Source organism: Enterococcus sp. BSD2780061688st2 D3, from assembly GCF_005844145.1.
GTDB lineage: Bacteria > Bacillota > Bacilli > Lactobacillales > Enterococcaceae > Enterococcus_B > Enterococcus_B durans.
The window spans coordinates 1-43,904 of sequence record NZ_SPHN01000020.1; the positions used below are offsets into that span (position 1 = coordinate 1).

The 43,904-nt window shown below is 35.7% G+C and carries 46 protein-coding genes and 5 pseudogenes; 5 read left to right on the top strand and 46 right to left on the bottom strand.

What is annotated here, in order from left to right; translation table 11 throughout:
* Nucleotides 1–399: 399 nt before the first annotated feature.
* The 4 genes and pseudogenes from FGQ66_RS12875 to FGQ66_RS15255 all read right to left on the bottom strand — a co-directional run.
* Nucleotides 400–621 (bottom strand): annotated as a pseudogene (locus FGQ66_RS12875) (DUF2786 domain-containing protein); the annotation flags it as partial.
* Between the two features lie 9 nt (nucleotides 622–630).
* Nucleotides 631–837, bottom strand: coding sequence for a hypothetical protein (locus tag FGQ66_RS12880; protein WP_002293548.1), 207 nt, complete (start codon nucleotides 835–837; stop codon nucleotides 631–633).
* Between the two features lie 41 nt (nucleotides 838–878).
* Nucleotides 879–1,274, bottom strand: a complete 396-nt coding sequence (locus FGQ66_RS12885; RefSeq protein ID WP_002293546.1) for a hypothetical protein — start codon at nucleotides 1,272–1,274, stop codon at nucleotides 879–881.
* 74 nt (nucleotides 1,275–1,348) lie between these two features.
* Entirely contained in the window at nucleotides 1,349–1,519 is a 171-nt protein-coding gene (locus FGQ66_RS15255; protein ID WP_002293544.1) for a hypothetical protein, read from the bottom strand.
* Between the two features lie 97 nt (nucleotides 1,520–1,616).
* Between FGQ66_RS15255 and FGQ66_RS15735 the strand changes: the two genes are divergently transcribed.
* The gene (locus FGQ66_RS15735) at nucleotides 1,617–1,844 is read left to right on the top strand and encodes a hypothetical protein (protein ID WP_306173746.1); all 228 of its coding nucleotides are present in this window, start codon (nucleotides 1,617–1,619) and stop codon (nucleotides 1,842–1,844) included.
* 110 nt (nucleotides 1,845–1,954) lie between these two features.
* Here FGQ66_RS15735 and FGQ66_RS12895 read toward each other — a convergent pair whose 3' ends face one another.
* The 42 genes and pseudogenes from FGQ66_RS12895 to FGQ66_RS13085 form a co-directional block, all read right to left on the bottom strand.
* The gene (locus tag FGQ66_RS12895; RefSeq protein ID WP_002287515.1) at nucleotides 1,955–2,392 is read right to left on the bottom strand and encodes a hypothetical protein; all 438 of its coding nucleotides are present in this window, start codon (nucleotides 2,390–2,392) and stop codon (nucleotides 1,955–1,957) included.
* A gap of 15 nt (nucleotides 2,393–2,407) precedes the next feature.
* Nucleotides 2,408–2,659 (bottom strand): hypothetical protein, encoded by a 252-nt coding sequence (locus FGQ66_RS12900; RefSeq protein ID WP_104870120.1) that lies wholly within the window; start codon nucleotides 2,657–2,659, stop codon nucleotides 2,408–2,410.
* Nucleotides 2,659–2,865, bottom strand: coding sequence for a hypothetical protein (locus tag FGQ66_RS12905; RefSeq protein WP_002325537.1), 207 nt, complete (start codon nucleotides 2,863–2,865; stop codon nucleotides 2,659–2,661). Before FGQ66_RS12905 ends, FGQ66_RS12900 begins: the two co-directional genes overlap by 1 nt.
* Nucleotides 2,866–3,309: 444 nt before the next feature.
* Nucleotides 3,310–3,570 carry a hypothetical protein gene (locus tag FGQ66_RS12910; RefSeq protein WP_002339774.1) on the bottom strand — a complete coding sequence of 87 codons (261 nt, stop codon included), beginning with the start codon at nucleotides 3,568–3,570 and terminating at the stop codon, nucleotides 3,310–3,312.
* Between the two features lie 365 nt (nucleotides 3,571–3,935).
* Entirely contained in the window at nucleotides 3,936–4,421 is a 486-nt protein-coding gene (gene ssb, locus FGQ66_RS12915) for a single-stranded DNA-binding protein (protein ID WP_002318321.1), read from the bottom strand.
* A 2-nt stretch (nucleotides 4,422–4,423) separates the two neighbouring features.
* Nucleotides 4,424–5,323: a nucleotidyl transferase AbiEii/AbiGii toxin family protein gene (locus FGQ66_RS12920; RefSeq protein WP_002318320.1), complete on the bottom strand. Its 900-nt coding sequence runs from the start codon at nucleotides 5,321–5,323 to the stop codon at nucleotides 4,424–4,426.
* 12 nt (nucleotides 5,324–5,335) lie between these two features.
* Nucleotides 5,336–5,932, bottom strand: a complete 597-nt coding sequence (locus FGQ66_RS12925; protein ID WP_002293530.1) for a type IV toxin-antitoxin system AbiEi family antitoxin domain-containing protein — start codon at nucleotides 5,930–5,932, stop codon at nucleotides 5,336–5,338.
* 80 nt (nucleotides 5,933–6,012) lie between these two features.
* On the bottom strand, nucleotides 6,013–6,162 hold the full coding sequence (locus FGQ66_RS15260) for a hypothetical protein (RefSeq protein ID WP_002293529.1): 150 nt from the start codon (nucleotides 6,160–6,162) through the stop codon (nucleotides 6,013–6,015).
* Nucleotides 6,163–6,177: 15 nt separating this feature from the next.
* Nucleotides 6,178–8,382 (bottom strand): annotated as a pseudogene (locus FGQ66_RS12930) (type IA DNA topoisomerase).
* A gap of 10 nt (nucleotides 8,383–8,392) precedes the next feature.
* A complete protein-coding gene (locus FGQ66_RS12935; protein WP_138302561.1) occupies nucleotides 8,393–9,862 on the bottom strand; it encodes a toprim domain-containing protein in 1,470 nt (489 codons plus the stop codon).
* Between the two features lie 60 nt (nucleotides 9,863–9,922).
* Nucleotides 9,923–12,295, bottom strand: coding sequence for an ArdC-like ssDNA-binding domain-containing protein (locus FGQ66_RS12940; protein WP_002295638.1), 2,373 nt, complete (start codon nucleotides 12,293–12,295; stop codon nucleotides 9,923–9,925).
* A gap of 12 nt (nucleotides 12,296–12,307) precedes the next feature.
* A complete protein-coding gene (locus tag FGQ66_RS12945) occupies nucleotides 12,308–12,502 on the bottom strand; it encodes a hypothetical protein (protein ID WP_002295639.1) in 195 nt (64 codons plus the stop codon).
* Between the two features lie 139 nt (nucleotides 12,503–12,641).
* Nucleotides 12,642–12,977: a hypothetical protein gene (locus FGQ66_RS12950; protein WP_002295640.1), complete on the bottom strand. Its 336-nt coding sequence runs from the start codon at nucleotides 12,975–12,977 to the stop codon at nucleotides 12,642–12,644.
* Between the two features lie 11 nt (nucleotides 12,978–12,988).
* Nucleotides 12,989–14,581: a MobP2 family relaxase gene (gene mobP2 / locus FGQ66_RS12955; RefSeq protein ID WP_002295641.1), complete on the bottom strand. Its 1,593-nt coding sequence runs from the start codon at nucleotides 14,579–14,581 to the stop codon at nucleotides 12,989–12,991.
* Nucleotides 14,582–14,599: 18 nt separating this feature from the next.
* Nucleotides 14,600–15,022 carry a hypothetical protein gene (locus FGQ66_RS12960; RefSeq protein ID WP_002295642.1) on the bottom strand — a complete coding sequence of 141 codons (423 nt, stop codon included), beginning with the start codon at nucleotides 15,020–15,022 and terminating at the stop codon, nucleotides 14,600–14,602.
* A 1-nt stretch (nucleotide 15,023) separates the two neighbouring features.
* Nucleotides 15,024–15,320, bottom strand: coding sequence for a hypothetical protein (locus FGQ66_RS12965; RefSeq protein WP_002293513.1), 297 nt, complete (start codon nucleotides 15,318–15,320; stop codon nucleotides 15,024–15,026).
* A 353-nt stretch (nucleotides 15,321–15,673) separates the two neighbouring features.
* On the bottom strand, nucleotides 15,674–15,817 hold the full coding sequence (locus FGQ66_RS15265) for a hypothetical protein (protein WP_002293512.1): 144 nt from the start codon (nucleotides 15,815–15,817) through the stop codon (nucleotides 15,674–15,676).
* A gap of 17 nt (nucleotides 15,818–15,834) precedes the next feature.
* A complete protein-coding gene (locus FGQ66_RS12970) occupies nucleotides 15,835–16,065 on the bottom strand; it encodes a hypothetical protein (protein WP_002295643.1) in 231 nt (76 codons plus the stop codon).
* Nucleotides 16,066–16,087: 22 nt separating this feature from the next.
* Nucleotides 16,088–16,894, bottom strand: a complete 807-nt coding sequence (locus tag FGQ66_RS12975; RefSeq protein ID WP_002295645.1) for a hypothetical protein — start codon at nucleotides 16,892–16,894, stop codon at nucleotides 16,088–16,090.
* Between the two features lie 10 nt (nucleotides 16,895–16,904).
* A complete protein-coding gene (locus FGQ66_RS12980; protein WP_002325549.1) occupies nucleotides 16,905–17,549 on the bottom strand; it encodes a hypothetical protein in 645 nt (214 codons plus the stop codon).
* Nucleotides 17,550–17,564: 15 nt separating this feature from the next.
* Nucleotides 17,565–18,770: a glucosaminidase domain-containing protein gene (locus FGQ66_RS12985; RefSeq protein WP_104885546.1), complete on the bottom strand. Its 1,206-nt coding sequence runs from the start codon at nucleotides 18,768–18,770 to the stop codon at nucleotides 17,565–17,567.
* Nucleotides 18,770–20,794, bottom strand: a complete 2,025-nt coding sequence (locus tag FGQ66_RS12990) for a VirB4 family type IV secretion system protein (protein WP_138302562.1) — start codon at nucleotides 20,792–20,794, stop codon at nucleotides 18,770–18,772. The genes FGQ66_RS12985 and FGQ66_RS12990 overlap by 1 nt, the downstream gene beginning before the upstream one ends.
* A gap of 162 nt (nucleotides 20,795–20,956) precedes the next feature.
* Nucleotides 20,957–21,550, bottom strand: a complete 594-nt coding sequence (locus tag FGQ66_RS12995; protein WP_002319881.1) for a TraC-like domain-containing protein — start codon at nucleotides 21,548–21,550, stop codon at nucleotides 20,957–20,959.
* Entirely contained in the window at nucleotides 21,551–21,883 is a 333-nt protein-coding gene (locus FGQ66_RS13000) for a DUF5592 family protein (protein WP_002295656.1), read from the bottom strand.
* Nucleotides 21,884–21,934: 51 nt separating this feature from the next.
* Entirely contained in the window at nucleotides 21,935–24,307 is a 2,373-nt protein-coding gene (locus FGQ66_RS13005) for a pLS20_p028 family conjugation system transmembrane protein (RefSeq protein ID WP_138302563.1), read from the bottom strand.
* Nucleotides 24,304–26,913 carry a VirD4-like conjugal transfer protein, CD1115 family gene (locus FGQ66_RS13010; protein WP_138302564.1) on the bottom strand — a complete coding sequence of 870 codons (2,610 nt, stop codon included), beginning with the start codon at nucleotides 26,911–26,913 and terminating at the stop codon, nucleotides 24,304–24,306. Before FGQ66_RS13010 ends, FGQ66_RS13005 begins: the two co-directional genes overlap by 4 nt.
* Entirely contained in the window at nucleotides 26,913–28,976 is a 2,064-nt protein-coding gene (locus FGQ66_RS13015; protein ID WP_138302565.1) for a coiled-coil domain-containing protein, read from the bottom strand. Before FGQ66_RS13015 ends, FGQ66_RS13010 begins: the two co-directional genes overlap by 1 nt.
* Before the next feature lie 69 nt (nucleotides 28,977–29,045).
* The gene (locus FGQ66_RS13020) at nucleotides 29,046–29,348 is read right to left on the bottom strand and encodes a hypothetical protein (protein ID WP_002295662.1); all 303 of its coding nucleotides are present in this window, start codon (nucleotides 29,346–29,348) and stop codon (nucleotides 29,046–29,048) included.
* A 17-nt stretch (nucleotides 29,349–29,365) separates the two neighbouring features.
* Entirely contained in the window at nucleotides 29,366–29,608 is a 243-nt protein-coding gene (locus FGQ66_RS13025) for a DUF5415 family protein (protein ID WP_002305229.1), read from the bottom strand.
* Nucleotides 29,605–30,069, bottom strand: a complete 465-nt coding sequence (locus FGQ66_RS13030; protein ID WP_002310966.1) for a hypothetical protein — start codon at nucleotides 30,067–30,069, stop codon at nucleotides 29,605–29,607. The genes FGQ66_RS13025 and FGQ66_RS13030 overlap by 4 nt, the downstream gene beginning before the upstream one ends.
* Before the next feature lie 26 nt (nucleotides 30,070–30,095).
* Nucleotides 30,096–32,186 (bottom strand): isopeptide-forming domain-containing fimbrial protein, encoded by a 2,091-nt coding sequence (locus FGQ66_RS13035; protein ID WP_138302566.1) that lies wholly within the window; start codon nucleotides 32,184–32,186, stop codon nucleotides 30,096–30,098.
* On the bottom strand, nucleotides 32,183–32,443 hold the full coding sequence (locus tag FGQ66_RS13040) for a hypothetical protein (protein ID WP_002314405.1): 261 nt from the start codon (nucleotides 32,441–32,443) through the stop codon (nucleotides 32,183–32,185). Before FGQ66_RS13040 ends, FGQ66_RS13035 begins: the two co-directional genes overlap by 4 nt.
* 12 nt (nucleotides 32,444–32,455) lie before the next feature.
* Nucleotides 32,456–33,211 carry a pilin N-terminal domain-containing protein gene (locus FGQ66_RS13045; protein ID WP_002320589.1) on the bottom strand — a complete coding sequence of 252 codons (756 nt, stop codon included), beginning with the start codon at nucleotides 33,209–33,211 and terminating at the stop codon, nucleotides 32,456–32,458.
* Between the two features lie 15 nt (nucleotides 33,212–33,226).
* Nucleotides 33,227–33,979, bottom strand: a complete 753-nt coding sequence (locus FGQ66_RS13050; protein WP_002293487.1) for a class C sortase — start codon at nucleotides 33,977–33,979, stop codon at nucleotides 33,227–33,229.
* A 14-nt stretch (nucleotides 33,980–33,993) separates the two neighbouring features.
* Entirely contained in the window at nucleotides 33,994–35,970 is a 1,977-nt protein-coding gene (locus FGQ66_RS13055; protein ID WP_138302567.1) for a pilin N-terminal domain-containing protein, read from the bottom strand.
* Between the two features lie 52 nt (nucleotides 35,971–36,022).
* Nucleotides 36,023–36,694 (bottom strand): class A sortase, encoded by a 672-nt coding sequence (locus FGQ66_RS13060; RefSeq protein WP_002311526.1) that lies wholly within the window; start codon nucleotides 36,692–36,694, stop codon nucleotides 36,023–36,025.
* Nucleotides 36,695–36,779: 85 nt separating this feature from the next.
* Nucleotides 36,780–37,047, bottom strand: a pseudogene (locus FGQ66_RS15465) (hypothetical protein).
* 66 nt (nucleotides 37,048–37,113) lie between these two features.
* Nucleotides 37,114–37,347 carry a hypothetical protein gene (locus FGQ66_RS13065; protein ID WP_002311524.1) on the bottom strand — a complete coding sequence of 78 codons (234 nt, stop codon included), beginning with the start codon at nucleotides 37,345–37,347 and terminating at the stop codon, nucleotides 37,114–37,116.
* Between the two features lie 191 nt (nucleotides 37,348–37,538).
* Entirely contained in the window at nucleotides 37,539–37,829 is a 291-nt protein-coding gene (locus FGQ66_RS13070) for a YosH family protein (RefSeq protein WP_138302568.1), read from the bottom strand.
* Nucleotides 37,830–37,847: 18 nt separating this feature from the next.
* Complete coding sequence (locus FGQ66_RS13075) at nucleotides 37,848–38,189, bottom strand: DUF5406 family protein (RefSeq protein ID WP_002311521.1); 342 nt, start codon at nucleotides 38,187–38,189, stop codon at nucleotides 37,848–37,850.
* 618 nt (nucleotides 38,190–38,807) lie between these two features.
* Complete coding sequence (traE, locus tag FGQ66_RS13080) at nucleotides 38,808–39,140, bottom strand: type IV conjugative transfer system protein TraE (RefSeq protein WP_002322486.1); 333 nt, start codon at nucleotides 39,138–39,140, stop codon at nucleotides 38,808–38,810.
* An 823-nt stretch (nucleotides 39,141–39,963) separates the two neighbouring features.
* Complete coding sequence (locus FGQ66_RS13085; RefSeq protein ID WP_002303636.1) at nucleotides 39,964–41,004, bottom strand: replication initiator protein A; 1,041 nt, start codon at nucleotides 41,002–41,004, stop codon at nucleotides 39,964–39,966.
* A gap of 1,165 nt (nucleotides 41,005–42,169) precedes the next feature.
* Here FGQ66_RS13085 and FGQ66_RS13090 point away from each other — a divergent pair.
* From FGQ66_RS13090 to FGQ66_RS13110, 4 genes and pseudogenes are all read left to right on the top strand, one after another.
* A pseudogene (locus FGQ66_RS13090) lies at nucleotides 42,170–42,256 on the top strand (single-stranded DNA-binding protein); the annotation flags it as partial.
* 553 nt (nucleotides 42,257–42,809) lie between these two features.
* Nucleotides 42,810–43,034, top strand: a pseudogene (locus FGQ66_RS15860) (type II toxin-antitoxin system RelE/ParE family toxin).
* 259 nt (nucleotides 43,035–43,293) lie between these two features.
* Nucleotides 43,294–43,548 (top strand): AbrB/MazE/SpoVT family DNA-binding domain-containing protein, encoded by a 255-nt coding sequence (locus FGQ66_RS13105; protein ID WP_002318299.1) that lies wholly within the window; start codon nucleotides 43,294–43,296, stop codon nucleotides 43,546–43,548.
* Nucleotides 43,549–43,866 carry a type II toxin-antitoxin system RelE/ParE family toxin gene (locus FGQ66_RS13110; protein ID WP_002318298.1) on the top strand — a complete coding sequence of 106 codons (318 nt, stop codon included), beginning with the start codon at nucleotides 43,549–43,551 and terminating at the stop codon, nucleotides 43,864–43,866.
* Nucleotides 43,867–43,904: the final 38 nt, after the last annotated feature.

A 43,904-nucleotide genomic window follows, 5' to 3' on the forward strand; every position in this document is an offset into this window, starting at 1 on the left:
GAAAATATATTAAGTTTGATCAATGAGAGACCGGTAAAACATTGTATAGTATTTTACACAGGATTATGGACTTGACTAAATTTTTTCTTCATATAATTGCCTCCCTTTTTTATAAAACAATTATATGTAATTTTCAGAACATTTTTGCAAAATTTTCATAAATAGTATCTTTAGTGTCATAATCGTCACCAATATTCTGTAAGATCAATCAAATTTTATCTCACTAATAATAATAGTCTTAATAAATAAAAAATGGTCTTCACTTTTCGGAATATTTATTATAAAAGGAGCTTGTTATAAAAAAGAGAAAAATTAAAACACAATAAAACATGTACAAACATATCAAAAAAGGCCAGTCAACAAACCTGTTAACTAGCCTTTTTTATCTTAATTTCTAAATAAACGATACAGCCATTTTTGCGGACGTCCACGATAGATCACGTGCGTTTCTACTGCTTCTATCCGTTGCTGCTCATGATAATTGAAAATCTCATCTTCAGTAAGATCATAGTCCATCATCAATTGCTGGGCTTTGGCTAATGCGCTCATTGATTCCTCATCATTTACATCCGCCGCAAGCGCCAGTAATTTTTGAATCTTTTCTTTTCTCTTGTCTGCCATTTTCTACTCCTAAAGGTAAGTGTGTGTTAAGTCTACTTCTTTTTTCTGAACGCTACTTTCCAGTGTTGCTAGTTCTTTTTGTGCTTTTTTCGTTCGTTTTAGTCCTTCTTTATACACCGTTGAAGTCTTATTATGACCTAACAATTCCAACTGTTCTAAGTCTTCCTCTAATTTCTCTACCCACATTCGCTTATGGTCTAATAAATTGTATTTCATGGTGATCTTCCTTTCTTCCTTTACTTGCACTAGCACTCTGTCTATAAAGCCAGTTCCCATGCCAGGTTTTTATCCTCATAGAATTTTGGATCGATATATCGGGTTAACTTATCGCATTCAAGCGTAAAGCTTTCTTCCTCGAATACAATAGAGATATTGTCCAATACAGTTCCTTCAAAGGCTAGCGCACCTAATTCTGTATGATTGTTTACCCAAACGACTTTTTCTTCAGTAATTCTAATTCCAAAGTAATCACGTACCCCATCGTAGCCACAAAGGCAAATGACCTTTGCTTGGTCAAAAAAGTAAGGCATTTTAAAGTAACGATCATCTACTACCGAAATTTCAGATCGTTCAAATTCTACAACACCATCTTCAGTTGCGGTTAACTGTGTTAAAATATCTGCTAACGATAGTTTAGTTTGTTTTTTCTTCATCTTATTTCCACCTTTTCCATTGTCTAAAAGTGATATCACTTTTAGGTTTTAGTATAAAAAGTGACGTCACTTTCTTAGTGCTGGTACCTCAAATCCTGCTTTTTCTTGGCAATCAATAAATCTAACGCAATACACATAATCCTGGATTCACTTTTGCCGTACTTCTGCTTTAGTTGCTGCAATTCTTTTTGTCTCTTTTCATCTAATGTCACGGGTAACCGTTTATTTCCTATTGCAATTGGCATTGGTACTCTCTCCTTTCATCGAAATAACCCCATGAAAAATATGGCTGCAATCATCTTGAATAGTAGACTCACGAGGACTAATACAAACCGCCAAAAGATCAAACAAAACACCAGTATTACCAAAAATACAGCGAGGTTTAACTGTACAGCTGCACTATCTCGCATAAGTATTTCGCCAACAAACAGTACTAACAATAAGGGAATAATCTTGTTCAAATGGATCACCTTCTTTCTCTTAAGTTATCGGGCTTTGCCCGTTTATTTCGCACCACCTAAGCGGCGGGGGCGGTTGGTGCGAAATAAGAACCATTCCCTTAGTTACTAGGCTTTTTTTGTCCTTATTTCACACATTCTCACTTTTCGGTATAAATGATTATTGACCTTTTTTTCTTTCAAATCGTTGATATGGAATCCGTTGTTAGTTGATAAATCACCTTATTCATTTTCGTTGTCTTCCTTTTTCATGGTGTAATATGCGCCATACTTATTGATATTTTCAAAATAATCTAACCATTCACTTGAAACAGTCTTGGCTTTTTTCGTTTCGATAAATTTCGCATACGTTAGTTCTAAAGCTTGGTATTCAGAAGGTTTAATAGTGCTTGGTTTGACACCTACTTCCAAGCATAGTAAGGCTTGGAAAAACCATTTTGCATTTTGCTTTTTCAGTTCTTCCAGTGTTCGATAGTACGTCGCAATAAGATTCATTTCGACACCTGATTCAATCATTTCTTCCACAGCTACCGACAATTTTTCTTTATAATGTTTTTTTGGAACACGTGTTTCGTTGTATAGGAACGTCATATCCTCCATTTTTTGTGCCATTTTATCTAAAGGTAATTTGACAAATTCGTCATAGTAATTTTGAGCCATATTTTTTTCTCCTTTTTAGTTCTCTAATTTGGTTAACCAATATTCGTTTTCATAAGTTTCCAAGTTTTCTTGATAATGCAGTTCACATCCTGCAATCTTCACTAGGTCTTCAAATAGCATAGTCGGTGCATCCTCTACTAAAGGGGTTTCTATCGTCCAGTACCGCGGAATAAGTAAAGCTTCTGCTACTTTTTCAGAAATGACTTCTTTGTCCACCAAAATTTGAACGACTTCTTTTACAGTCAATAATTTATGTTGTGCTTTCATCAGCGTTTCTTTCCTTTCTCATCAATCAAAATATAATCGCCATAAGACAAGGTGTATTTTTTTCCGCATGTTGGACATTGATACAAACGATAGCTTTTGATACATTTCGCTCTTTGTCCACAATCGCATTCGACAGTATGTGGTGCATGATAGTTTGGGAATAATTCGCTGAAGGGAACACCCCAATAATCAAATTTCTTTCGCATGATTGATTCTGCCTCCTCTTAGGAAAGGTTTTACTTCCTTTCGTTAGTTCTTTCTTTATTGATTTGTTGGCCAGAATGAATCAACGAAAAGCGACAAGGACAAGGGCGCGCAGCGTGCCATTTACCCTTGTCCTTGTCGCTTTTTGGTGATAAAAGGCAACTTGTTGCCGGTCTGGCAAATCAATAAAGAGATAACGAACAGGAACGAACCTTTTGGTGAGAGGAAGTTTTTTCTATTTTGTCTTGCTTTGCAAGACCCTTTATCTTAGTGAACGTGCAACGTTCACTTCCTTTCTTCTCGAACGGCGGTGGCGGTTGGAGTGAGAGAGGTTTTTCAATTGAGAAGGCGCTCGCGCCTTCCTAAAAAGGCCTTTTCATTTTTCTTGTTTCTATGTAAAACAAAAAGAGCTGCAGTCCTACATTAGGATTGCAACTCTTCTTTTTTTATATGCCCATCGATCGCGTAAAATGATCGGGATTTCTAATATACATGCTAGCAATAACTAGCTGATTTCGTTTATTGAAGTGACCTGTGACGACAATATTGTATTTTCCATCATCCATAATTAGCAATTTATCGATAATTTCAATATCTGCAACTACACAATTAATCGATTCATGAATTGTTTGTAAAGTAAAGCGAACCAATAATGGTTGTGTTTTTATTACTCGGATTTTATCAAGCAAACCAACATATTTGTTCATCACGATCACCTCGCTAAAATTATAGCAAAAATCCAATCATTTGGATATTTCAATTATGCTATAATAGTCTTGCTGTCTGCTACCCCGGCCTAATCTGGCAAGGGGAGGAGGTTATAGGTTTGAAAATTCTTTTTGATTTTGTTTTTGCAATCATGGCAGAAGTAGCCGCGCACTATATCTGCAAATGGCTTGATTGTAAATTTGCCAAGAAAGACAGTAAGCCTACCCGTTAATTCTTATAATAGAAACGTAAAAGAAAACCACTAGCCCGCCAGCTAGTGGTTTTTGGTTATAGATTGAAAATTCTTTTTGTTGACTAAATTATAACATAAACCGTAGCAAATGCAACCAATAGAAAATGCTACTTAAAACGGTAGATCATCATCGCTAATATCGATTGATTGTCCACCAAATGGATTCTGTGAAGCGTTCAATCCATTGTTGTTAGGCGTCGCTGTATCCCGTTGTTCAAAAGTGGTGGTGCTTGGACTCGTGGACGATTGATCAGCGTGCGCACGGCTCTCTGTCGCTGCTTTGCTTTCTAATAGTTGGAAGTTATCAGCTACAACTTCTGTCACATACACACTTTGTCCTTGCTGGTTGTCATAAGTCCGTGTTTGAATCCGTCCGACAACGCCGATCAAGCTGCCTTTTTTAGCTAATGTCGCCATCGTTTCTGCTGGTTTGCGCCAAATCACGCAATTGATAAAATCAGCTTCTCGATTGCCGTTTTGATTCGTGAAATTACGATTAACGGCTAAGGTAAAAGTAGCCACTGCTGTGCCACTTGCGGTATAACGTAAATCTGGATCTTTGGTTAACCGTCCTACTAAAGTTACATTATTGATCATTTTTATCTCTCCATTTCTCTGTTCATCTGTTGGTGTCTTTGATAAGCTATTTTTCGCTCTTTTTCTTCGACGTGAATCACTTTTTCCATCAAATTACTAATCGAATCCATTGTCTCTTCGTACGTGATCGACGCAGCATAAGGATTGCTTTTTTGATATTTCTTCCAGGTATTTTTTAGCTCATGACTATTTTTCAGTACATCCATATCCTTTTCGTAATAAATCTTTAACGGATCAGTTTTTCCTCGACGTGTAAATGTATTTCTCACACTATCTTTCAAGGTCTTCTCATCGATCTTTTCCATTTTAGGAATAGTATAGAGATCATAAAAATCTTTTCCTCTCGAATTATCTGTTAAAAAATCAAAGGTTGCACTTAATTTTTCGGCAATAATTTGTTCTGTAGGATAAGATTCCAAAGGAATCGTTCGATCTTCAAACATCAATTTATGACTGTGAGTGATCGTTGCAGGATAGATCGAGTCACCTGTAGTCACATCTACCTTAAAATCTGGCCGCATATTTTCCAAATGTGCCAGCACACGTAAGCTAAATCCTGGATAGTAATCGGCTTCTCTCGTTTCTTTCATTCCTTGAATCTCAAATTGAATGCCTTCTTTCGTCGGCGTTGAAAAAATATCGTTTAGAACCGTTGTTAATGTTTCTTTGGTTACTTTCATTTCCCGTAAAGTCGTATCAATGTCTTTGGTTGTACGATTTTCAATGCCATACTTTGAGCCAATTAAGAAGCCGCCTTTTAACACAAAATTTTCACGATAAGGAGACTCTGAGATTTTTTCCAAGAATTTTTCCATCATAAAATGTCTTAAAACAAGCTGCGGATCAACTTCTTTTTCTCTAGAAATATTCTTCACTTTTGCTTTTAATTGCGTAGGTGTCATGTGTCTTCTCCTTTAATTTAAAGCCATAATATAAGAGCGCATCGTTTTATCTGTAGGCAAAATTCGTCGATACTCATTCAATTTTCTAAGATTTTTTCTGTCCGACTCCATGTAGTTTTTGATTGCTTTTACTTTGATTTCATCCTCAACGTTATACCAGGGATTCCAAATGTCACACAAGGTTCTTTCTGGATCATAAGCTATAACAGGATTCCCATAGCGACTCTTTATTTCGATCTTGCCTAATTCATACCATTCCGCTTTTGAATAGTGTAACTCAACCGCGAATTCCTTCAACCCCTTTTCAGAAACGTGATAACCGTAAGGTACGGTTAGATCGATCTGTCTAGGGATCATATCCGTTAAATCATATAAATCCAACGCGGTGATATGCGAAATAATGCCGCGTTCATATTTTTTTTGCGCCATAAACAATTCATCAGGAAATTGACCAGGTAAGGTGAAAAAGCCTGGATACTCTCGATCCAGCTCCCCTCGATCTACCATACGTTTGATCGTAACAGGAGAAATGCCCGCTTTTTTAGCATCCTTCAAAGCCAAAGTTCCATTAAATTCTTCTAGTAGCTTATATACCATTGCTTTTGTCATTTTCTCCCTCCTTTGTATACGTATAAACTTATAAATATAGTATAACATAAGTTTATACGTATACAACAATCAGGAAGATTTTATCGATCTAATTCGATTTCTTTTTGAATCCGTTGCTGGTTCTTTAATTGCTGCAGTCTTCGTTTGCTGGCACGCATTTTTTCCTGTTCTGAACGAATTTTGGTTTTTTGATTTTCGATTTCTTGTTGTTTGTGTGTGGTATTACGCATAAGATTAACCCTCCATTATTTTGCAGTGCGGCGTGTTCTTTTCTTGAAGTTCGTTTTTTTCTTTTCAGAAAATTCAAAGTCTGTAGTGAAGTCTTCTTTTAAAACAATCGTTGCTTCAAATGAACCCTTCTGACCTTTTAACCCTTTCACTGGTTGGCTTGTTCGGCTATTTTGAATGATCTCCTTCAGCTGTGTCGCTGTGAGTTTCTTTTTGGCAATCGTTGTCCATAATTTAAAATCACAGACTTCAGACGTACATGCTGCCACCTTTTGATAAAGTATGACTTCTTGTTCCTGGCATTTTGGACAAATTCCTAAATGACGCGCGGCTTCTTGCTTTTCACTGGCTGCTTTCACTTCTTGTAACGTCGATCCAAAATCAGTGGATTGGATTTACCCTGGTACGACTTCCAATAAGTGAGAGACAAATTTTTGGATATTAGCTAGAAAAGTGGTTTGTGTTCCTTTTCGTTCTCCAATCTTTAATAAGTAGCTTTCCCATTTGGCGGTCATTTCGGCGCTCGTAAGCAGCGGCTCTTTTTCCACGGCTTGGCAAAGCAAAATCCCTTTATTCGTCACCACGAGCTTATTTTTCTCTACCTTGATATATTCCTTTTGTTTCAAGATTTCAATAATATTTGCCCGTGTCGCTTCTGTACCGATTCCTTCTACTTCTTTCAATATGGATTGCGCTTCTTCACTATCCACGGTTTTCCCAGCTGTTTTCATCGCAGTGATCAACGTACCTTCGGTATAAGGTTGTGGTGGCTTGGTTTCTTTTTCAAGGACTTGTAGATCTACCGTCACCATTTCTCCTTTTGTCACTTTAGGAAGTAGTGGCTCTTCTTCCTTCTCTTTTCCGTCGCTCTCTTTTCCAAATAACTTCTTCCAACCAAGATCTACCGGCACTTTTCCGATTGCTTTTAACTGAAGCTGCTGAACTTGCGTCAAGATCGTTGTTTCTTCATAGGTATATTTTTCCGCAAACATGGCCACCGTTGTTTTTAACACTTGTTCATAAATGGCCTGCTGCAGTGGACTTAATTGTTCAAAAGCCGCTGCCGTCATGACCGTTTTTGTAGGAATGATCGCGTAATGTTCCTGGACTTTCTTATTATTCACATATCGACTATTCGGTGTATGAATAGGAGTAGGAATGGCTTCGGCCTTTAAAAAGTGTTTGTATTCGTCTAAGTGATCCAACAGATACGCATACTCCCCTTCTGTAATATAAGGGGTATCTGTTCGTGGGTAGCTTAGATATTTCCCTTCATACAACCCTTGCATGGATTCCAAAGTATCTTTGGCACTAGCTTTCATGAGCTGATTCATTTTAGACTGAAGGCTGGATAGAGAAAAAAGACGTGGACTTGCCGCACTTTTTTTCTCGGTTTCAACTTGGTGGATCGTACCTGGCTGTTTTCCCAATTGAACCCCCTTTTCTTTTAAATAATCTTCAAATGCTTCTTGCGTCGCTTGGGTTTCATTCGGATCAAGCTTCGCATCAAATGCGCCATTTTGAGCGATTACTTGGGCTTTTCCTTCAAAATAAGGCTCTTTTTGGAAGTTTCTAATCTTTTCCTGCAGCTGATAAATCATGTAAAGCGTTGGGGTTTGGACTCTGCCTAAGGAAAAACTTCCTGGTATGCCTTTTTGCTGCAAGAGTAAACTATACAGTGGGCTGCCGTTCATGCCGATCAACCAATCAGCGATCTGGCGTGCTTGTGCTTCTTCAAATTTGGGATAGGTCTCTTCTGCGTCTCGTAATTGCTGGAATCCCTGATAAATGGCTTCTTTTTCTAAGGAGTTGATCCAAAGTCTTTTAAATATCTTTCCATGATCGGCGCCTGCTTGTTGAATGATCGTCCAAGCTATCAGTTCCCCTTCACGATCGCTATCTGTCGCAATAATAATGGTGTCGGCCGATTGAAGTTGCTGTTTCACCACCTTGAATTGCTTTTTCTTATCTTTAGGAACATGATAGTGATAATGTGTAGGGAAAATAGGCAAATGCTCTAATGACCATTGTTTCCAATTTTCATCGTACATATCGGGCGAATCTAACTCGACTAAATGACCAAAACCATACGTGATCACAGTTTCACCAGGAAACAATCTATCTTGGATTTCAAAATACCCGTCTTTTCGGGTGGCTTTAGAGAAGCTATCGGCATAAGCCTTCGCTTGTGACGGTTTTTCTGCTAAAATGACGGTTTTCATAGTGACGACTTCACTCCCTTTCTTGTTGTCTGCCTTGTTGAAACAACATCGCACGTTTTTGCTTTCTGATTTCTTGTTGCTGGATCTCATGCTTCAATTGATCATTCCAATCCTTTTTCACTTCAGGTACAAATTCATGTTCATGCTTTTTATAGCCTTTGTAGTATTGTTCTGCTTTATAGGAAAGAAGGATTCCTGCATTAACGTCTTTTATGTTGGCTTTTCTACTATAAAAACGATCAAAGTTGTATGTTCCATCTGCGCGTTCACATACTTTCAGTTCCTTCGCGACCGTGGTACATGCTTCTTTCAAATCAATTGTTTCTACTGGTTCGCCCTTCGCCAACATCTTTCCAAACGTAGATTGAACATCATGAGCAGACACCAATTGATTTGTCAGCTGTAAATTAGTTTCAGTTTTGTGTATGGCCATAATTGCTTCAGGTTCAACACTCATTTCTTTTGCGACTGCTTCATAAGTAGCTTTGTATTCTTTAGGTACTTGCCAATCATTTGGAATTCCTCGCTCACAACGGATTTTCTTATTGGTAAAAGGATCAACGATTCCCTTCATCTGTTCTTTTTCATAAAAAATATGTCCTGCACGATCATTGTCCACACATACTTCAATCGATTGAGGAAATGTTTGTTTTCGACTTAATTCAGAAATCGACTCTTCAACGTAATGACTGATTACATGATGTTTTAACCCGTCCATCGAAACTAACCAGGCATCTTGTAGTTTCTCCCGATTCAATGCAGCGTAACTTAACAGATCAATACTACTTTCAAAGAATTTTAAATGCTTCGGATCGCCTATTTTTAAATTAAATCCGCGATTTGGCGTAGGATTCTTGTCAATGTGTTTATACGTTCCCCGTTTACCGAAACGATTAAAATCGACGATCGTTCCTTGATAACTTGCCCCTACTGTCTCTCCTGTCAGTGGATCTTTCCATAAAAAAGCAACTGCATGATCTAAACGGTCGTCTCCAACTAAAAAATTTTGCCGTTCATGTTTCGGCTTTAGTTCAGCAATTAACCCTTCTTTTTCTGCATAATCAATCAGCCACTCTGGTAGTTTTCGTTCTTCCTTCAGATAATTCCTTCCTTTTTCTGTGAGTGGTTGATAATCAACGGGGTGATCTTTGTACTTTTCTGTCTCAAAATGAAGATTTTCCACTCGTTCTGTTTTGTCTTCATTCTTTAGAATAAAATCAGTGGCTGCTTTAAATTGTTGCTTAGGGTCTTGGATCTCTTTGTCTATGAAAAAAAGTTTAGCTAATTCAATAATGTCGCCACTAATATTTTGACTGTTCCAATAAAAACGTTGTTTTCTTCGATCAAAAACAAATGAATCATGGTCTTCTAAGCGATAGTCTCGTCCTTTATTGACTACAGCCATTCCATTGTTTCGAGCAAAATCCACTATATCGATCTGTTTACATCGATCAATAAGACTCATTTTTTTCTCGGTCATTTTAAAACCTCCCAAAAGAAAAAAGACTATCCGTTTTTCAGATAGTCTTTTTTACTTGTTTTATACACGTTCTTTTTGTGACAATTGTTGTTCATAATAGATTTCATTTTTTCGTTTTGCCACTTCTGACACTGTCTCAAGTGAAAATCGGAATGGATTTCCTAGCGCAAATTCTTCTGAAGGTAACGCCGTTTGGATCTCTTTTCCATAACTTTTTCCTTTTAAAATTACTTGATTATGCTGCGGATCTTCAATAAACGCCGCATCCTTCAAATGTAACGTTCGACCCGTATCTTCTTCCATTACTTTCCCGTCTTTCTTGTCGATCCAAAGTGAACCAACAGGAACAATATTCTTTTGTTCTGCCGTTTCTACAGTATTTTTATGCTCCTGCTTCACTTCTGCTGGTTGGATCTCTGGTTCTCTTTCTCTGTATTGATTGATTTCATTAGAAATGGTTTGAATGAATTCATTTGCGACACGGCTGACATCATTCATGATTTTCCCACGTTCCGCAGCTTCCTTATTATCCAACGTCTGACCATTCTTCGTCCATGCTGCAATATAAGGAATAGCTTTCTCCGACGTGTCCATTCCAAAATGTTTGCACACAATATAAGAAGTCATTTCTGCCTGCAATTCTTTAGTTGCGGTATCTAATTCTGAAAATTTGTGCATTCTTGCATGGGCTAATTCATGAATACTTGTAGCTAAATGCTGCGTAGGAGTATTTCGAGTATTCATGACGATTTCTTCTTCGCCAGTAAATTCGTTACGAACATACGCCCCACGTGCTTGTCCTAATTCTCTTTGATAGACTTCACTTTCTGTCATATCTCGAATTTGTATTCCAATATTGTTGGCTACCGCTTGAATCCCAGCTTGAAGTTCTGACTGTCCTTTTTTATCCAATTGAAAATCAAAGACACGGTTCGGAAAGATTTTCGGATAGTCTTCAGGTTTTAACTGTGTTTGTGTGATATCAAACACTTTTTCAATCGTGTAGTAAGTTTTTTTGATCACTTCGATTTGACCACTTTCGATTCGTTTTTTATCTTCTGGTGTAGCTTCTATTTCTCGAACAAAGCCACGTCCTTTCTCATAAAATCCTTTGACCGTTTTTCTGACAAAGATCTTGTTCCCTTGTTCCCCTTTTTTGATATAGATTCCTTCTTTTTTCAACGCGGCACGACCTAAACAAGCCGTTGCACCTGGAAATTGTTCCTCAATCAATAATTGATTTCTAAAGGATCGTTCTGGAAAACGAGACATAAAGTTCAAAAGTTCTTTGACGTCTTCAGGAGAATGAGTATGCTTTTTCACCGCATCCAGTGCCTGTTGCGAAAGGGATTTAACTTCTTGTTTAATCTCTTCTGCCGTTCGTTTTTGATAGCCCTTTTGTTTTGTTTTTGTTTCTTTCGACTGCATTTGTTCTTTCGAGACAGGTTCATTTTTGACCGATTGTTTTTGTTCCTTCTCAGGTACTTGTTCGCACAATTTTGCTAACTCTAAATAGATGGGTTGATTACTGTTGACGCCATCCCCTAGATCCATTCGGATCTGATCGACTACTTCTCCGTTCTTCACTTCTTCAAAATAGAATTTATAATAACCTGCTTCTGCGGCGTATTGGTTATCCAACGTTTTGAGTTGATCGATCAATTCGAATGTTACGATCTCCCCACCATAACTTTTCAATCCTTTTTCTGGATCATTTTCGTTGAATTCTACTCGATAAAAATGATCGTTTTCTTTCTCCTTCAAAGAATCAGTTGGTACAGCCTCTTCAAGTAATTCACGAACAGCTGCTTTTTCCTCTTCCGACGTGGCTTGGTATTTTTTAGATTCCTCAAATTCCCCGTTTTCATTCAGTTCTAAAGCGACTTTTCGATAGCCTTTCAGAAAATAAATGGTCGGATTTTTTTTCCATTGCGTCACTCGTCCGCTGTCAATGATTGCTTGTACTTCAGGAAGAAGGTTTTCTTTTCCTTTTTCCGATCTTTCTTTCAGCTGTTCTAATGTTTCCAATTTCCGTTGGTATTTTCGGATCGTAGCGGCTGAAAAAGTCGATTCACCTTTTTCAAAGCGTTCGATTTCTTCTTTGATTCTTGGAATATTCTCGATCGTCATATCCAGTCCGCCGTACTTGTTATAGCCCATTTCCTTTATCTCTTCTTGTCTTTCAAGTTTTTCTACTTGTTTTTCTTGTTGCTTGATCTCTTCTCTCAGACTATGCACTTTATTTTCGATTCGCTCTTGTTGCCTAAACCAAGAATGCCCATTTCTCTTATCGTTCATTGGTTGACCGTTGGTCTTTCTCTGGTGTTCAAACATCTTTTCAATTTGTTCGTTTAATTCATTTTGCAATCGTACTAATTTTCTTTTGGATTTTCCCAAACGACTATTGTCTAGTGGTTCTTTTTCTTCTGCCATGTCCGTTTCCTCCTAAACAAATGGATAATCTTCTGTCGCATCGACGAACGTCTTCGTAGTCAGATTTAACGTTAAAATATCGCCACTTTGATAAGCTTTTGCCGCTTTGTCTGTGACGACAAAAGATCTGCCTGTTTGAATTTCTGTCACAAAAACGAGATTGTCTCTGCTTTTTTCAACAACAACTCCAATAGTTGAATAAGCCATTTCTTCTTCCTCCTTTCTTTTGATATAATGTAGTCGGAAATCGCACCACTCAATAAATTGGCGGAAAACAATTCATTGAAAAAAAGAGTCCTGGACAATCACGTTCAGGACTCTTTTACTTCTTTTATTCACTTAACAACTAACACTCTGTGAGTGAAATGGACTCTTCAATGCTTTTACATGGAAAGTTATTGATTCCCTCTTCATTCATTTCCCAAGTAGTATAATAAGGTGCTAACTTGCCCTCATATTCTTGAATGATAAAATATTTTTCACCATTCACATGATTACAACAATACACACCAGTAGCTGGGTACTCAACGACTAAAAATTGATTTGGATCAAACTGTTCGTTTCTCAACATTTCTCTTATCTGGAACAAATGCTCTTTTTCCAAACAATCGGGAAGTTGTTCGATTCGTTCTTTTTTTAGTGATCCTTCTATGACTTTCCATTGATTCAAATATCGTTTCATTTCTCTTCCTCCTACTGTCTTTCTTGTTCCATTTGAATTCTTCGTTGTTGCTCTTCGTATGCTTTACTTGCGTGGTATTTTTCTTCATGGGCATTAATCGTTCGATTTAATTGACGTAAACTCCGCTGTGTGACAACTCTTTGTTGGAATTGTTTCCTGCGCTTCATGAATTCTTCGTAACTATATTTGTATTCATTCGTTGGCAATTGTTTAAGCGTTCGAAAGGATCGTTCATTGTAAATAGATTGCATCTGATCAACACTTTCTATTAATGGTTTTATTTGACTATCCTGTCTCTTCAGCTCTGTTAGGATGGCATTTCCTGTGCGCTTTTTTAAATCAAAGAGAGCATTTTTCTCTGCATCCTTTGATTCTCTCTTGCTTTCCCCATAAAGACTTTCTGCTTCTTCTTTCAATGCTTTTGAAATCTGTATATATTCTTGATATTCAGGTTCTTTTGTTAACACATATTGGGTTAACTCGTCGAGTTTCTCTCTTGTGTATGGTGAAAGTTTAGTTCGATTTTCATCCCCATAATTCCATTCCGAACGTTTTTCAGGTAAGGTTCTATATACTTCATTTAATAAGTTCATTGCGTGTCGATCATAACGTACTGGCTCTTTTACCACTTTTGTTAAGCTGTTACGCAAATCACTTTTTCGTGTCAATAAATTTCGTTTCTCCATACCAATCATTCGATCCTTTTCATAAGAAAAACGTTCTAACTCATGTACATAATTGGTCTTCATTGCGTCTAATGTTGCTTGTCTTCTCTTACCTTTCGGTACGATATAACTCACACCATTTTCAACCTCAGTGTAAGGTTTACGCGTATTTTCTTTTTCAACAACTGCAAAATGAATATGGATATGTTTAGTATTGCGGTGAATCGTTGCCATCCAGTAGCCTGTTTCATTCAGTTGCTCTTTCTCGAATAATGTCTCCATCATTTTTCTTCCAGCTGCTTTTAATCCTTCTTCATCTAAAGTATCTGTTTTGGGATCGTACAATCCTATTTTTTCAAGATACGAATTATCATGAGAGACAACATCTTGATAAATGATTGAGCCTTTTTGTTGTCCTCTTTGGAAGATTTGCTTAATCTCCTTCAGATCACTTCCTTTCACTTCGTCTGAAGCCATAGAAAAAACTCCAGGAAGGTTTCCTGAAGCTTTTTTGTGTGGCTCTGTTTGATATTTTTTTATTGCTTGGTTCAAGCGTTGGTATTCTTTTTGTTCACTTTGCGTCAGTTCTTTCTTTTGTTCTAACGCATAGTGACGGGTCATATAAGAAAGATATTTGGTAAAATCTTGTTCCTCTAACTTGTCAAAGTTGATTCCATTTCCCATCAAAGATTGAGCTTCATTCGACGTTTCGCTGAATTCTTTATCCGTCTTACTCTCCGAAAAAGTTTCTCCTTCAGGAATATAAAAATCCTCTAAAGCATTCTTGATTCGTTGCAGTTCCTGTTCTTCTTCAGGCGTACGTCGTTCCATTTCTTCCAGCGCTTTTTCTCTTGTCATATAATCAATGTATGTTGAAAAAGATTTTTTATTGGGCAAGGTAAATTGACAAGTGAGAATGACTGCAGGCGATTTATTCATCATGTTCCCCTTCTACTTTTATCTTTTTAGAATCTTCGTTGGATCAAATGGATCTACTCTGGCATAAACAGATTCATTCACAGGCTTCTTCAACTGAGGGGAATATTTTTTGGTTTGATTAGATTTAATTTTTCCTTCCACACGTTCTTTTGCTTCTTGGTAAACCGTTGAATTTGTACCAATTAGTATTCCTGTATCTTTCAAATGAAGATCTGCAAACTCTGAAACCATTTCGGTTAAAATAGAAATTTCTTTACTCATTCCATTCAACTTTGCTTGATTGGAATTTACTTTTTTCTCCATTTCTGGATCATAATTCATACATAGAAACCGAACGGCTTCACTATAGTTTTTAACTTCTGCATGAGTAGAAATAATCTCATCCAACACATCGATATGTGTTTGGTGAAAGTAAATGTGTTTGTCTATAACCTTTGCCATATCAAAGTTCACTTCCTCTATTTTGCTCGATCAAGATTTCTAAAATACGATTGTTTTGGCTAACATATTCTTCTAATATCTTTGTGTTATAGCTTTGAATTTCTGAAAACTTTTCTAATAACTGATCAAACTTTTCTTTTTTATATTCCATCAAAGGACGATCAAAATCATTTTCTATTAGTAATTTTAAATAATCGTTACGACTCCATTTATTACCCGTACGGTTACTTAGTTCGTCACATCTTCGATCAATTTCTCTTACGATTTTCTCATCCACATTTCTTATTCTTACTTCCATATTAATTCCTCCAATTTAAAAAGGATAGCGAAAAGGAGCCTATCCTTTTTGCTATCCTACTACCCTCCTTTTACTATCCTTCACTATCCTTTCACTATCCTATTTTTAAATATTTTGTTCCCACATTTATTTTTGAGAAACGTAATAGGCACAGCCTATTGGAACACTTTTTTTAAAAAGTGTTCCCACGTTTCCTTATGCTCTTTAAAAATTAAGGTTATTTGTGTATTTAGACAATAAAAAATCCTTCTAACTTTGTCGATTAGAAGGAAATATTTTGTCATATGAAAAATGAATTTAAGAAAAAGTGTATGCTATAATTGATACGCTGTCTTCCTGTTTGGTTGAAATCTTCAGCCAGAAAGGAGGAGTGTTAAATGTTTTATGTGCTTGATGTTTGTGTTAGAATCGTGGTTAATGTTTTCTCCCATCTCTTTAACAGCTATACCTAAGGTGATATAGCTGATCCATAAACATTTTTGATATACTTTTTTCACATAAAATCCTCCTGTTTTTATTTTCTTTCAGCCGTAAAATATTTTTTAGCAGCTAAATACAAAGCTTCAAATGATCTGAATTTTAAGGTATCTAAACTCTTTCTACCATTCTTCAACTCAGATATTGTTGTGTTAGATAAATGCACTTCTTGACATATTTCTTTAGCTTTTACAACTTTGAGATAGGCTTTAATCAATACTTTCTGCTCAGCGAAAGTATCTTTGCCGACCAAGTTCGCTCGCTTCATTTCTTTTACTCCACCTATTCTTCTAAATATTTTCTTTTGTCATACGATCAATTTTTTCTTGAAGTTTTTGAATGATCTCTTCTTGATCTTTCATTTGCGTTTTCGATGTTTCAATTTCTTGCTGGTAACTATTAATCTTATTTTCAGTATTTTCCTGATCGTCTGCAACTTGATAAGGCAATTGATCTTTTAGTTTCTTCACTAATTCTTCATTCAAATCAATGGTTGCTTGGAAGGATTCAATTTGTTTTTGTGCTGCTTTTTGTTCTTTCTTGTATCCTTTCACTTTGTAATTGATCGCATGTTGTTCATAATCTTCATCTTTCACTTGATCTTTAACCTTATCTTCGTGAACGTAATAAATCAGATCTTGTGGTTCTTGCATATCCACTTTAGGATCAATTTTTTCAGGAATAATGGTTAAACGCATGGCGATATATTCTTCTGGTACATGTGCTAACTTCACTACAAAATAATCATCAGACACCTTGATCACTTTGGCTTTTATTGCTTGATAATCCCCTTTAGCTGTCTTTACTTCTACGCGATAATTAAGATTAGCCAGTTCTTTTAATGAGCTTTGATCTTCATCGTCGATCGCAAATTCAAAAACTAATTGCTGGTTCGCTCCTTTTTCTTTTGAAACCATCGTCAGTTCCTTCGTGTTTAAAAATGCGTTCGTGCTTACTTCATCTGGTATGTCTACCTTTTTATGTGTGTAAATCGGACTAGCAAGAATCAAAAAGCCGAGAATCATAAAGATTCCCAGCCATCTAAGATAACTTTTTCGTTTTTTGAAACGTTGTCTTGCTCCTTTTTTCTTACTCATTTTCTTCCTCCTAACGAGTGAAATAACTAAAGTCTGTGACTTTCCATTGACCATCTACTTGTTTTTCAGTGACAGTTAATCCACCTTTTATTTTTTGCGGTTTGACATCTTTAAATTGAGGATTGCCGATTGTATAATCAACAAATACCACAAAATTTTGTTCCTCTTTTACACTGCTTGTTTGAGCGTAAGTTTGCACGTCACCTAATGTAAAAGAGTAACTTCCGTAATCATCATGTTGGTGATCATCGTCTGCAGGACTTAATTTGTCGATCACTTCTTGGGTTGCGACATCTTTTAGTTTTTCCGTTAATTCATTTCTGCTTAATGATTTATCAATGGCCAATTGACCGAACTCTTCTGCCGTCTTTCTTTGTGCTTCAGTGACTTCCTCTTTTGCTTTTGTGCCATCTTGTTGCTTCAGCTGATCGATTTCTTGGTTTTTCTCATTGATGGTTTGATTTAACTTGTCGATCTTCACCTGTGCCTCAGAGGAATTTTTTTTGAGCTTCTCAGACGCGTTTTTAGCCACTTCTTCAATTTTAAAGGTATTTGTCTCTTGTTCTTCTTTCAGCTGCCAAAACAATGCGATATTGCCGATTAAACTAACGCTAATTGCAGCTGTTAAGACGATTTTTAAAGTTTTATTTTCCATATTTTTTCTCCTGATCTATTTTTTGCTGCTATTCAAAAATGGTAATGGATCAATCCATGTACCATCATCTGTGAATGCGTGTCCTTGTGCTTGACGCCAATCCATGCGAGTGAACCCTAAATGCAAGTGTGCTGTATCTCGTATCCCGATTACTTGACCAACTTTTACTTGATCGCCTACCTTCACACGAGAATTTCCTGTACTATTCGCAAATTCTTGATACACCATATTCAAACCGTCGTAATTAATCACGATCACACATGCACCTAAACCTGAAATACCAGGATTACCAACGTACACGACTTTTCCTCCATGCACCGCGTGAATTTCACTTCCTGGATGATCGACTGAACCAAAATCTAATCCGTCATGGAAACCATTTGGTCGGAACTCTCCCCCTGGATTCGTTCCAAATAATTGCCCACCGCTAAAGGAACTTTTATCTAAACTGCTGCCAGGGAATGGATTCGTCCATTCACCAGTAATCGTGCCGTTGTTATTGCCACCTTCACCCCAATGTTTGATGGCGAATTCATCATATTCGGTTAATTTATTAGAAGTGATAATTGACATACAACCTGTATAATACGGACTATCTTCAGTAATTCCTGCAGCTGCATAACCACCTCGTCCTAAAATCAATAAGCTTGCGCCAGGGCTTTTATTTCCTACGCTTGCATTAAAGTTTGACTGCGTAGCTACCATAAATCCGTAATAAGAGAATGCGGCTTTTGAGTTGGGAAACTTCATGTACCAGCCACCTTCAATACCACCAATTCCTCGTGCAGTACCCTTTGGAAACAAGCAACCATCAAACCAGGTAATTCCGAAAAAATTCAAGTCGTTTTTAGCAGATAGAGACGTTCCAAATGCCGATTCATACCCGTATTGCGATAGGATCACACTTGGCAATAATTTGTATTTTACGGCTGCTCCTACCGCATATTGCGCAATTTCATCTGAAAATGGGCCTCTCCCTTTGATTTCTTTATAAATCGGTAATCCTTCCGAATATTCTCCTGTAAAAGCTTCGCCACCACTGCTTGAATCTGAATCCGAATTATCAATCGAACCCGCCGCAAGTATTAGAAAAAGGGTCACGAACACAGTGATCAAAATAGTCATCAAACCTGCAGAAGTACCAAACAACCACAAAAATAAGCGTCGCTTTGCACGACGCTTAACATACTGCTTGATTAAACTTTCATTTTGGTTTTCCATTATTTTCCTCCATCAAACAATTTTAATTGACGTTTGTTCGGACTAAAATGAACACGAATGGTTTCTTTTGAGCCAAAATTGATCACAGCGTCTCCTTGATTTTGTTGAGGAATGGATTCTAATTCTGAGTTCGTCATTGATTTACCAACTAATCCTTCTATATGACGTAAAATAGATTCATCCATACGCATAAAGATCTTCGTAGAAGAAAATTCAAAGACTTTCTTCAGTTTCGAGAAGTTCTCAGAAGACATATTTTCTGGCACCATTTCTTGTGGGGATTGTGTAGCTAAAACAGTCATTGCTTCTACTTTACGCATTTCTCGTTGAAAGTTTGTGACATAATTTACCGTTTCAATAAAATCTGGATTAATCGCATTATGGCACTCATCAATCATCGCCAAGAAGCGTTTGAAGTCTTGTTCTTCCATTTGTTTTTCTTTAATTAAACGTCGTTGTCTTCTTCCTTGAATCAATGCCTGATTCCAAATCAACGTCATAGCCATGTACATCTGACATTGTTGTACCCCACGATCTAAACCTGTAATAGAGTCAATGTCAAAAAAGACCAACTGTTGTTGGTCAAGGTGTCGAATCGTACTGTGACCATCAAAAATCATGCCATACGTCTCACATAAGGATTCTACGATGGATTCCATTTCTTCTTTTCGATTCTTTTTCTCTTGGGAAGCACCTGGTAATTCCAGTTGTCCTAAAAAGTCTAAAAATTCTTTGAACGTCGGATAAGCTTCTGGATCTTTCCCTGTGACTTGCGTCTCCGTATTTGAACGCGAATTTGAGGAAGTAAAGCCGCGTGGTACTGTTCCATACTCTTCATAAAAACGATTTAAGTAGGTCTTAAATTCTGCTTTCATCGTTCCTTTTAGCTGAGGACTCACTAACTGTACCTGATAGACCACTTTGTCTAAGTGTGTTTGATAGGACGCTGCTTCATTGATCTTCAAATCTTTGACTGATCCATCGTCATATAAACTGGATGCTTCATCATACGTCCGTGTGGCAAATATTTCTAAAGGATTGATCATCCCGTCAGATCCGTCTAAGCGCACCATAATACCGTTATATTCCTTTAAGAAAGGAATAAAGTCTTTTCCCTTTTCAAAGCCCCAAATAAAGTCTCCTGCAGCTAAATGGGCTTCCGCGATCATTTTAAGAACGGTCGATTTACCAGCTCCCATCATTCCTAGAAGCAAGGTATTAGTAGACAACCGTACACTATTTTTATACGTCGCATTCCAGACAAATGGGCCGCCTGTCATGGTTTCCCCATATTGTGTACCTCCTGGATCTTTTAGCGTTTGGTGGTGGAACGGGAAACCTCCGCCAATGTTTAACGATGGTAGTGATTGCCCTTTGATATTTCCGAACCATTCAGCTTGTTCATCGAACATGGTAAACATCGATTGCCAATCTCGTTTGGTTTTATGCAGATAAGTCACCGCACGATAATCCATCCCTTTGAGATTTTCGATCAGTTCCTGCGCCCGTTCATCTACTTCTTGAATCGTGTTTCCGTAAACATGTACTCTCACTTTGACTTGTTTAGAAATTTCCCCATTAGAAGTCAATTTTCGGGCATATTCCGCTAGTTCCAGGTATTCTTCTGCGCTTTTATTTCGGTCAGTCGCTTTTCGTTCGTTATCTGATCGATCATTTAATTCATCTAAGGCACGATTGATTTGATCAATCACTTTTTGCTTTTCATCTGTGCTAACATCGAGTGTGGCCACTGTATGAGGATTGTTCATGAGATTGGCCAACCAAAAAAGCGTTGGATTTTTTGTGTAGTGATAAACTGTCACACACCGTGAATAACCATTTCCATAGGTCACATACTCTTCATCGAAATTTAATCCACCTTGTGGCATCACTTGTTTTAAAAAATCTAAATCATACCCTTTGGATTTTAAAATTTCTATTTCCCGATTTCCTAATTGCTTTAATGGATCAAGTACTTTTTGATCATTTTGTGGTGAAAAAGCTATTTTAATCGCTTCTAACATGTACAATCACCTCTTCTTGTTTGATTCTTTACTTGGTGAAAAGATTGCCCTTTTCCCAACTTACTCAGGCTTAAAGTGTGAGGAAATTTTCTAGTGGTCTCTTCCTTCGGAACATCTTTTTCTAACCATATCAACGGATATTTCATTCTCTCTTCTCCATTCCTACTCATCATTCATATTGTTCATTCGATAAAGAATCTTGATCAATTCTTTTTTGTAGAGTGGTTTTAACCCTAAAATGCCACTAGATCGCATTAACTGACGATTTCTGGTTTGTAAATCCTTGATTGTCTTTCCTTCAATGACGAAAAAGAAGCTTAAGTCAGGACGTTCTTGTTCTGCTCGTTTCAATTCCTGGATTTCCTCTACTAATTTCTTTTCATATTTTCTTAATCGCTGTAGATTTCTTCCTAAGGATTGTTCCATACGATTCTTATCTAATAATTGCCGCTTTTGTACGATTTGTTCCGTTAGATCCGTCTCTGTGGTCAAACTAACTAACTTAATTGTTGGCACATACGTACGCATGACGGTGGTCAACTGATTCATTCGTTCTAGTTTCTCTTGTTCGTTTAATCCTTCCACGTCTGTAGAAACTACACGATAATAACGTTGAAAATGATCTTCTTTAGTAACTAAGACTCCCTCTTCTGTACAGGATTTATAAGGAAATAAATCCAAGATCGATCGTTCTTCTGGTTTTCCAAACTGCAAAATGGATTTCTTATCAACAGAGTTTTGTCCTTTGACTCGCATTTATTCATCCTCCTTATACGTACCATGATAATTTCGGTTAGGATCTAGGGCATGGTAATGGTTCTTGTCCGTAAAAAAAATAGATTCGATAATCGCAAAAATCTGGCGTTGACCTGGGTTATTATAGGGTCGCCAAACAATCACTAGAGCTATCGCAATCCATAAGCCATAATTCAAGAGTGCAAAAAAGAGTGGTAAGTGGACAAGATTATTGACTATTTTCGCCCAAAAAAAGCAACCACCAAGCGTTAATAGATCTAAAAAGAAAAAGGCGAAAAACTTCCATTCCCCACTAAATCTTGGAGGATTTTTCATGTTAATATATTTATCCATAAATGATTTCTCCTTTTCATACATAGAAAAAAGGCCTAACTTGTAGGCCTTTTATGGTTTGATATCCTGTTTGATATCCCGCAATAGTTGTTCTTTCAATTCATTGTTCCTGTTTTTAGTTTCTCTTGTTACATTTATTTTTGTTGGTGCAGTAAATGCCACATTTGCTGGCTTGTAACCTGTATGAACGTTTTGAATAGGTTTTGGTGCAGCTTCTCTTGTCACAATATTTTGAACGGACGCATTCTCTGTCTCACCACTTTCAGATAAATTGTAAGAAATAGTTGTCAAATTCCCATTTTCAGGCAAACGACTTGATTTCATTTGAACAGTACCTGCAGTTGATTGGTGAACAAAGCTTTGATCATTCTCCTTGAATTGATTCAAACGACTATCTTTCATTGGTAAATTTTGTGCCTTAGGTAAACCAATTTTCGTTGATTTTTCAGTTCCAACTTCGACTCCATTATCATTTGGCAGATCGATGGAATCCTCATCCGTTTGTACTTCTTGATTTCGTTTTGGTAAATCTGAAATGTGCTTTTCATTTTCAGAATTAATGTTAGATTTATAACGATATTGTTCTGGATCTGTTTTTGGTAATTGACCATTTTGTCCTTCTTCTGAATTTTCGTTAGAATGCAACTCATCTTGGTGATCTTTGGCTGAAGGAATCGCTGCACCTTCTTGATTTTCTTTTTCGGTTGTTGTATTAGCTTTTACTGCTGCATTGACTTGTCCTTCACCATACGCATCTTTTAGTCCTTCTTTGACTTCTGAAGCTTTTTCTTTTTGTTTTTCTAGTGCTTCGGATGGATTCTTCACAGCTTCAGCCAATTCTTTGGCTCTCGTGCCGTCTAATTTCTCTTCTAAGGTGTCTTTGGCTTTTTCTGTAAGATCTTCAGCTGTTCCTTTTAACCCACGTTCATTGACGTAACCAAGACCTTCTGCGGCTTTAGAAACACCATTTTTCGCTTTCCCGAACATTTCGGAAACTGTTTTCTTACTATTAGGTACAGTTGTAGCTTTATCGTCTGATTGTTCTTCCCCGTTATCAGGGGTAACATCTTTTCGATTGCCAAATCCATTTTTACGAATATCATTTAAATTGCTTAAACCACTCTTACCAGCACTTGCAAGGTTTTTAGCTCCACTACCCACATTTTTCGCAATATTTCCTAAGGCAAACATGCTAAGAAGAGAATTGCTGCCGTTTTTCAGACTCGTATCAACGCCGAAAATTTTCGTAACTGATTGAGAGCCTTTGAATAGCGCAATGGTTAGTACAATTAAAGCGACAACATACAAGAATCCATTGATCTTTCCTGCCGCATGCAAATCACCGATACCTGAAAGCATTAATGTATAGATTCGTAATTCTAAAATCGTAAATGCCAATAACAAGAAGGATTGAGAAATATCTTCTATAGCACTTTTCATCCGTTGTCCTGTCTCAAAGTCCGTTGACGCGGCAATCACTAAATAGAATTTTTTAAATACCAGCTCAATAATGCAAGTAACAATCGTAAACAAGATAAATAAATAGGCTACCGACAAAGAAGATTCACCAGCTAAAATAATACCTGGACTACTAATGTATCGGCGATAGCCTGAAGTATACACATATTTTGCTAAACCTTCATCACTAATTTGAACAGGGATTTCTTTCCCATTATCGTCTAACTCTAGTCGATACTGTAATGCCTTTAACCGATCTTTTTGTACTGTACTAATATCACTTGATTCAGACATTTTCTTAGCTTGATCAGGTGTAATAATCCCATTGATATTCGCTGTTTTAAAATTTTTCGCCGTGAGAGCATTTCTTTTGTCTGTTGGTATGTGTTCTACTTTGTTCGGATCATTTTCTAGTAACGTACTCACATCAATCACATTATTTTGAATAATTTGAAAAGCAGGTGAACCAGTTTTATCTGCTTTATTTGCTGCAGTCACGTCTCCGTAAAAGTTTTTACTAATATTTAGCCCTTCATCGATTAAAGAACTACCACCAAAAATCAAAATCATGGCCATAAATAGATTAACCAAGATATTTTTGATTTTTGGTGGATGTTTACTCATAAAAAATTTTAAGCCTAAATAAATTAATGTGACGACACAAAAAAGAGCCAATACCTTACTAATCAAACTTTGAAACAGTTCATTAACACCAGCGGCGTTCAATAAGTCTTTTAAATCAAAGCTTTGATAAATTGTTTTTTCTAGTAAAGTATTGAGATTATATAACCCTTTAATCAAACCCCATAAAAAAGTATTACAAATCCAACTGAATACATCTTGATACTGCAGATAATTACCATAATCTTGTAAGACTTTCGTTACGGTTTTGGGATCTGCATCCCCATCCCCAAATAAGCCTGACCACCAGTCGGCAATGCCGGAAAATATTCCTCCAATGATCATTCTTTCACCGCCTTTTCAGCTTCTAGCAAAAGTCGTTTCCTTATAACCTCTGTAATTTCTTCATTTTGATGCAATTTTTCAAGGTATTCTTGCAAACGATCTATTTGCTTCTCTTCATAAAATTGAATAAGTAACTTTTGTGCCGTTGAGTTGTCTAAAGATTGAACGATTTTAATAAAAATGTTTTCTTTAGCTTCCTCTTCTATTTGATCGTGCATATTGTGATAAAGTCGACGTGCATAGATATCAGGTAGAAAATAATCGTAATCAATTTGTAAAGCCTTAAGATCCAAGTCCGCATGTGTACAATGTATGTCTATATCATTGATATCCCACGATGGATTGAAATCTTCAATATATTGATAAGCATAAGGAAGATTCGTTTCCCCATGATTAAAAATAGGATACGGCCGTATTTTATGACCTTTCAAATCTTGTCGTTTTAAAGGAGCGAGTACAATCGTTTCACCTTCTAAAAAAGTAGAAATTCTTTCAGGAGTTAAGATACGATCTGAATCAACATTGCGATTGATATGAGTATTCATACCTAATGAATTGATGGTACTGTTCTCTTGTTCAACCGTCTTATTCCCCACTTTTTTGGAAAACTCTTCGATGGTATTATCGTCTGTCGACATAATATAAATATGTGTCTGACAATTTTCTTTGATAATCGCTGCGTTTTGTTCCCCATACTTCGCATAAAGTTGCTGATAGGATTGAATAAACAGATCCCACAACATGTTTCTACCAGCTGTGACTGTCATGATTCCTTCCATATTATCCATTGGTGGCATATTCCCAAATTCATCTAAAATAAAATGAATCCTACGGTGACATTTATCTCCTTTAGTCTTAACACATTGCGTAGATAATTCTTTATACAACTGACTAAGAAAAATACTAACAATGATATGGTTAGATGGATCATAATCAGGTGTGAGCATAAAAATAGCCATTGGTTTATCGGTATAGTGCATCCGAATAGACTCTACTAATAAGTTACTTTTATCCTCATCTAATGTTAGAACAGCTTCTTTTTCTAATTCTGGTAAATGGGTTTCTCCTCGTTTTTTTCGATAAACGATATTTCCCTCTTCGTCTTTCAATACTCTTTGAGAAAACTCATACCAAGCAACATATTCTTTTCCTTGATGATCGTATTTTAAGCAAACATGATCTCCCTGTTCTAAATGACAATCAAAGTTGATTTCACAAAAACCTCTATAACCTACTTTGACACGTTCCTCATGAAATTTTTTCCCTTGATGATAAAACTCTACAACAATTCGCTGATTTAACAGACTCTCGTGTAGTTTGAGATCCAAATACTTCGGAAAACCAATGGACTTATAATCAATGGTTGATTGAGAAGTCATTTTCGCAATTTTCGTTAGGGTAAATGGATTCAATCCTGTGATTGCCGTCGATAAAATATTCCCTTTTGCTTTATCAGAACCAATTTTTGTTGCCCCATATTGTTTTTTTGCTATGTTTCCAGGTGGTAACTGATTCATGAATTCATCTAAGGCATTGAGTTGTTTGTAATCATTCTCAGGATCTTGGTAATTAAAACCACCAATTTCAGAAAGAAGCTCAACAAGATTATTGGGTGTTAATTTGGAGTAATCCCCTGTTTGATCGGCTTGTTCTAACAACGCAAAAATAAGCGCATTTACAGCTTTCTGCGCATTTTCGTTAAAGTATTTGTTGTCTGAAGCATTGGCATCATAATAAATCGTATTCGTAAAAGTATTGGTTAACTGCGTTGCAGTATCTATGTCTCCTCGCTTCCAGTATTTCACGATGAGTGCCAATGGATTATCACTCATTGATTGCAGTGGATCGGTGATATTAAATGCATACACATCATACCCTCTAGCTTCTAGTTCATCTTTACTAGCAACATATAATTCTGTTTTTGGATCATTAACAACCATTGAACTTTGTCTTTCTGCACGAGACAAATTGTCAATGGTTGCTAAAACTTCTATCTGTCCTTTCCCTGAACGGGAAGTACCAACAATACAAGTATTTACTGTATCCGTCTGAATATACCAGTACTTTTTATAATGAGTAATTGGTATTCCGCCATAACCAGGAAAACCTCCCTTTGATTCTGGTATTTGCGGATAAATTTGTTGGATTTCCTTTAACGTTTTTAATCGGTTATCTCCTTTTTGCCCATCTGCTAGAGGACGAAACCACATGTCCATTTTCAATCCCATAAGTATAGCTGGAACAACACAAATCGTAGAAACAACTAAACGTGTGCCTAAACTTGTTGTTGGGGTCAAAGGATTCCAAAAACCAGTTGAATCAAAATGGAATAACTGCGGCATTTCTTGTAACTGAAAAATATTCACTCCTTGTAAACTTCCTGGAATAATCTCAAATCGATGAAATGCTTCTGGTATTCTTGTAACAACATAGTTTAAAGGAAGATAAGCTAATCCACTATAAAAAATCTTTTGAGAAATACGTTTGTCATGTTTTTCTGGTAGCTCTTCTCCTGAAGGAGTATAGCGATAGAAATGAGAAAGATACCTATTCTTTTCTAAATTGAATCGTTTGTCTTTTCGTCTCGTTGTTTCTCTAACACGCATTATTTCACCTCATTTGATTCTGAACTTTCGGAAGTGTTTGATTGTACAGTTGAATCGCTTGATCCTTCTTTAGCCTTACTAGGATCACTCTCTTTGCTATTTTCCATACTTGACTCTGTTGTTGACTGATTGGTACGATTCAATAATTCTTCCAATTGTTGTTCATACTCTTTTCTTGCTTGTTCTTGGGCTTCTTCCTTGATTGACGCCGTTGTGGCTACAGAATCAGCCTGTGAAGATTGATTGATATGATTAAAAGCAAATACTGTCCCTCCACCTAGAAGCAAGCTTAAACTTGCAATACATCCCACCATCCATCCGTTAAAGGAACGCTGTGGTGAAGGAGTTAGATTTGTTTGGTTGTTCATTGGGGTTTGAACAGCAGCTACTGAAGGCGTTGGTTGAGGTTGTGCTAGATAATTTAACTGAGCTTGTCGCAATGTATCCATTTGTTCTTGACGTTCCTTACGAGCAGCTGCTTCTTTTTCCTTTTCTTGGTTTAACCGTTGTTTTTCTATTGCCATTTGTTGTTCCGCAAGATCCTGTTCACGTTTTTTTAGTTCTAATTGTTCGCGCTCTTTTTCTTTTTGCCGTTGTTTTTCTTCTTGTTCTTTCAATTCTTGTTGTTGAATTTCATACTCTTTTTTCCATTTTGGAATTTGTACTTGTAATTCTTGCTGGATCTGTTCGTGTTTTTCCATAAGAACTTCAGTCGTTGTTTGATATAGCTTATTCAGTTGTTCATTTAATTCTTTGCTAATCTTTAGCTTATCTGTACGCAAACCTCGGTAAAATTCTTCTTTTCGTTCTTTAATACGTTCTTTTAACAAGTTTTCTTTTTCTTTCGATAACGCTTCTTGATTCGTCTGAGTAAAATTATTGATCTTTGCTACACACAAGGAATACGCATTGTCGCGTTTCTTTTCGTATCGCTCTTTAATTTTTTGTACTTCTTCTTCAATCACTCGCTGTTCTTCTTTATTTAGTTCCTCTTTTGCTTTCTCCCAATTAGACGACTGTTCCGTCGCATACTCATTAATTTCTTGATCTGTTTCTTGTTGACGTTCTTCAAAGGTGGCTAATAAATCTTCTTGTGCAAGCTCATGCCAATTTGTTGATTGGACAGACTCTAACTGTTCTAAAAGTGTGCCTTTACCCTGTGAGATTAATTCTTCTTTACTCTCTAAAAATGCTTGATAGGTTTGGGGTAATTGATATTTCGAATAAAGCTCATTTAAAAATAATTTGTTTTTTTCTTTCATCCATTCATGCTCTGGCGGATATTGATCCAAAATATAATCAAATACAGTTGCCTTCTGTATCTCTATTTCGTGTTTTTCTACTTCTTCACTGATAAGTGGTTCAATATATTCCTGAGAATCCCCTTCAGTCCATGTTGACTCTTCATTAGCTTCAACTGGATCAACTTCTACTTCGGCCGTCTCTTCATCCTCCATTGTTTCTTCAAAGGGATCTACCTCCAATTGACCCATCACATCGTTCTCTTCCTCAAATATCGATTTCTGAGTCGGAATATCAGCTTGTTCGTCAACATAGACTGTCTCTTTTTCTTTTGACTCCTTCTTTGGAAATATTGGTCGTTCCCATGGTACTTCTTCATTTACTTCGACTTCACTCCCTTGATTCACTTTTCTTTGGTCGCTCTCTAACTCTTCTTCTAAAACTTGTAAAAGTTTTTCGTTTCGATAAGACTCTTCCACACTCATAGTTTCATCCGTTTCTTTAAACACATCAAGGCGGATTAAATCCATCAATGTAGGACAGAAACCTTCTGAAATTTGATAATCCAGTGGGCCAAAAACGTATTCTGTACCAGCTTTCTCTATTTTTCCTTCTGTGTCATGTAACGTGAGAGTCAACTTAACAGAAGATCGACTTTCGTGTTCCAGTACTTTCCCTAACACATGTAGCTGTTCTTCCGTTTCAATGACAGAATATTTAATTGTTTTCGGTAAAAAAGAAGTACGCTTTCCTACTTCCTTCGTTGCTTTTTTTATTAACTCTTTATCTGTTTTGGTATTGCCTGCAATCGTAAAGTACATGAGTATTCTCCTTTCATAAAAAAGGAGTAAAAAGTATCGACTACTTCTTACTCCTACTTTTTTACTTTCTTATAATCCTTGAGGTGTTTGTCCAAACAATCCAAATAACGAAACCACAATAGAAGCTGCTGCTAAAATAACTCCTACCCCCATCAATACATAGCCTACGTGCATCTTCCCATTTTCAGCTCCTCTTCGTCCAAATAGGAAGAAAAGACCTCCAATAACAATGGAAGCAACGGCCGCAGCAGCAGCAAAAATCATCAGATTGTTTTTTAAACTAGTTGCGGCAGTTTGTAATGCTCTAAAAATATCAACCGCAGCTACTACTTTCGGTTGTGTTAAAAAATTCATTGTAATTGATTCAAACATAAAATTGTTCGCTCCTTTTAGTGTTTAATAATTTCATCGAAAACAAGCTTTTCACGTTCACGTTGATAGATATATCCTTCTAAGTCCTTGTCTTTTCCCCGTAATAGGTCAAATTGTGCTTTTTCAAGGACTTCTTGTTTCCACTGTGTTTCAGATACACCGCGGCGTTCTAAGATTTTAGACGCGGCTTTTTCAAATGGCGTTTTAGCTTTTGCCACTGTGATTCCTCCTTCAGGACAAATAAAAAGACTAGCAATCACTCGCTAGTCTTTTGTAACTTATATTTATTGGATTGTGATCCATCGTGAATCAATTTCTCTTTCGTTCGCTTTTCATCCTTGCTAGATCCAAGAAAAATTATTTTTTTTACGCCATTCTTCTCATAGGGAACAACAATAAATAAAGAATCAGATTTGTTTATAAATTCCCTAACACCAGCTGAATCTACTATTTTGTATCTTTCTAAACCTTTATAGTCTTTTTGCCTCTTGACTGTTATTTGTACAGGATCTGGATGCCATACACTCTCAGAGTATTCCCAGGTAGTCTCATCTATAATTTTCAAATTATAAACAAGACCACCTACTTCTTCTTTCCACATAGTTCCTGATTTCAATACGCCATTATCTTGATTAGTTTGTTTATTTTTTTCATTACTACATCCGACTAAAATAACAATCATGGCAATCAAGGAAGTAACTACTATTATTAACTTTTTCATTTTATTCATTCTTTCGTTTTTTTATTTTAAATGTATCTCAGAACCGCATAACTAAAAGTTGCTAACACAAGTAATAGTAAGCTGACCGCTGAAATCGTTACTAAATGTGTAGAACCTGTTTTAGGAACAATGACCTGTGGCAAGTTAGGATCAACCCCAATTGTCACAACATTTGTTTTATTAGAAACATTATCTACTGCTACTACGGCTTGGTTATCAATATTTTTTTCTGATTGTAATGGAGTTTTAGCTGTAAATATCAGCTGAATTTCTCGTCCATCTAAAAGATTGTTACTTAAGAAGTCAGCGGAAGCTTCCCACTTCAGCGTTCTTGAATTGCTATCATAGGTTAGTGTGCCTTCAGAAGTAATATCTTTTCCTTTACTCTTATCTATTACTTGCGCAGAACCTTCTTTATATGTCAAACGAGCTTCAATTGGATCTTGAATACTAAATTGTTTGTAGTGATCTGACGCAGCGTCTACGCCTTTTGTGTGCCATTTTTGTGTGACTAGATATTGTACTTCAGATCCTGCGTTTAAAGAAGCTGTCGGCGTACCCTTCTTACCGTCATTTCGTCCGTTTACATCTTTTCCATTTTGTTGTACTTCTTTCACTGGAATTTTAGGGAAATAAACGGTAATGATATTTGTATCCTTTTCTACTTTATTAATGATCGACGTTCCCTGATTTTTGGCTACACTATTTTGATTGGCCAATTCATTGACTTTTACATTGATCACTAATTCGTAAGTTTCGCCGTTATACTTCATTCGATTTTTTAATGTATCAGCTTTCGCTGCATATTTTACCTGGTGTTTTGTTTTGTCATAGGTCACTTCACCAGATACATCGAATTTTTTATTTGTACCACTTTCAACGTGTGCATCGACGTAATTTACTTCTTTTGGTAAATTATCGATTAACTCAAATCGATCGTAAACCGCTAGTAAATCCACTCCTAATCGATTCACCTTCTGTTTGATTCGATATTGAATCGTGTCTCCTACTTGCAACATTTTATCGTTCACGTTATTTCCATTTTTATCAACCCCTGTTTTTTCAGGTTGATCAGGAACAACACTAAAGATTGTCGCAGAAGATAAAGTAAACCAGGTTTGAACATTAGAAGAACCAATCACAAACGTCGGATTTGCTTCAGATATTTTAAAGGACACAGTACCTTGACCAAACTTCGGATCTCCTAATTTATCATGCAAATTATTGAAATCATTATCCGCTTGTGTCAGCTTAGAGCTTCCTCCTGGGTGGCCACCTACCACGTTCAGATTGTTGTAGAAAGATTTAAATTCTGAAAGAACCGTATCTTTTCTGACATACCAATCTGTCGTATTCATTTTGTCATAGTGGGCATATTCTCCTTTAAGATCCGTGCTTTTTCCTCCTGCAGGGTTCAAAGAGTTAAAACTGATAAATGTATCTCCTGAAAATTGAAAGGGGCTACCGTCCTCATATGTGGCTACTAGCTGCACATTCATTTGTGTTGAATGGTAAACAATTCCTGAGAAAAGATTGTCTGAGATCCAAAGTACTGTTCTTTTTTTAGATTTACTCATTGCACCATTCGTATTTTTATAGCCATCGTCTCGAAAATGAGTTTTTGTATAGTTGTTATCTAGTAGATTCCACGGCAACGTATCCGAGTATAAGTGAATATTAGATAGAACTAGCTTGATATTGACTTTTTTCCCGTTATACGTACCGATTTTTCCATAGTCAATATTGACTTTGGTGTTGGTTGTTACGCCTTCTAAAACAAGGTTTGTTTCACCGTATTCTTTTTGGAAAGAAGGATAGCGTATATTTTTGTTTCCCTCCACTAATCCTACGTAGTCGTCTGTAAAACCACCTTTGTTGGCATCAACATGATATTTGTAAACTTTTGACGCTCCGTTTACAGTAATATTTGTTTTTGCATTAGGAACATCTTTTGGAATAATAAAATTATTCTTTACGTTCTGGATTGGATTTGACGGATCGACAATAACTTTTTCAGCAAAGACATTGGCTGTTTTTAACCCAAACAATGTACCTAACATCATCATTATGGGAAAAACATATTTTAACCGTCTTGTCCACGAGTGTTTAAAATTCATCCCTTCATCCCCTCTTTTTTATAAATGACTAGTGAAATTCCGACAATAACGATCAAATTGATCGTAGTAAATAATGGATTCCTAATGAGCTTTTCCATAATATCTAGCGGCATGGAAGCAGCTGGTATGTTTAAAATCCTCATTAGGTATAGTTGGTAGCTTGGCAAAATAGATAGTTTAGAAAATAATAAACCGCAGTACAAAAAGACTGCGGTTAAACAAGAAAGATTGAATAATAATAATTTGATCAGTTTCATTTTATTTCTTCCTTAATCTCTAGAAAACAAGTGAGTAACAAAATCCCAACAATTCTCAAAGAAGTTTTTCTTTACGCCAGTAGAAACGATTTTTTTTACTTCTTCTTTAGGTTGCGAAGCTTCTGATTTAGGATAGATCCACACATCCTTTAAGAATTCACCGTTTTTATCAGAAACAGGTGTTAATAGCAAAATATCCTCGCTATTAGAAATGTTTTCAGGACTTGATTCATTGACAATATAATAAGCTTGTTTCTGATTTGCCTGCACTTCTACCGAGAATTCAAAGACACCTGTTTGTTGATCAATTGTCTTTGTTTCTCCATTAGAAACTAGCTTCAATTGATCACTGGATAGTTTTTTCACTCGATCTTTTAATTGGGATTCAATTTGGTCAGTAGTGAGATCCTTAACATCCATCTTTTGTAAAATGTCCGATACATCATAAACAGAAAACTTCGCGCCATTTACTCCTTCTTGTTTTTCATGCCCCTGGTTGTCTAATTGTTCTGAAGAAATAATCTTTTGAACGTGAATGGTCTGTTTGACTATTTGATCGTCTTCAGCAATTTTAGGTTCTTCTGAAGAATCAACTGTTGACGAATCGACGGTTTCATCGCTGCTTTGAATCGTGCTGCTATCTGACGTTTGGATTGTTTGTTCTGTGCTATCCGTGCTTTCTTGTCTGTCTGCAAACGTCAACTGTGTGTAGGCAGTGAAAGAAAAAAGAGCGGCTGCACAAACAAATAGCCATTTTCTATTTCTCATGTTGGTTACCCTCCTTTATTTTTTCTTTTTATAAACAAATAGCGAACCAATGATCATGACTGAAAGAAAAACAGTACTTCCTAAAAGCCATTTCCAAGATAATTTTTGTTTCTTATTTTCTTCATCTTTTAATTCTGATTTTGTAAAGGTTACTCGCTTCCCATACACTAGAAAACGGTGTGTGTTGATCCCCTTAGGCGTACATGTCATTAGCGTTACTCGATCTTCATTGGGATTTGGTTCTAAGTAAGTGACAAAGTTTCTTTGTAGTTCGTCTTTTTGCACTTCCTCAATCCGATCGATTTGATAAGCGTGCTGCTCACCATCAACTTTGATATAAAACTTTTCTCCCTTTTTTACTGAAGGTAAATCATCAAAAAGATTATCTTTATAAAGTCCACTATGACCTGCGATTAAAGGATTTTTACCGTTTCCTCCTGTAATATCACCAGTTCCTTCCGTAATACCTACACCATTTTCTAAAATTTTGTCGGACGTTCCGTCATAAATTGGTAGTTTTAAAGAAATACTTGGAATTGTAAGAATACCAACAGGATCGCCTAACTCAATCTTAGCAACATCCAAAGAAGAATCCGTTTCTGCTGCCGTTCCTGTTCGATCGATTGCGGCAATCTGCTGATTTTGTTGGTATTTCGCCACGCTCGCTTCAGCAGGCATCAAAAGTAAGACACCTACAGCTGAAAGTAACCAGAAAGCAATGATCCATTTACCCATGATTCGCTTTTTCTTAGGCTTCCTGATAATCATTGGTTTTGATCCTTCTAGGCTTTCTTCTTAAAGTAAACAACTGCAGAAAGTGCCCCTGCTCCTAGCAACAAGCAAGAGATTAATACATACGTTTGAAAACCATTGCTACCGGTCATTGGTACGGAAGCTTTTTGATTGTTTTTGATCGTGATTCGGTTTTTTTCTTTGTATGAATCTTTGTCTACTTTGAAAGAGATCTCTTTCGTTAATTTTTGATAGTTTTCAGGCGCTTTTGTTTCTTCCAGTGAATATTTACCTTCAGTTAAACCAGTGATTTCAAAGTGACCTTCTTTATCTGATTTTAGGATCGCTGCATTTGCTACATCGTCTACCCATACTGCTTCTTTGACACCGTCTTTATCCGTATCAACTAATCCACCATAATATTTTCCTTCTGCGTTTTTAGCAGCAAATTCTGCGCCTTCAAGCGGTGTTGCTTTGATTCCTGTTCCAAATAGTCCGCTATCGACTTTTAAGAATTTTGCACCATAAGTCACAACGTCAGCTTTCGTTTTTTCGTGGTGTTCTTCCTGATTAAATGGATTGTTGTTATAAACGAAATCCACGCTATTTGTTAATGGATTGGCAACAGCTGCGCTGTCATTTACATACATGTTATAAGTCATTTGAAGATCTTGTCCGTGTAAACTTGCTACAGTATCACTTACTTGGCCATTATTCACGATAAAATCGATCACAAAGCCATTTTCTGAATTTTGGATTTTATAATCTGTATTTTCTTTTAATACCACAGATCCATCTTTATTTGTTACTTTGATATTTGCTTTAGCAGCGACATAAGAAAGTCCTTGTCCTGCTGTATCCCCCCATTTAAATACACTGTAAAGAGAAGTTTCGCTTTTCACTCCGTTTACTGTGATACCGTCTGCTCCGCCTGCAATGTCTGTTGGGATATGAATCGTTCCTTGATAATTTACTGCGTCACCAATTTGGAAAGAATGTTCTTGTCCTGTTCCATTTGTTACTGTTTTATCGATCACTGGTGCTTTATAGTTTACGTATGAAGCTTTTAAGTCACTTGTCACGCCATCATTCGTAATTTCAAAGGTTAATTTATTGTGCGCATCGTTGCGAGCGTCTGCGCCTAATAAATATTGATCTGCTGTTGGTTCTTTATCTGATCCCACTACAACTTCTGAAGGAACTTCCACAAAATAGTATTTTCCTAACGTCAAATCAGTAGCAGTCAGCTTTCCTTGATCATCCGATACAAGATCTCCTAATTTTGTTCCTTTTCCAGGTTCGCCCTTGTATAACTCAAATTTTGCCCCTTTTAAAGGTGTTTGTTTGCTTTGAGCTGTGCCATCGTCACCAAATTTCGTTAATTCAAAACTCAACTTAGAAACAATATTTTTAGGATATAAGTGAATGTCTTTTAAAAAACCTGAACCTGTATTATCAGTCATTGGCGCAATCACAACCATTGGTTTTGCTTTTTGTGTGACTAATCCAGCAGCGGATTTACTTTCATAAACCACATATACATTCCCTTTGGAATTGACATAGGCTGGTTGATCAGCAAAAGTAATCTCACCATTTTCATCTACAGCTGAAGTAATTTTGTTGGTTGCATTCTTGACGTACTCACTGTTAGATCCCTTGTCTTCTACATCTTTCACGATTTCGTCCACTTTCGCGTTGGTTAGATCAGAATCTTCAGTCGGTAATACTTGATCCGTAATATTTCCTAACGTAAACTCAACATCACCATAATCTGCCTTGTTGTATTTCGTTACACCTGTAGGATATTGATCGTGCGTATAACCATCGTTTTTGATCCCGTCAATATCAACATTCAATTGCGTTCCTTGATCGTACATTAATTTATGAACCGTGATATTGACCTTCTCTGGTGGCGTTTTTTGCGTGACATCTTCTGCATATGTTCGATATCCCTGAAAGCAGCCTGCAATGATTCCTAACATTCCAACAAGCATTCCAGCTTTTTTTACATACCGATTTATTGCCATTTTTTACTCTCCTCATTTCATATTTCAACGACTCGCGTTGATTACAACCTTGTTATTGTAGCTCTCCCTGTACCACGTATCTTTCTTTTCCTTGTGACGTATAAACACAAGTAAACAACGTTAATAAGGGTTTCTCTCCTTTCTTTGGTAAAGACAAGAAAGAGTTCTCTTCAGGAACGCCATCAATTAATTTAAAGTACTCAGATACGATAAATTTACACGTTACCTTGTAACGATAGACGCCATCGTTACTAACTAAGTCCATCACCTCCCCTAATGACAACTTTTGAATATCTGAAAATAAAACACCTGGCATTTCCATGTTGTGTCCTGCTAGAACATAGTTTCCTTTGCCCATTTCGGCATCCTCATAAAAATAAGTAGCCGCTCCAAGACTCAAAGTGTATTGATTTGCCCCTTTAAAAATCGGCAATGCTAAACCAAGTGCAGGAATCTGAATTTGTGCAAATACTTGTTTATTGACGCCCATTTCGATTGCTTCTTTTTGTATGGACAACATTTGCCCCAAAGACATATCATTATTGACGTTCGTTGCATCCTCCTTATAACTCTTTGCGTGTGCATTGATTTGATCTACGGGCATCTTTTTTTCTATATTTTGCTTAAACACATCTCCTTCATGTTTTTGGTAGCTAACATAGCCAAACACACTGCAAAAGACGATTAAAGCGACTCCTAAAAAACCAAATAACCATTTTTTCATCCATCTGCCTCCTTTCAGACAAAACAAAAAAACTTTTTCTCATTTCCATAGAAAAAGTTTTAAAAATGAATTCTATTAATGAATGTCATGAGACTTCTAACAATAGTTGACAATTAGAACTTTTTTTCACATAAGTTCGTCTCAACTGTTCAAAGTTTTTCATTGAACCTAACAAACAAGCTTTCTCTTTTCCTGTTAACTGCATATCATTGATATATTGCGCGACAGATAATCTTTTAAGGTGTTTTTGTTTCATTGTTTTTGTTTCATTGTTTTTGTTTCATTGTTTTTAGTAACTTTTCTTCCATTTCTTTCGACACTTTTTTTCTATTTTCGATTTCTTTACAATTCATGAGTTTTCCTTCCTTTCATTATTTTTATCAAAATAAAAAAGCCTATGTACGCCATACGCTTTGGTCTTACTTCTTCAATTTTTTTCGTCTAATAACTGGACGTGCTGGTTTTAAATCTTTTATTCCGTTATGCTCTCTCCAATAGTCGAATTCTTTTCGTAATCTTTCTTTTTCCATATCTGTTCCTTTAGATAGGGCTTTGAATACATCTTTAGGTGAATAACCACGAGCTAACAGCTGTACATACCTTCCTTTTGTCAAAGTATCCATATCCATCGCATCTAAAACTGGTCGCGCCATCTAATTTTCCTCCTAAATAAATTCCTTACTCAATGCCTAAGGTAATACTACCTTTTTATTAATCGCCGTGATTCCTTCTAATCCTTTATCTGTAAAATCTAATTTGTATGGTTATTTTCCTAAGTAATTGGTCTGAGAATCATTACCTAATTTCTTTTTACTTTGAAAAAAATTATAGAATCTTGGATCTATTAAACCAATGTAGAATCAATGCTTAATACACAAGATTTTTGTTCATCAATAATTGTAAAAATGTCTTTTGTAGCTTCCTCCATACCGATTGGTTGTAACGTTTCTTCACTAATTTTTTTCGCATCCTCTTGAATTGCTTCATTTCGATTTAACTCATGCAAACATCGAATAAATTCTTCACGATTTTCGATATTTGTTACTACTTGTTCATACAATTCTGCACATTCTTCTTCATTCTTTGCTGCGATTAACGCATAATAGTATGGTGATTTTACTTCGAAAAATTTCATAATTTATTCCTCCAGTTTTTATTCTTCTTTATCCGCTACAAATTCAATGATTTCAACGCTGACAATATAATCACTCAAATATGACCAAGTATCTTCAACAGATAATTCGTCTCCATTATCATTCATAAGCGTCATTTTAAACCATTCATTACCTTCATCATCTTCAGGTAGCAAGCCGAATCCAATTGGATTATCAGTCAATGTTTGATCGTATAAATCATCCTCGTTTAATGCTAAAACATCTAATCCTTTACAATTTCCGCCTCTTCTAAACGTCACAAAACCTTTGTAATCCCAACGTTGGAAAGAAACCTTAATAGTATGTGTGCCCAATCGTATATTCGGATCATAATTTTTCATTTGTCATTCCTCCATTACGTAAATTTCATTTTCTCTATGTTTTATATCAATTTTTTCACTTTATTCAGGACTCGTTCATATTTTATCGTTTTTCGTTTACTTAAAAATACATAAAAAATATCGACTCGTTTATGGCGTCCGAAACGAGAAACCCTAGTAGACAGCGGTAAATGCTCGATTGATCCAATGACCAACGTCCTCGCAAGTATCTACATGTACTGCAGCACACGACACAATTTCTTGTGCGTCCTCCCCATTACGAGAAGACCTACTCCTTATTCCATGAGTTTGCGTCAAAGCCTAGATCCCTTAGTAGCTGCTCATGATTAATCTAGGCGCTATTCTAACTTGTCTAACCTCTAAATTCCCTCTTGTTTACTCTGTGTATATTATTTACACAAATTCATTTCACCACTATCCAAACAAGCGCATTTACTCGATTGACCAATTTTTTACGTTACCAATCGTAAAAATCTACCCCGTCACTCCCCGAAGGAAATTGTTGATAGATCAAGTCTACTCCTTATTTTTCTAATGATTCTAAGTTCTTTTAGAAGTCTCGACAATATTTTCAAGCAAGCGAAAAACGATAAAATACAAGTTATGAGAATGATCAATTCAGCTGATTAAACGCCCCATCCCTTTTGCGGTACAACGCAAGACTCCATTTTTTCTTCGACCAATCAGTACACCGTTTTGGTCATAAACATGTTTGATTGTTGGATATAGCTCTTTTAAGGGGATAGGATCTTTTAAAATTATTTGCTTTTGTTTCCCAATGTAATAAATCATTTCCTCTGAGACTTTGTCTTTCTGGATTATATATTTCTTACACTGCACAACGGTTTTACTTTGGCCAGTTGATAGTTTCTTCGTGATTTTCTCTGTAGCGGTACACCGTTTACCGTAGTGACAAATATCTTTGAGACTCAAAATTCCTGTATATGACATAAAATAAACCACCCAATTTCTTTAAATATTTTTAACAAGTTTTTCTTGTTATTTTTCAAAAATAGAGAATTGATTTTCGTTCATGACAAACAAAAAAGAGGGAACGCATCCAAACATGCGTTCCCTCTAATTTCAGCGTTCGTCATACGGCAAAGAGCCACACGGACATTTTTATAACATTATGCTTAGGCATAGATTCATCGTAATATCACGTATTTTTAACCTTAACACAGCCAAAAAAAGTGGTATCACTTTTGAATATCTGTTATACTAAATCCATTGCGGGTAATACCGTAACACTGAAAGGTTAACGCATTAAGGGCCAAATCTTAATGCCGTGTATGAACGCTGACGAAGGTTACCAGCCTTCCGAGTTCATACCGCCTTTCTTTTTTTTGTATTTTCAATTGTCCAAATTTATCATCCAAAAGTGCAGAACGAAAATCAATTCATCACAAGCATAGCAGACAATTAAATTTATACAAAAAATGTAAGCGAATAATATTCGTATTGCCTGAAAAGAAGTAATATCAAGATTTTTAGCTTGTTTAAATAATGAAATTATCTCTCTTCGCGTATTATTATAACTCAAAAAAAAGGAGTATGCAAACATACGTTCCCTTTTCTATATTTGAAATTAATTATTTCTTTTAACACTTATGACGTAAAAGGCTACGTTTGTGATTTTTATCATAATATTTTAACTTATAAATTCTATTAAAATAGCTATTATTTTGTAATATTCGTAATATAATTAGAATAATAAAAAATTTTTAATTTTAATGTTACTTCATGAAGCAACAATCACTTTGTCAGTAAAGTTTCACTCTAACCAGTCTTTCGTAATAGTGCTTGGGGAGCTTTCATAATTCAAACGTTTTTCACTTGATACTTTAGCAGCTATTGGTTTTTCGATAAACCAATTTTTTACATAGACAAAAATCAGGTTCTGGATATTTTCGACTTTTTCGGTTTTTAATTTTTGATAGGCTTTTAACAGTGTCGTGTATAATTCTTGTTCTGCATTGACATAATAACTATCGAGTTCTTCAAAAACTATCGAAATACCACTTTCTATTTCAGCTTTTTTCTTTGCATTATGAATAGTCTGGACGGTTTTTTGAGCTTCACTGTAACTTGAAGAAAATGTTTTTATCAAATTTAATACTCGTTCAGGGACAAACGTAGCAATGCTGTCGTTTGTCATAATTGTCTCAAAATTGTCTAACAACAATTGATCTTGTAGGCGGTCTTTTTCAGTGTCTATATTGTGTCTATTAGTGTCTAATATATTATTATTAAGTTCTGGTATGATTTTCATACCCTCTGATTTATCAACGTTTTGGCACGGTATGATTTTCATACCCTCTTGAGCCCCAAGGGATTCAGCGTCTGATTTTTCGTCGAGGGTGGGTATGATTTTCATACCCTCTGATTTATCAACGTTTTCCCTATTCTCTCTATCAAATTTTTCGAGTAAGTAGATATCATTTTCTGAGACTTTTAATTCTGCTAGATATAGTCTATTAGGATTATTTTTCCCTAACTGTTTGTTAAATCCCATCTGCTTTTGTAATAATAAACCAAAGGATTCCAACTCTTTTTTGATTGCTATCGCTTTTTGTTTTTGGCAGTTTAATACTCTACATAGTTCATTTGTCGTATAAGTAAAATAAACATTACCTTCTTCATCGATTTGCCGTTTGCTGATTGCGATCTCTAATCTTGCTTTTAAAAGCATATAGGCAATCTTAGTTGAATCTTTCATTTTTTTGTATTCGTCAGAAACAATAAAGACTTTTGGAAATTGATAAAATAATTCGTTGTAAACTCTATCCGCCTTAAAAAATTTAAAATCAGTCATTGTAGATCCTCTACTTTCACGTTGTTTTATTTATGTAAAATTACCTACTCTTTTCGAAAATAGCAAAGATAAATAAAAAATGCAAACGCATTAAAACTGTTTTTTAATTAAATACTACCTAAAATCAGAAATAAAATGAATTATGTACTACCTTTAAAGTCATTAAGAACTACTTTAAATAAATATTATTTATAATTAAATACTACCAGAAGAACGTATGAATAAAATTTAGTTTTAAAATTAAAGATAATTAAGTACTACCAGTGTCAAAACAAAAAATAAATTAAGAACTACCTTATGCATATAAAACATACTACCATTACTAGCAATATTTACTACCTTATTTCAGTAGTATATATTATATTATTCTTATAAGACAAGGCTTTAGGCTAGAAAACAATAGATTATATACTACTAAAAAATACAATAAGTACTACCAATGTCAGATATATATAATAATTATGTACTACCATTAAAATTAACTTATTTAATAAGATACTACTGTGTTAATCTGAAAAAAATTACTTTAAAGTAGTTACATACTACCTGTTAATTTAGATACTACCATTAATACTTAAATTAGATACTACCTATATTTATATTAAGTACTACCGTTCTAAGAATAAGATAATAAAAAAATACTACCAAATTGCAATTAAATACTACTTAAAATGTAAAAAATAAGAACTACCCAAATTAGGTAGTTCTTAATAAGAGAATATCAGATAAATTTGTACAAGTCATAAAAAAATTAATCTTAAATTTTTAAATATATATACTTGTTAATTATAAACTACTTTATTTAGGTAGTACATAATTAACAGATAAAACTACATGCTTGTAGTTTGTCTAGCTAATGAGTTGCATATGATTTATATAAAGGTGTGCAGCATAACTTAGTTGAAGTTAAGAGAATAGAATAAATATTTTTTGTTTTGCTAATAATTAAACACTACCTAAATATGGTAGTGTTTAATTATATAATATTCATTTTGTTACAAATAATCGTATTATAAAAGCATAACAATTGGGATAACTATTTTTTAGATTGTTTAAGTACTACTTAAATTAGGTAGTACTTAAATTTTGGTTTAAGGTAGTAGGTAATTAAGAAATGATATATATCTTCTTTTATAATAGAAGGGGAGAGGCCTAGTTAAAAGCAGCGACAATTAATAACAATGTATTTAATGCTTCACAAAATCCATTTGGTGGACAATGCATTGTTATTAGCGATGATCTACCGTTCTAAGTAGTTTTTTCTATTGGTTGCATTCGTGACTAATTATGGTATAATTATGAGTAACAAAGAGGTATTTCATTATATCACCAAACCCCATCAGCGTGCAGGCTGATGGGGTTTTTTTTACGTTTCTATATTATAGAATTAACGGGTAGGCTTACTGTCTTTTTTGGCAATTTTGCAATCAAGCCATTTGCAGAGGTAACTGCACACTACATCTGCAAGTGGCTTGATTGCAAAAACAAAATCAAAAAGGTATTTCATTATATCTCCTCCTCCCCTTGCCAGATTAGGCCGGGGTAGCAGACAGCAAAACTATTATAACATAACTGAAATACCAAAATGACATATACAGATATGATAATTTATGTATTGATTTTTCTAACAAAAGCACATATTTTAATATATACTACCTATTTTAGGTAGTATATATTTTTAGATACAATATCGATCAGTTTTGAGGAAATGAAATTCTAGATATTTTTTGCTACATAGAGTTACTTTCAATATTTTTTAACGTAATTAGGCAGAAGTCACTCATCCTCTATAGGTTTGTGATGAAATTGCTATTGATCCATTTAAGTAAGAGCAAAAAACTGGAGGTTTATCAGGTAATTGGTCTAATGGATTTAAGTATGCGGTCACCGTGTATAGAGTTGCTTATGAGATTCAAGAAAATAAAGTTATTCCAGTATTGCTATATGGAACACATAACAATTATTATGAATTAGCCGAGAACACTCGCAACTTTATTCGTGTAGATGAATCGGCTTCGGTTGAGTTATAACTTTAGCTATATCAATCAACCGACCGACATATGTTAAATCTATATACAATAAAAATACCTACTTAAATGGATGTTAACGGAAGTGTATGGTGAGTAGTTCACTCGTATTTTGATATCGTTTGTATATGTTTTCAGCGTTCTAAGTGGCTTATTTTGTCCAATAATAATATGGAGTGGAATCCCTTAAGAAACACCGTTGGCGATTGTTGTTATAACATGTTATAATTTATTCATCAAAAACTAAAAGGAGTGTGATAACATGGGAAAAGAACTAAAGGTTAGAAAGATCGGCAATAGTGTGGGAGTGATCCTTCCAAGCTCTCTTGGATTAAAAAGCGGAGACACTGTCCAAGCCAAACAAGAAGGCAACTTATTCATATTAGATACTACTCAAATAGCAAAAGAACACGATCGCAAATTGATTGAAGAAAGTTTCCAAGACTTTGAGAAAGGTTTAACAGTTTCAGAAATTGAAATGGTAAAAGCTTTCGGAAAATACGGCTGGAGTGAATAGATGAAAGAGTACACGCTAGTTTATTCTAAAAGTTTCCAGACCAGCCTTGAAACGATAATAGAAGAATGGGAAAATGAGCTTGCTCTTTCTCCAGCCAGCATAAAAAGATTTGTAGGTGCGATCCAGAAGGCTTTAGAACTAACCAAAAATTTTCCAACTATACATGAGGAAGTTTCCGAAATCTATGGAATGGATATCCCAACATATCGGATCGTGATCGGCAAAAGCTATGCCTTATTTTATCGGATCGACCATGAAAAAAAAGAGATACTTGTAGGACGTATTTTCCAATCTAAACAAATGAAACTAGGCTTTTAACAATAATTAGGCAAAAGTCGCTCATCCTCTACAGGTGG

Bases quoted from the DNA above. Each gene is read 5' to 3' on its own strand.
- FGQ66_RS12975 (WP_002295645.1), bottom strand. From the start codon at position 16,894: ATGAGTAAGAAAAAAGGAGCAAGACAACGTTTCAAAAAACGAAAAAGT.
- FGQ66_RS13050 (WP_002293487.1), bottom strand. From the start codon at position 33,979: ATGATTATCAGGAAGCCTAAGAAAAAGCGAATCATGGGTAAATGGATC.
- FGQ66_RS12945 (WP_002295639.1), bottom strand. From the start codon at position 12,502: ATGGCTTATTCAACTATTGGAGTTGTTGTTGAAAAAAGCAGAGACAAT.
- FGQ66_RS13035 (WP_138302566.1), bottom strand. From the start codon at position 32,186: ATGAATTTTAAACACTCGTGGACAAGACGGTTAAAATATGTTTTTCCC.
- FGQ66_RS12970 (WP_002295643.1), bottom strand. From the start codon at position 16,065: ATGAAGCGAGCGAACTTGGTCGGCAAAGATACTTTCGCTGAGCAGAAA.
- FGQ66_RS13075 (WP_002311521.1), bottom strand. From the start codon at position 38,189: ATGAAAAATTATGATCCGAATATACGATTGGGCACACATACTATTAAG.
- FGQ66_RS12910 (WP_002339774.1), bottom strand. From the start codon at position 3,570: ATGAACAAATATGTTGGTTTGCTTGATAAAATCCGAGTAATAAAAACA.
- FGQ66_RS12895 (WP_002287515.1), bottom strand. From the start codon at position 2,392: ATGGCTCAAAATTACTATGACGAATTTGTCAAATTACCTTTAGATAAA.
- FGQ66_RS13070 (WP_138302568.1), bottom strand. From the start codon at position 37,829: ATGAAATTTTTCGAAGTAAAATCACCATACTATTATGCGTTAATCGCA.
- FGQ66_RS15260 (WP_002293529.1), bottom strand. From the start codon at position 6,162: ATGCGTAATACCACACACAAACAACAAGAAATCGAAAATCAAAAAACC.
- FGQ66_RS12900 (WP_104870120.1), bottom strand. From the start codon at position 2,659: ATGAAAGCACAACATAAATTATTGACTGTAAAAGAAGTCGTTCAAATT.
- FGQ66_RS13030 (WP_002310966.1), bottom strand. From the start codon at position 30,069: ATGAAAAAGTTAATAATAGTAGTTACTTCCTTGATTGCCATGATTGTT.
- FGQ66_RS12985 (WP_104885546.1), bottom strand. From the start codon at position 18,770: ATGGAAAACCAAAATGAAAGTTTAATCAAGCAGTATGTTAAGCGTCGT.
- FGQ66_RS15255 (WP_002293544.1), bottom strand. From the start codon at position 1,519: ATGCCAATTGCAATAGGAAATAAACGGTTACCCGTGACATTAGATGAA.
- FGQ66_RS13045 (WP_002320589.1), bottom strand. From the start codon at position 33,211: ATGAGAAATAGAAAATGGCTATTTGTTTGTGCAGCCGCTCTTTTTTCT.
- FGQ66_RS12940 (WP_002295638.1), bottom strand. From the start codon at position 12,295: ATGGCAGAAGAAAAAGAACCACTAGACAATAGTCGTTTGGGAAAATCC.
- FGQ66_RS12950 (WP_002295640.1), bottom strand. From the start codon at position 12,977: ATGAAACGATATTTGAATCAATGGAAAGTCATAGAAGGATCACTAAAA.
- FGQ66_RS12880 (WP_002293548.1), bottom strand. From the start codon at position 837: ATGAAATACAATTTATTAGACCATAAGCGAATGTGGGTAGAGAAATTA.
- FGQ66_RS12965 (WP_002293513.1), bottom strand. From the start codon at position 15,320: ATGGAAGTAAGAATAAGAAATGTGGATGAGAAAATCGTAAGAGAAATT.
- FGQ66_RS12885 (WP_002293546.1), bottom strand. From the start codon at position 1,274: ATGAAGAAAAAACAAACTAAACTATCGTTAGCAGATATTTTAACACAG.
- FGQ66_RS13010 (WP_138302564.1), bottom strand. From the start codon at position 26,913: ATGCGTGTTAGAGAAACAACGAGACGAAAAGACAAACGATTCAATTTA.
- FGQ66_RS12925 (WP_002293530.1), bottom strand. From the start codon at position 5,932: ATGACAAAAGCAATGGTATATAAGCTACTAGAAGAATTTAATGGAACT.
- FGQ66_RS12960 (WP_002295642.1), bottom strand. From the start codon at position 15,022: ATGGCAAAGGTTATAGACAAACACATTTACTTTCACCAAACACATATC.
- FGQ66_RS12920 (WP_002318320.1), bottom strand. From the start codon at position 5,323: ATGACACCTACGCAATTAAAAGCAAAAGTGAAGAATATTTCTAGAGAA.
- FGQ66_RS13040 (WP_002314405.1), bottom strand. From the start codon at position 32,443: ATGAAACTGATCAAATTATTATTATTCAATCTTTCTTGTTTAACCGCA.
- FGQ66_RS13065 (WP_002311524.1), bottom strand. From the start codon at position 37,347: ATGGCGCGACCAGTTTTAGATGCGATGGATATGGATACTTTGACAAAA.
- traE (WP_002322486.1), bottom strand. From the start codon at position 39,140: ATGTCATATACAGGAATTTTGAGTCTCAAAGATATTTGTCACTACGGT.
- FGQ66_RS13085 (WP_002303636.1), bottom strand. From the start codon at position 41,004: ATGACTGATTTTAAATTTTTTAAGGCGGATAGAGTTTACAACGAATTA.
- FGQ66_RS13015 (WP_138302565.1), bottom strand. From the start codon at position 28,976: ATGTACTTTACGATTGCAGGCAATACCAAAACAGATAAAGAGTTAATA.
- FGQ66_RS13005 (WP_138302563.1), bottom strand. From the start codon at position 24,307: ATGATCATTGGAGGAATATTTTCCGGCATTGCCGACTGGTGGTCAGGC.
- FGQ66_RS12980 (WP_002325549.1), bottom strand. From the start codon at position 17,549: ATGGAAAATAAAACTTTAAAAATCGTCTTAACAGCTGCAATTAGCGTT.
- mobP2 (WP_002295641.1), bottom strand. From the start codon at position 14,581: ATGAATAAATCGCCTGCAGTCATTCTCACTTGTCAATTTACCTTGCCC.
- FGQ66_RS12935 (WP_138302561.1), bottom strand. From the start codon at position 9,862: ATGACCGAGAAAAAAATGAGTCTTATTGATCGATGTAAACAGATCGAT.
- FGQ66_RS13020 (WP_002295662.1), bottom strand. From the start codon at position 29,348: ATGTTTGAATCAATTACAATGAATTTTTTAACACAACCGAAAGTAGTA.
- FGQ66_RS12990 (WP_138302562.1), bottom strand. From the start codon at position 20,794: ATGTTAGAAGCGATTAAAATAGCTTTTTCACCACAAAATGATCAAAAA.
- FGQ66_RS13055 (WP_138302567.1), bottom strand. From the start codon at position 35,970: ATGGCAATAAATCGGTATGTAAAAAAAGCTGGAATGCTTGTTGGAATG.
- FGQ66_RS13000 (WP_002295656.1), bottom strand. From the start codon at position 21,883: ATGGATAAATATATTAACATGAAAAATCCTCCAAGATTTAGTGGGGAA.
- ssb (WP_002318321.1), bottom strand. From the start codon at position 4,421: ATGATCAATAATGTAACTTTAGTAGGACGGTTAACCAAAGATCCAGAT.
- FGQ66_RS13110 (WP_002318298.1), top strand. From the start codon at position 43,549: ATGAAAGAGTACACGCTAGTTTATTCTAAAAGTTTCCAGACCAGCCTT.
- FGQ66_RS13105 (WP_002318299.1), top strand. From the start codon at position 43,294: ATGGGAAAAGAACTAAAGGTTAGAAAGATCGGCAATAGTGTGGGAGTG.
- FGQ66_RS13060 (WP_002311526.1), bottom strand. From the start codon at position 36,694: ATGAAAAAATGGTTATTTGGTTTTTTAGGAGTCGCTTTAATCGTCTTT.
- FGQ66_RS12905 (WP_002325537.1), bottom strand. From the start codon at position 2,865: ATGCGAAAGAAATTTGATTATTGGGGTGTTCCCTTCAGCGAATTATTC.
- FGQ66_RS12995 (WP_002319881.1), bottom strand. From the start codon at position 21,550: ATGCGAGTCAAAGGACAAAACTCTGTTGATAAGAAATCCATTTTGCAG.